This is a genomic window from Chelatococcus reniformis (genome assembly GCF_014640075.1).
Taxonomy (GTDB): Bacteria; Pseudomonadota; Alphaproteobacteria; order Rhizobiales; family Beijerinckiaceae; genus Camelimonas; species Camelimonas reniformis.
The window spans coordinates 54,803-112,473 of sequence record NZ_BMGG01000010.1; the positions used below are offsets into that span (position 1 = coordinate 54,803).

Annotated in this window: 51 protein-coding genes (2 of these 51 running past the window's edge); 24 read left to right on the forward strand and 27 right to left on the reverse strand. The window is 68.5% G+C overall.

The window, feature by feature from the left end:
* Positions 1–320, forward strand: the 3' end of a protein-coding gene (locus tag IEW34_RS24895) for a GlxA family transcriptional regulator (protein ID WP_188611940.1). The gene continues 703 nt to the left of window position 1, outside the view; only the last 320 of its 1,023 coding nucleotides appear in the window; its start codon lies off the left edge, out of view; the stop codon is at positions 318–320.
* Positions 321–351: 31 nt separating this feature from the next.
* On the opposite strand, the gene IEW34_RS24900 is transcribed toward IEW34_RS24895, so the two are convergent.
* The 8 genes from IEW34_RS24900 to IEW34_RS24935 all read right to left on the reverse strand — a co-directional run bounded on the left by IEW34_RS24900 (position 352) and on the right by IEW34_RS24935 (position 9,766).
* On the reverse strand, positions 352–1,587 hold the full coding sequence (locus IEW34_RS24900; RefSeq protein ID WP_188611941.1) for a phenylacetate--CoA ligase family protein: 1,236 nt from the start codon (positions 1,585–1,587) through the stop codon (positions 352–354).
* 13 nt (positions 1,588–1,600) lie between these two features.
* A complete protein-coding gene (locus IEW34_RS24905; protein ID WP_188611942.1) occupies positions 1,601–2,431 on the reverse strand; it encodes an ABC transporter ATP-binding protein in 831 nt (276 codons plus the stop codon).
* 179 nt (positions 2,432–2,610) lie between these two features.
* The gene (locus tag IEW34_RS24910; RefSeq protein WP_188611943.1) at positions 2,611–3,945 is read right to left on the reverse strand and encodes an ABC transporter substrate-binding protein; all 1,335 of its coding nucleotides are present in this window, start codon (positions 3,943–3,945) and stop codon (positions 2,611–2,613) included.
* Positions 3,946–4,032: 87 nt separating this feature from the next.
* Entirely contained in the window at positions 4,033–5,106 is a 1,074-nt protein-coding gene (locus IEW34_RS24915; RefSeq protein WP_188611944.1) for a branched-chain amino acid ABC transporter permease, read from the reverse strand.
* Between the two features lie 14 nt (positions 5,107–5,120).
* Positions 5,121–6,077 (reverse strand): branched-chain amino acid ABC transporter permease, encoded by a 957-nt coding sequence (locus IEW34_RS24920; protein WP_188611945.1) that lies wholly within the window; start codon positions 6,075–6,077, stop codon positions 5,121–5,123.
* A 10-nt stretch (positions 6,078–6,087) separates the two neighbouring features.
* Positions 6,088–6,954 carry an ABC transporter ATP-binding protein gene (locus IEW34_RS24925; RefSeq protein WP_244642198.1) on the reverse strand — a complete coding sequence of 289 codons (867 nt, stop codon included), beginning with the start codon at positions 6,952–6,954 and terminating at the stop codon, positions 6,088–6,090.
* A complete protein-coding gene (locus IEW34_RS24930; RefSeq protein WP_188611946.1) occupies positions 6,951–8,924 on the reverse strand; it encodes an AMP-dependent synthetase/ligase in 1,974 nt (657 codons plus the stop codon). Before IEW34_RS24930 ends, IEW34_RS24925 begins: the two co-directional genes overlap by 4 nt.
* A gap of 167 nt (positions 8,925–9,091) precedes the next feature.
* The gene (locus tag IEW34_RS24935; protein ID WP_188611947.1) at positions 9,092–9,766 is read right to left on the reverse strand and encodes a Crp/Fnr family transcriptional regulator; all 675 of its coding nucleotides are present in this window, start codon (positions 9,764–9,766) and stop codon (positions 9,092–9,094) included.
* 145 nt (positions 9,767–9,911) lie between these two features.
* On the opposite strand from IEW34_RS24935, the gene IEW34_RS24940 reads away from it, so the two are divergent.
* Entirely contained in the window at positions 9,912–10,652 is a 741-nt protein-coding gene (locus IEW34_RS24940; protein WP_188611948.1) for an SDR family oxidoreductase, read from the forward strand.
* Between the two features lie 109 nt (positions 10,653–10,761).
* Positions 10,762–11,421: a class II aldolase/adducin family protein gene (locus tag IEW34_RS24945; RefSeq protein WP_188611949.1), complete on the forward strand. Its 660-nt coding sequence runs from the start codon at positions 10,762–10,764 to the stop codon at positions 11,419–11,421.
* A 41-nt stretch (positions 11,422–11,462) separates the two neighbouring features.
* Here the strand turns inward: IEW34_RS24945 and IEW34_RS24950 are convergent, their stop codons facing one another.
* Complete coding sequence (locus tag IEW34_RS24950) at positions 11,463–12,509, reverse strand: HAD family hydrolase (RefSeq protein WP_188611950.1); 1,047 nt, start codon at positions 12,507–12,509, stop codon at positions 11,463–11,465.
* A 335-nt stretch (positions 12,510–12,844) separates the two neighbouring features.
* Between IEW34_RS24950 and IEW34_RS24955 the strand changes: the two genes are divergently transcribed.
* Together IEW34_RS24955 and IEW34_RS24960 are read left to right on the forward strand one after the other, a co-directional pair.
* On the forward strand, positions 12,845–13,993 hold the full coding sequence (locus IEW34_RS24955; RefSeq protein ID WP_188611951.1) for an MFS transporter: 1,149 nt from the start codon (positions 12,845–12,847) through the stop codon (positions 13,991–13,993).
* 85 nt (positions 13,994–14,078) lie between these two features.
* Positions 14,079–14,612 (forward strand): hypothetical protein, encoded by a 534-nt coding sequence (locus IEW34_RS24960; protein ID WP_210324578.1) that lies wholly within the window; start codon positions 14,079–14,081, stop codon positions 14,610–14,612.
* A 77-nt stretch (positions 14,613–14,689) separates the two neighbouring features.
* Here the strand turns inward: IEW34_RS24960 and IEW34_RS24965 are convergent, their stop codons facing one another.
* From IEW34_RS24965 to IEW34_RS24995, 7 genes are all read right to left on the reverse strand, one after another.
* Positions 14,690–15,889, reverse strand: a complete 1,200-nt coding sequence (locus IEW34_RS24965) for an amidase (RefSeq protein WP_188611953.1) — start codon at positions 15,887–15,889, stop codon at positions 14,690–14,692.
* A 116-nt stretch (positions 15,890–16,005) separates the two neighbouring features.
* Positions 16,006–17,628 carry an ABC transporter substrate-binding protein gene (locus IEW34_RS24970; RefSeq protein ID WP_188611954.1) on the reverse strand — a complete coding sequence of 541 codons (1,623 nt, stop codon included), beginning with the start codon at positions 17,626–17,628 and terminating at the stop codon, positions 16,006–16,008.
* A gap of 200 nt (positions 17,629–17,828) precedes the next feature.
* Positions 17,829–19,295, reverse strand: a complete 1,467-nt coding sequence (locus IEW34_RS24975) for an amidase (RefSeq protein WP_188611955.1) — start codon at positions 19,293–19,295, stop codon at positions 17,829–17,831.
* A gap of 15 nt (positions 19,296–19,310) precedes the next feature.
* Entirely contained in the window at positions 19,311–20,285 is a 975-nt protein-coding gene (locus IEW34_RS30755) for an ABC transporter ATP-binding protein (protein ID WP_244642199.1), read from the reverse strand.
* Positions 20,282–21,253, reverse strand: coding sequence for an ABC transporter ATP-binding protein (locus IEW34_RS30760; protein WP_188611957.1), 972 nt, complete (start codon positions 21,251–21,253; stop codon positions 20,282–20,284). The genes IEW34_RS30755 and IEW34_RS30760 overlap by 4 nt, the downstream gene beginning before the upstream one ends.
* Positions 21,250–22,098, reverse strand: a complete 849-nt coding sequence (locus tag IEW34_RS24990) for an ABC transporter permease (RefSeq protein ID WP_188611958.1) — start codon at positions 22,096–22,098, stop codon at positions 21,250–21,252. Before IEW34_RS24990 ends, IEW34_RS30760 begins: the two co-directional genes overlap by 4 nt.
* A gap of 3 nt (positions 22,099–22,101) precedes the next feature.
* A complete protein-coding gene (locus tag IEW34_RS24995; protein ID WP_188611959.1) occupies positions 22,102–23,121 on the reverse strand; it encodes an ABC transporter permease in 1,020 nt (339 codons plus the stop codon).
* A 215-nt stretch (positions 23,122–23,336) separates the two neighbouring features.
* Here IEW34_RS24995 and IEW34_RS25000 point away from each other — a divergent pair, with 215 nt between their 5' ends.
* Complete coding sequence (locus IEW34_RS25000; RefSeq protein WP_210324579.1) at positions 23,337–24,041, forward strand: response regulator; 705 nt, start codon at positions 23,337–23,339, stop codon at positions 24,039–24,041.
* Positions 24,042–24,099: 58 nt separating this feature from the next.
* Here the strand turns inward: IEW34_RS25000 and IEW34_RS25005 are convergent, their stop codons facing one another.
* The 7 genes from IEW34_RS25005 to IEW34_RS25030 all read right to left on the reverse strand — a co-directional run bounded on the left by IEW34_RS25005 (position 24,100) and on the right by IEW34_RS25030 (position 31,194).
* On the reverse strand, positions 24,100–26,613 hold the full coding sequence (locus tag IEW34_RS25005) for a hybrid sensor histidine kinase/response regulator (RefSeq protein ID WP_188611960.1): 2,514 nt from the start codon (positions 26,611–26,613) through the stop codon (positions 24,100–24,102).
* A gap of 7 nt (positions 26,614–26,620) precedes the next feature.
* A complete protein-coding gene (locus tag IEW34_RS25010) occupies positions 26,621–27,913 on the reverse strand; it encodes a cytosine permease (protein ID WP_188611961.1) in 1,293 nt (430 codons plus the stop codon).
* 122 nt (positions 27,914–28,035) lie between these two features.
* Positions 28,036–28,701, reverse strand: coding sequence for a nitrile hydratase subunit beta (nthB, locus tag IEW34_RS25015; protein ID WP_188611962.1), 666 nt, complete (start codon positions 28,699–28,701; stop codon positions 28,036–28,038).
* Positions 28,698–29,333, reverse strand: coding sequence for a nitrile hydratase subunit alpha (gene nthA, locus IEW34_RS25020; protein WP_188611963.1), 636 nt, complete (start codon positions 29,331–29,333; stop codon positions 28,698–28,700). Before nthA ends, nthB begins: the two co-directional genes overlap by 4 nt.
* A gap of 229 nt (positions 29,334–29,562) precedes the next feature.
* Positions 29,563–30,813, reverse strand: coding sequence for an RNA polymerase sigma factor (locus IEW34_RS25025; protein ID WP_188611964.1), 1,251 nt, complete (start codon positions 30,811–30,813; stop codon positions 29,563–29,565).
* 4 nt (positions 30,814–30,817) lie between these two features.
* Positions 30,818–30,949 carry a YciI family protein gene (locus tag IEW34_RS30765; RefSeq protein ID WP_244642231.1) on the reverse strand — a complete coding sequence of 44 codons (132 nt, stop codon included), beginning with the start codon at positions 30,947–30,949 and terminating at the stop codon, positions 30,818–30,820.
* Positions 30,892–31,194 (reverse strand): YciI family protein, encoded by a 303-nt coding sequence (locus tag IEW34_RS25030; protein WP_244642235.1) that lies wholly within the window; start codon positions 31,192–31,194, stop codon positions 30,892–30,894. The genes IEW34_RS30765 and IEW34_RS25030 overlap by 58 nt, the downstream gene beginning before the upstream one ends.
* A gap of 132 nt (positions 31,195–31,326) precedes the next feature.
* Between IEW34_RS25030 and IEW34_RS25035 the strand changes: the two genes are divergently transcribed.
* The 8 genes from IEW34_RS25035 (at position 31,327) to IEW34_RS25070 (ending at position 42,121) form a co-directional block, all read left to right on the forward strand.
* Positions 31,327–31,770: a DUF1810 domain-containing protein gene (locus IEW34_RS25035; RefSeq protein WP_188611965.1), complete on the forward strand. Its 444-nt coding sequence runs from the start codon at positions 31,327–31,329 to the stop codon at positions 31,768–31,770.
* A gap of 237 nt (positions 31,771–32,007) precedes the next feature.
* Positions 32,008–33,567, forward strand: coding sequence for an ABC transporter substrate-binding protein (locus IEW34_RS25040; RefSeq protein WP_188611966.1), 1,560 nt, complete (start codon positions 32,008–32,010; stop codon positions 33,565–33,567).
* A gap of 12 nt (positions 33,568–33,579) precedes the next feature.
* The gene (locus IEW34_RS25045; protein ID WP_210324580.1) at positions 33,580–35,193 is read left to right on the forward strand and encodes an AMP-binding protein; all 1,614 of its coding nucleotides are present in this window, start codon (positions 33,580–33,582) and stop codon (positions 35,191–35,193) included.
* A 31-nt stretch (positions 35,194–35,224) separates the two neighbouring features.
* Positions 35,225–36,760 (forward strand): acyl-CoA carboxylase subunit beta, encoded by a 1,536-nt coding sequence (locus tag IEW34_RS25050; RefSeq protein ID WP_188611967.1) that lies wholly within the window; start codon positions 35,225–35,227, stop codon positions 36,758–36,760.
* Positions 36,761–36,843: 83 nt separating this feature from the next.
* Complete coding sequence (locus IEW34_RS25055; RefSeq protein WP_188611968.1) at positions 36,844–37,473, forward strand: TetR/AcrR family transcriptional regulator; 630 nt, start codon at positions 36,844–36,846, stop codon at positions 37,471–37,473.
* 68 nt (positions 37,474–37,541) lie between these two features.
* Positions 37,542–39,101 carry an acyl-CoA carboxylase subunit beta gene (locus IEW34_RS25060; RefSeq protein ID WP_188611969.1) on the forward strand — a complete coding sequence of 520 codons (1,560 nt, stop codon included), beginning with the start codon at positions 37,542–37,544 and terminating at the stop codon, positions 39,099–39,101.
* 87 nt (positions 39,102–39,188) lie between these two features.
* Entirely contained in the window at positions 39,189–40,814 is a 1,626-nt protein-coding gene (locus IEW34_RS25065) for an AMP-binding protein (RefSeq protein ID WP_188611970.1), read from the forward strand.
* 68 nt (positions 40,815–40,882) lie between these two features.
* On the forward strand, positions 40,883–42,121 hold the full coding sequence (locus tag IEW34_RS25070; RefSeq protein WP_188611971.1) for an ABC transporter substrate-binding protein: 1,239 nt from the start codon (positions 40,883–40,885) through the stop codon (positions 42,119–42,121).
* A gap of 110 nt (positions 42,122–42,231) precedes the next feature.
* Here IEW34_RS25070 and IEW34_RS25075 read toward each other — a convergent pair whose 3' ends face one another.
* Positions 42,232–42,729, reverse strand: coding sequence for a winged helix-turn-helix transcriptional regulator (locus IEW34_RS25075; protein ID WP_188611972.1), 498 nt, complete (start codon positions 42,727–42,729; stop codon positions 42,232–42,234).
* Positions 42,730–43,184: 455 nt separating this feature from the next.
* Between IEW34_RS25075 and IEW34_RS25080 the strand changes: the two genes are divergently transcribed.
* Together IEW34_RS25080 and IEW34_RS25085 are read left to right on the forward strand one after the other, a co-directional pair.
* The gene (locus IEW34_RS25080; protein ID WP_188611973.1) at positions 43,185–44,732 is read left to right on the forward strand and encodes an acyl-CoA carboxylase subunit beta; all 1,548 of its coding nucleotides are present in this window, start codon (positions 43,185–43,187) and stop codon (positions 44,730–44,732) included.
* 182 nt (positions 44,733–44,914) lie between these two features.
* On the forward strand, positions 44,915–45,304 hold the full coding sequence (locus tag IEW34_RS25085) for a cupin domain-containing protein (protein ID WP_188612185.1): 390 nt from the start codon (positions 44,915–44,917) through the stop codon (positions 45,302–45,304).
* Between the two features lie 187 nt (positions 45,305–45,491).
* Here IEW34_RS25085 and paoC read toward each other — a convergent pair whose 3' ends face one another.
* The 3 genes from paoC to paoA are packed head-to-tail and all read right to left on the reverse strand — an operon-like array spanning position 45,492 to position 49,276.
* Entirely contained in the window at positions 45,492–47,690 is a 2,199-nt protein-coding gene (gene paoC / locus IEW34_RS25090) for an aldehyde oxidoreductase molybdenum-binding subunit PaoC (RefSeq protein ID WP_188611974.1), read from the reverse strand.
* Between the two features lie 3 nt (positions 47,691–47,693).
* The gene (locus IEW34_RS25095; protein WP_188611975.1) at positions 47,694–48,644 is read right to left on the reverse strand and encodes an FAD binding domain-containing protein; all 951 of its coding nucleotides are present in this window, start codon (positions 48,642–48,644) and stop codon (positions 47,694–47,696) included.
* Complete coding sequence (paoA, locus tag IEW34_RS25100) at positions 48,641–49,276, reverse strand: aldehyde dehydrogenase iron-sulfur subunit PaoA (RefSeq protein ID WP_188611976.1); 636 nt, start codon at positions 49,274–49,276, stop codon at positions 48,641–48,643. Before paoA ends, IEW34_RS25095 begins: the two co-directional genes overlap by 4 nt.
* 250 nt (positions 49,277–49,526) lie before the next feature.
* Here paoA and IEW34_RS25105 point away from each other — a divergent pair, with 250 nt between their 5' ends.
* The 8 genes from IEW34_RS25105 to IEW34_RS25140 form a co-directional block, all read left to right on the forward strand.
* A complete protein-coding gene (locus IEW34_RS25105) occupies positions 49,527–50,435 on the forward strand; it encodes a LysR family transcriptional regulator (protein ID WP_188611977.1) in 909 nt (302 codons plus the stop codon).
* Between the two features lie 351 nt (positions 50,436–50,786).
* Positions 50,787–52,340 carry a class I adenylate-forming enzyme family protein gene (locus IEW34_RS25110; protein ID WP_308424397.1) on the forward strand — a complete coding sequence of 518 codons (1,554 nt, stop codon included), beginning with the start codon at positions 50,787–50,789 and terminating at the stop codon, positions 52,338–52,340.
* Between the two features lie 54 nt (positions 52,341–52,394).
* Complete coding sequence (locus IEW34_RS25115; protein WP_188611978.1) at positions 52,395–53,138, forward strand: SDR family NAD(P)-dependent oxidoreductase; 744 nt, start codon at positions 52,395–52,397, stop codon at positions 53,136–53,138.
* A gap of 59 nt (positions 53,139–53,197) precedes the next feature.
* A complete protein-coding gene (locus IEW34_RS25120; protein WP_188611979.1) occupies positions 53,198–54,400 on the forward strand; it encodes an ABC transporter substrate-binding protein in 1,203 nt (400 codons plus the stop codon).
* Between the two features lie 42 nt (positions 54,401–54,442).
* Positions 54,443–55,633, forward strand: coding sequence for an acyl-CoA dehydrogenase family protein (locus tag IEW34_RS25125; RefSeq protein ID WP_373288325.1), 1,191 nt, complete (start codon positions 54,443–54,445; stop codon positions 55,631–55,633).
* 91 nt (positions 55,634–55,724) lie between these two features.
* Entirely contained in the window at positions 55,725–56,876 is a 1,152-nt protein-coding gene (locus IEW34_RS25130) for an acyl-CoA dehydrogenase family protein (protein WP_188611981.1), read from the forward strand.
* An 11-nt stretch (positions 56,877–56,887) separates the two neighbouring features.
* Positions 56,888–57,589 carry an SDR family NAD(P)-dependent oxidoreductase gene (locus IEW34_RS25135; RefSeq protein ID WP_188611982.1) on the forward strand — a complete coding sequence of 234 codons (702 nt, stop codon included), beginning with the start codon at positions 56,888–56,890 and terminating at the stop codon, positions 57,587–57,589.
* Between the two features lie 45 nt (positions 57,590–57,634).
* A protein-coding gene (locus IEW34_RS25140) for an NAD(P)H-dependent flavin oxidoreductase (protein WP_188611983.1) crosses the window boundary here: on the forward strand, positions 57,635–57,671 show its beginning. It continues 941 nt past the right edge of the window; only the first 37 of its 978 coding nucleotides appear in the window; it begins with the start codon at positions 57,635–57,637; its stop codon lies beyond the right edge, outside the window.

Here is a 57,671-nt window from a genome sequence, read left to right on the forward strand (position 1 = left end):
ATCCGCCGACGGTGGCCGAGCTCGCGGCAGAGTTCGGCATGTCCGAGCGGACGCTGGCCCGGCACGTCAAGGCGGCCACGGGGCATACGATCTCCGCCTTGTTGCAGAGCGTGCGCGTCAGCCGTGCCCGCTTGCTCCTGGAGAGCAGCAGGCTGTCGGTCGAGCAGGTTGCCGCCGCAGTCGGCTACGGCGACGCCACCGCCCTGCGGCGGCTAATGTGGAAGGTCACGCGGGCTACCCCGCGGCAGTTCCGCTCGCGCGCCGCGGCAACGGTTGGGGCCTCGGTCGCGACCGCCCGGGAGGCTCAGAGCGCCTCCTGATCGGCTGGAACCAGCGCGGTCAGGACACGACTCACGTGTAGGTTCGCTCGTCGGCGATGACCTTGCCGTCGTTGGGCAGCGAGCCGAGCGGCACCAGCTCCACCGTGCCCTTGAGCTTGGTGACCGATTGCAGGGTCTGCAGCACGGCCTTCACGAAGGTGTCGTCGTGGCTCATGGTCGTCTCGGCCTTCAGCTCCATCATGTCGAGCTCGTTGGCGCGGCGCACCACCAGCCGCAGCCGGCGCAGCTCCGGGTGGCGCTTGCCGATCTCGGCGATCTGATCCGGCCGCACGAACATGCCCTTGACCTTGGCGGTCTGGTCGGCGCGGCCGAGCCAGCCCTTGATGCGTTGGCCGGTGCGGCCGCAGGGGCTCAAGCCGGGCAGGATGGCGGAGAGGTCGCCGAGCGCAATGCGGATCACCGGATGATCGGGATCGAGCGTGGTCACCACCACCTCGCCGATCTCGCCTTCGTCCACCGGATCGCCGGTGCCGGGCCGCACGATCTCGACGATGATGTCCTCGTTGATCACCAGGCCGTCGCGGGCCGACGTCTCATAGGCGACCGTGCCCACGTCGGCGGTGCCATAGGACTGGTATCCCTCGATGCCGCGGGCCGTGAAGGCCTCCTGCAACGAGCGGGGAAAGGCGGCTCCGCCCACCGAGGCCTTGCGGATCGACGAGACGTCGCGATCTGACGCATCCGCCTGGTCGAGCAGGATCTTCAGAAAGTCGGGCGTGCCGGCATAGGCGGTGGGGCTGAACGCGCGGATCACCTCGAACTGCTGCTCGGTGTTGCCAGGCCCGGCGGGGATGACCGCGCAGCCGACGGCACGGGCCGCATGGTCCATCATGAAGCCGCCAGGGGTGAGGTGGTAGGCGAAGGTGTTGAGCACGATATCGGTCTTGCGGAAACCGGCGGCGAACAGCGCGCGGGCCGAGCGCCAGGGGTCGCGGCCGGTGCCTTCGCCCTCGAAGATCGGGCCGGGCGAGGTGAACAGGCGACCAAAATGCGAGAGTTCGCTCGGGCCGAAGCCACCGAAGGGCGGTGCGGCCGCGTGCAGCCCCGGTAGGTCCGACTTGCGCAGCACGGGCAGCGCCGCGAGCGCCTGGCGGGTGGTCACGGCCTTGGCGTCGACGGCTCCCAGGTGCTTGGCCCAGCCCGGGAAGGTGAGGGCCCGTGCAAGGGCCGCGGGCAGGCGGGCGAAGAGGTCGGCTTCGCGCGCCTGCGGATCGCGCGTTTCCCGTTCGTCGAAGAATTCGCTCACGTGCTCCTCCAGATCAGGTTAGCCAGCGCTTGCGGCGCTTATAGCTTTTCACCTCGCGGAAGGATTTGCGCTCGCCCTCGGTGACACCGAGGTAGAACTCCTTCACGTCCTCGTTGGTCCGCAGCATGGCGGCGTCGCCGTCCATCACCACGCGCCCGGTCTCGAGGATATAGCCGTAGGTCGCGTATTTCAGCGCCATGTTGGTATTCTGCTCGGCGAGCAGGAACGAGACGCCTTCCTTGGCATTGAGATCCCTGACGATCTCGAAGATCTCCTCGACGATCTGCGGCGCCAGCCCCATGGACGGCTCATCCAGCAGGATCATCTTGGGGCGCGACATCAGCGCCCGCCCGACGGCGCACATTTGCTGCTCGCCGCCCGACGTGTAGCCGGCCATGGATTTGCGCCGCTCGCGCAGGCGCGGGAAGTAGGCATACACCTTCTCCAGGTCGGCGCGGATGGCGGCGCGGCCGTCCCGGCGGGTGAAGGCGCCGGTCAGCAGGTTCTCCTCGATGGTCAGGTGGCCGAAGCAATGCCGGCCCTCCATCACCTGGATGCAGCCGCGCCGCACCAGGTCGTTGGGGCTCGAGCGGTCGACCCGCTCGCCCTCGAACAGGATCGAGCCCTTGGTCACCTCGCCGCGCTCGGCGTGCAGCAGGTTGGAGACGGCCTTGAGCGTCGTCGTCTTGCCGGCGCCGTTGGCGCCGAGCAGGGCGACGATGCCGCCCCGCGGCACGGCGAGCGAGACCCCCTTCAGGACAAGCACGACGTGGTCGTAGATGACCTCGATGTTGTTGACGGCGAGGACGGGGTCGGTGGCGGGTTCAGCCTGAGCGGTTTGCATGGTCGTCCAGTATCGACCCCTGCCGCGCCATGGTCGGGGTTGATGGCCGGGCTTGTCCCGGCCACCCATCCACTAGGTAAACGCAGCATTCGGCCAGCCCGGTCGGGCTGAAGTTACGTTGGTGATGGATGGTCGGGTCAAGCCCGACCATGACGTGGCTGGATGCTCCCAGCTTCCTCTCACGATGCCTTGTCGCAGACCTCGGTGCGCTTGGGCCAGCCGGTGTTCTTCTCGGCATAGTCCTTGGCGGCCGACTGCACGAGCGGCTCCACCTTGTCGGTCATGGGCTTCAGCGGGCCGGAGACCTTCACGTATTTCTCGCCGTTCCACTCCTGCATGAACGTCGCGCCGTGGCCGTTGTGGTCGCTGCAGGTGAGCTTCAGCGGGTCGGTGAAGCCCTCCATGCCGAGCTCCTTCAGCCGGGCCGGGGTCAGGTCGATGGTCTCCAGCCCGCGGCGCACGTCCTCGCCGGTGACGGCCTTCTTGCCGGTGAGCTTCTGGGCGTTGCGGATCGCCTCGGCGATCAGCATCGAGTTGTAGACGCCGCGGTTGTAGAGCACCTCGCCGACCTTGTCCTTGGCCACCTGACTCAGGCCCTTGTCGACGACGAGCTTCTGGATGTCCTTGATGACCGGGAAGTCGGTGCCGACACCGTGCCAGTTCAGCTCCTTGAAGCCTTTGGCGCCATCACCGGCGGACTTGGCGTCGTCCTCGCTCGGCCACCAGATCGAGATGAACTTGGCCATCGGGTAGTTGATGCGCACCGCCTCCTTGATGGCGGTCGGGTTGAGCGCCCCCCAGCCGTACATCACCATGTAGTCGGGCCGGTCGCGGCGCACGCCGAGCCATTGCGACGACTGGTTCTGCATGTCGGTGGCCGCCACCGGATAGAGCTTAAGCTCGAAGCCCAGGTCCTTGGCGAACTGCTCGAACATCGGGATCGGCTCCTTGCCGAAGCCCGCGTCCAAATAGATGTAGCCGAGCTTCTTGCCCTTGAGCTTGTCGAGCCCGCCCTCCTGCTCGCCGATGTAGCGGATGATCATCGACAGGCCGTCCCAATAGGTGTTGGGCGGATTGAACACCCAGGGGAAGGTGTCGCCCAGCGCCGAGGCCGACAGGCCGTAGGCCATCGACAGCACCGGAATCTTGTCGACCTTGGCCTTGGGAATCAGCGGCAGCGTGATCCCGGTCGACCACGGATTGATCATGACCGGGTTCTTGCCCTTCACCGCCTCGTAGCATTCGAGGCCCTTCTTGGTGTCGTAGCCGGTCTCGCACTCCTCGATAGCGATCTTGGCGCCGCCGATGCCGCCGTCGCGCTGGTTCAGCATCTCCAGGTAGTCGCGCATTCCGTTGGCGATGGGGATGCCGGAGCCGGAGAACGGCCCGGTGCGGTAGGTGAACAGCGGCACGAAGTTGCTGTCCTCCGCGGCGGCGGCCGGCAGCGCCACGGCGCCCGCGGCCAGGCAGCCGGCAACGGCTGCCGCGAGGTATCGGTATCCTGTGCGTCCCATGGTCTTCCTCCGTGCATGGGGCCTTGCCGCCCCTTCGTGCGTTCGATCGGCCCGGCCGGCCGACCCCGTGTCAGTGGTGGGCGCGCCCTAATACGGGAACGGCCACGTCCGCAGCTTCTGCTTGCCCGTCTGCCAGAGCCTGGCGAGCCCGTGCGGCTCGGCGATGAGGAAGCCGATGATCAGGGCCCCGACGATCATGAACGTCATATGTTCGACGGTGGCAGCGGCGATGCTGAGCCCGAACAGCGGCGGCACCGCCTTCAGCGCGATGGGCAGGACATAGATCAGCGCGGCGCCGAAGAACGAGCCGATGAGACTGCCCAGGCCACCGATGATGACCATGAACAGGATCAGGAACGACTGGTTGATGGAGAACACCTCCGGCTCGGCCGAGCCATACCAGAGGAACACCATCAGCGCGCCGGCGACGCCGCAGTAGAAGGACGACACGGCGAAGGCGAGCAGCTTGGTGGGCAGCAGCCGGATGCCGATCAGCTCGGCGGCGATGTCCATGTCGCGCACCGCCATCCAGCTGCGGCCGATGCGGCCGTGCACGAGGTTGGAGGCGATCCAGGTGAGCAGCGCCACGACCGCGAGCACGACCAGGTAACGCATCTCGGCCGACGCGTTGGGACCGGTCACGAACTCGCCGAAGAGGGTCCTCCCCGGCACCTCGATCGCACCCGAGATGTTGTTGTTGTAAAGCCAGGGAATGCGGGTGAAGCACCACTGCAAAAAGAACTGTGCGGCGAGCGTCGCGACGGCGAGATAGAAGCCCTTGATGCGCAGCGAGGGCAGCCCGAACAGCGCGCCGACGCCGGCCGAGAAGAAGCCGGAGACGAGGATCCAGACGACGATGTTCACGTCGGGAAAAAAGGTCGTCAGCTTGTAGCAGGCATAGGCGCCGACCCCCATGAAGCCGGCCGTTCCCAGCGACAGGAGGCCAGTGTAGCCGACGAGCAGGTTGAGGCCGATGGTGGCGAGCGCAAAGATCAGCAGCGGGATCATCACCGCGCTCAGCATGTACTCGCCGGCAACGAACGGCAGCGTCAGCGCCGCCGCAAGGATGACGGCGAGCCCGATCCGGTCCTGGCGGAGCGGGAACACGGCCATGTCGGCGGCGTAGGTCGTCTTGAACTGGCCCGTCTCGCGGTAGAGCATGACGTCAGAGATCCTCAGATCCGCTCGATGATCTTCTCGCCGAACAGCCCCTGGGGTCGCACCAGGAGAACGGCGAGAGCAATGAAATAGGCGAGCCAGCTCTCGATGCCGCCGCCGACCAGGGGTCCCCAGTAGAACTCGCCCAGCTTCTCGCCGACGCCGATGATGAGGCCGCCGATGATGGCGCCGGGCACCGACGTCAGGCCGCCGAGCACCAGAACCGGCAGCGCCTTGAGCGCGATGATCTCGAGCGCGAAGGACACCTCGGAGCGCGCGCCCCACATGATGCCGGCGGCGAGCGCCACCAGGCCTGCGGCAAACCAGACGATGACCCAGATCTGGTTGAGCGAGATGCCCACCGAGAGCGCCGCCTTGTGGCTGTCGGCGACCGCCCGGAGCGCCCGGCCGATGCGCGTGTTCTGGAAGAAGACGGCGAGGCCCGCCACCATCAGCGAGGCGATGATGGCGGCGGCGATGTCGATCTTCTGGAACGACACCATGCCCCCGAGCATGGGCACGTCGACGACGCCGCGCGGCAGGAACAGCTGATCGGTGATCATCGCCTTCGGATTGCCGCCGAAGATGAGCTCGCCGAAGCCGATGAGGAAATAGGTGAGGCCGAAGGTGGCGATGAACAGGATGATGTCGGGCTGGTTGACCAGGGGCCGCAGCACCACCCGCTCGACGCCGACGGCGAGCACGAACATGACGGCGACGGTGAGCGCCAGGGCCAGGAACGCCGGCACGCCCTTCTCGTGCAGGCCGACCAGGGTCAGCGCCGCGAACACCACCATGATGCCTTGCGCGAAGTTGAACACGCCCGACGCCTTGAAGATCAGCACGAAGCCGAGGGCGATCAGCGCGTAGAGCACGCCCGACACCAGCCCGTCCCACAGGGCCTGCACCAGGAGGTCCGGCGCGCCGGCCATCTGCACGAAGGGGTCGACGAAGATGGCGTAGAGGATGGTCATCGCGGGCCCCTCAGTGCGCCACGCCGAGGTAGGCGTCGATCACCTTCTGGTCGCGCTTCACCTCGTCCGGTGTGCCGTCGGCGATCTTGCGGCCGTACTCCAGCACGACGACGCGGTCGGACAGGTCCATGACCACGCCCATGTCGTGCTCGATCAGTGCCACCGTGGTGCCGAACTCGTTGTTCACGTCGAGGATGAAGCGGCACATGTCCTCCTTCTCCTCCAGGTTCATGCCCGCCATCGGCTCATCCAGCAGCAACAGCTCCGGCTCCATGGCGAGGGCCCGGCCGAGCTCGACGCGCTTCTGGAGGCCGTAGGGGAGCTTGCCGACGGGCACCTTGCGGACCGCCTCGATATCGAGGAAGTCGATGATTTCCTCGACGAACTTGCGGTGCTCCACCTCCTCGGCCATGGCCGGGCCGTGGCGCCAGAGCTGCCAGAAAAAACCGCGCCGCATTTTCAACGCCCGACCGGTCATGATGTTGTCGAGCGTGGTCATGCCCTTGAACAGCGCCACGTTCTGGAAGGTGCGGGCGATACCCTGGGCGGCCGCCACCGAGGGCCGCATCTTGCTGCGGGTCTCCCCCTTGAAGGTGATGCGGCCGTCCTGCGGGTGGTAGAAGCCGTTGATGACGTTGAGCATCGACGTCTTGCCGGCGCCGTTGGGGCCGATGATGGCACGCACCTCGCCCTTGCGGATGTCGAAGGACACGTCGCTGATCGCCTTGACCCCGCCGAAGCGCAGCGAGACGTTCTCGACCGCCAGCAGCACCTCGCCCGTCGATCGGCCGGGGGGCGCGGACGGGGCGCCGTCGGCCCGCTCCGCCCTGGGTTCCGCCTTGCGCATGGCGGTCTCGTTCGGACCCGGGCCGTTCATGCCGCGGCCTCCAGCACCGGCGCTGGCGTCGGCGTGGCGGCTGCGTCGCGGATGGCGACGCGGGCCGAGAGCATGCCCTTGCGTCCGTCCTCGAAGGTGACCTCGGTCGCGATGTCGGCAGCGGCGTCACCGGCGAACAGGGCGGCGATCAGCGGCTGGTAACGTTCGGCGACGACGTTGCGGCGCACCTTCTGGGTGCGCGTGAGCTCGCCGTCATCGGCGTCGAGCTCCTTGTGCAGGATGAGGAAACGCCGGATCTGCGCGGCCGCCATGGCCGGCTCCCGGGCGAGAGCGCGGTTGGTCTCGGCGATGTGCTCGCCGATCATGTCGTAGACGAGCGGGTGGCCGGCGAGCTCCTGGTAGGACCCGTAGACGATGTTGTTGCGCTCGGCCCAGTTGCCGACGGCGGTGAGGTCGATGTTGACGAAGCAGGCCACGAAGTCGCGGCCGTCCCCGAAGGTGACGGCCTCCTTGATGTTGGGGAAGAACTTAAGCTTGTTCTCGAGATACTTCGGCGCGAACAGGGCGCCGCCGGCGAGCCGGCCGACGTCCTTGGCCCGGTCGATGATCTTGAGCTGGCCGTCCGGCTCGAACACACCGGCGTCGCCTGTCCTGATGAAACCGTCGGGCGTCATCGCCTCGGCCGTCTTCTCCGCATCCTTGAAGTATTCGACGAACATGCCGGGCGACTTGAACTGCACCTCGCCGCTGTCGGCGATGCGGATCGCCACGTTCGGCGCCGGCGGCCCGACGGTGTCGGCGCGGACCCCGCCATCGGGCTGCGCCGTGACGTAGAGAAACGCCTCGGTCTGCCCGTAGAGCTGCTTCAGGTTGAGCCCGAGCGAGCGGTAGAACGAGAAGAGATCCGGCCCCACGGCCTCGCCGGCGGTATAGGCGGTGCGCACGCGCGACAGGCCGAGCATGTTCTTGAGCGGCGCGTAGACCAGCAGGGCGCCGGCGCCGTAGAGCAGGCGGGCGCCCGCCGGCACGGGCCGGCCGTCGAGGATGGCCTCGCCGTAGCGCTTCGCCACCCCGATGAAATAGTGGAACAGGCGCTGCTTGAGCGCGCCGGCGTCCTCCATGCGGATCATGACGCGGGTGAGCAGATTCTCGAAGACGCGCGGCGGCGCGAAATAGAAGGTGGGGCCGATCTCCCTGAGATCCTGCTCCACCGTGTCCGGGGATTCCGGACAGGCGAGGCAGAAGCCTGCGACCAGCGCCTGTGCGAAATTGAGGTAGTGGTCGCCCACCCAGGCGAGCGGGAGGTAGGCCAGCGCCTCGTCCTTTTCGCTCAACCGGTCGAAGACGACCGTGTCCGCGGCGGCGGCGATGCAGCGGCCGGCCGCCAGCACCACGCCCTTCGAGCGGCCGGTGGTGCCGGAGGTGTAGAGGATGATGGAGGCATCGCGGCCAGACCCGGAGGCGATCTCCCCGTCGAGCCAGGCCGTGGCGTCGGTCTCTTCGGCGAGCGCGCGCCGGCCGGCGGCGATGACGTCGTCGATGGCGTGAAGCCGGCCGCGGTCGTAGTCGCGCAGCCCGCGCGGCTCGTCGTAAACGACCTGTTCCAGCTGCGCCAGCCGTGCCTGCACCGCCAGGACCTTGTCGACCTGCTCCTGGTCCTGGGCCACAGCAAAGCGCACCTCGGCGTGGGCGAGTACGTGGGCGAGTTCGTCCGCCACCGCGTCGCTATAGACCGGCACCGGCACGGCGCCGAGCGATTGGGCGGCGAGGAAAGTCCAATAGAGTCGCGGCCGGTTGCTGCCGACAACGGCGATGCGGTCGCCGCGCTTGAGGCCGAGCCGCGCCAGCCCAACGGCGTAGGCGCGGGTGCTCTCGTGCACCTCGGCCCACGTCCACGTCTGCCAGATGCCGCGATCCTTGTGGCGGAACGCCGGCCTCTGGCCGCGGACAGCGGCGTGATGCTGCAAAAGCTTGGCAAAGGTGTCGCCGGGTGGCGGCTCGGCCGTCACGTGAACCTCCCGTTTCGCCCCGCGGGGCGTGTGCCGTCCGGATTTCGCTCCGGATCCTGATCGCCTCAGTTTGCAGAGGGAATGGGGCGGCGCAAGGCCGCCATTGACAGACAAGCCTATGACTTTATGACTATTCTCGGAGCTGTGTCTGCGCCGGGCCGGGCGGCTTATTCGCCGAGATGGGCCAGGCCCCTGAGATCGAGCACGGTGATGCCCTGCCGCTCGATCCGCAGCAGCCCGCGATCCTCCAGGTTCTGGAGCGCCTTGTTGGCGGCCTGGCGCGATAAGCCCGACAACAGGCCGAGCTCCTCCTGGCTGACCTCCAGATGGGCGCCGTCGTTGGGGTAGAGCACGGCGTTGAACAGCCATGAGATGCAGCGGGCGAGCCGCGCCGGCGCATCGAGCATGCGGTCGGAGGCGACGAGCGCGATGAACTGGCCGAGCCGCTCGTTGAGCTGGCGCACCAGGAACCGGTTGAAGGCGAAGCTGTTGTCGGCGAGCCAGCGGAAGCTGGTGCCGGCCATGAAGGCGACCCGGCTGTCGCGGACGGCGACGAGGTCGTATTGGCGCGCCTCGTTCTTCAGCACCGTGCCTTCGCCCAGCCAGCCGCCGGCCGGCACGCCGGCGAAGCTCACGGCCTTGCCGCTGCTCGAAATGGCGCTCACCTTGACCAGACCGCCGATGACGCCGATCCAGGCATCGAGCCGGTCGCCCCGGTGCAGGATGTAGCTGCCCTTGTTGAAGACGCGGACAGTGGTGCCGCGCGCCGCCCGCTCCAATTCGGTTGGTTCCAACTCCCGGGCCCAGGGGGCGATCGCCTTGAGATGGTCGGCGGAGATCAAGGCTTGCGGTTCCTTGGGCAGCGGGGCGGCGGACACTTATACGCGGATGGCGCGCCGCAATCCCGGCTTTGTCGGCTATCACGGCCGCGCGCGACCCCATAGGTTTGAGGCGACCCGGCCGGCCGGTTGGAACGAGGAGGTCCCCATGAACATCGAAGGCAGTGTCGCGCTGGTCACCGGCGCCAACCGGGGCCTCGGCAAGGCTTTTGCGGAGGCGCTCATCGGAGCCGGCGCGGCGAAGGTCTATGCCGGCGCCCGTGACCCGGCCGCCATAACCGACCCGCGCCTCACCCCCGTCAGCCTCGACGTGACGCAGTCCGTCTCGGTCGCGGCGGCGGCCGAGCGCTGCGGCGATGCAACCATCTTGATCAACAACGCCGGCATCTTGCTGGGACGCCCGATGCTGGCTGCCGGCTCCGAACAGGCCATGCGGCAGGAGATGGAGGTCAATGTTTACGGTGTGCTCGCCATGATGCGGGCTTTCGCGCCGATCCTGGCGCGCAACGGCGGCGGCGCCATCGCCAACATGCTTTCGGTCGTCAGCTGGTTCACCTCGCCGCTGAATGCCACCTACGGCGCCTCCAAGCGTGCGGCGCTCGCCGTCACCGATGCGGCCCGCATGGAGCTCAAGGCCCAGGGCACGCAGGTGATCGGCATCTATGCGGGGTTCGTCGACACCGATATGGCCGCCGGCATCGACCGTCCCAAGACATCGCCGCGCCAGGTCGCCGAGCGGACGCTCGAGGGGATCCGGGCCGGGGTGGACCATGTGCTCGCCGACGAGCGGGCCGAACAGGTCAGGCACGACACGCGCTTCAAGCCGGAGGCCTTTGCCGCCGGCCTGCAGGCGCTGTGGGACGGGCGGGCCGCCGGCGTCGGCCGGTAACCGACGCCCGCCTGCGCCGGACGGCATGGCGACGCGGCTCGCCGCGGGGCGGCGCCGGGCAATGTGCTATGGGCGCGGGGAGGATGGACGTAGCACGGGGAGGCGGGGCGTGAGCGGCACCATGGATGAACAGTCGGCCCGGGCCGAGCTCTGCGATGTCTACCGGCGCCTCGAGCAGGCCGGACTCAGCCCCGGCAACGCGGGTAACGTCAGCGTGCACTTGGGCGCCGACATGCTCATCAGTCCGACCGGCGCTGACGGCGCCACGGTGCGGCCCGAGGACATCGTGCGCACCAGCCTCGACGGCGAGGCGCTCTCGGCCGGCATCCCGTCGAGCGAGTGGGCGATTCACGCCGAGATCTACAAGGCGGGCCTCGGCCGTGCGGTCATCCACGCCCATCCCGATCACTGCGTGGCGCTGTCGTGTCTGCGCCAGCCGATCCCGGCGTTCCACTATGCCGTCGCCACCTTCGGCGGCAAGCAGGTGCCGTGCGCGCCTTACGCGGCCTTCGGCACGAGGGCGCTCGCCCGCGGTGTCGTCGACACGCTCAAGGGCTACAGCGCCTGCCTGATGGCCAACCACGGCATGGTCTGCTGCGCCGAGACGCTGCCACGCGCCCTCGCCAAGGCGGCGCAACTGGAGACGTTGGCGCGCCAGTATTGCATCGCCAGGCACAGCGGGCCGATCGTCATGCTGGACGAAACGGAGATGGAGACCGTCCTAGCCCGCTATCGCGACTACGGCACGCGGCGGCTGTCTGCCGATTGACGGCTGCGCCGTTTCCGGCGCCGTCGCCCTGCCCCGTCTCCCTATTCGAACGCGAACACGCGCTTCCAGTCGCGCTTCATGCTGATCACCGCCCAGCCCTTGCTCCTGGCTTCGTCGTCGAGCGCGGCGGTGAAGGCGCCGACCCGGGTATCCGGCAGGCCACGGGCCGGACCGTAGGCGTATTCTCGTGCCGGGTCGTCGTGCAGCACCAGCATGGAGAGGCGCGCGCCGTCGCCCGCCTGCGCATACTCCAGCATCTGCCGGTCGCCGGTCGAGTTGCCGAAGGCCGCCGTGGGCTGGCGGCCGATGAGCAGATGAATGCCCTCGGGCTTGCCGGCATTGTTGTCGTTCAGGAGCAGCTTGGGCTCCTTGGTCAGGAACGGCTTGCCGTCCTTGCCGTAGCCGTATCTGACACCGCCCGCGGTGCCCACCACCTGCTCGGGCGGGATTCCGTACACGTCTTGGGCGTAGGCGCGCACGAAATCCTGGCCGCCGCCCGTCACGATATAGGTCTTGTAGCCATTGTCGCGCAGGTGGCGCAGCACCTCGCGCATGGGCTGGTAGACCAGTTCGACATAGGGCCGATTCCAGCGCGGGTGCCTGGCGCTGGCGATCCAGGCCTTGGCTTCGGCCTCGAAGGTCTCCACCGGCATGCCGGTGAGGGTCGCCGCCAGGACCTTTTCCAGGTCGGGCATCGACAGTCGTGCCATGGCCTCCCGGTTGCCGGACAGCACGGTCTTGAACGGTTCGACATTCTTGAGCTGCGGCCTCTGCGCGACTACGGACGGCACGCGCTCGAAGCAGTAGACCACCTGCGTGTACATGGGGTGCTCGACCCACAGCGTGCCATCCTGGTCGAAGGTGGCGATGCGCGCCTCCGGTGGCACGAAGCGCGGGCTCGAGCGATCCGTGGTGATCCGAACGAACTCGATGATGGCGCGTTTTGGCGGACCGTCGTTCCAGGAGGGAAGTGGGTCGCCGGCCACTGCCTGAGCGAGGGCGGGCGCGAGCCGTGCCGAGAGGCCTGCAGCGGCGTTCCACGCCAGGCCGACAAGCAGGACACGGCGGCTGATATCGAGGCTCGGCATCCGTGTCTCTCCTTCGATCCGGGGGCCGGGGTGGACCGAGAAGCGCGGCGGCGGATACCGCCATTGGCGGTCCACGATGGTGGCCTCGTCGTTGCCTTGCGCCGACAGCCCAGTCGTTGGACGGCGCCCACCGGATCCCGGAGCCGCCGCAATCGCTGGATGACCGCTCCGCGGCATCGCACCGATGCTACGGGCGGGCGGGGCGGTGTCTATGCGGAAACGGCCAGCGCAGCCTGGCTTCACGCGCCGGCCAGTCCCGCGCGCCGGGCGCACGAGCCGAAGGGGGGCTGCCGAGAGGGGTTCCCATAGCCGCACCGATGGGCGATCAGGGCCGCATGCAGACCTTCTCCGCGACGACACCGGTTCGCCTCGGCCCGGCTCAACACCTCGCCACGCGCCTGGCCTTCTTCATCGCCGGCTTCGGCCTCGCCGCCTGGGCGCCCCTGGTGCCCTTCGTCAAGGCGCGGGCCGGGCTCGACGACGGCGCGCTGGGCCTGCTGCTGCTCAGCCTCGGTGTCGGCTCGATCGTCGCCATGCCGCTGGCCGGCGCGCTCGTCGCCCGTCTCGGGTGCCGCCTGGTCCTGATCGTCGCGACCGTCCTCCTCTGCCTGACGCTACCGCTGCTGGCGACGCTGTCGAGCGTGCCACTGCTGGCCGCCGCGCTGTTCGTGTTCGGGGCCGGCGTCGGCTCGATCGACTGCACCATCAACATCCAGGCGGTGATCGTCGAGCGCGCCGCCGGCCGGCCGATGATGTCGGGCTTCCACGGCCTGTTCAGCCTCGGCGGCATTCTCGGGGCGGCCGGCGTCAGCGGGCTGCTCGGCGTCGGCTTCACGCCGCTCATGGCGAGCGTCGTCGTCGTCGCCGGCATGGTGCTGGCGCTCCTCGCTGCCATGCCCGGGCTGCTGACCGGTGGAGAAAGCAGCGGGCCGCCCTTCGCCGTTCCGCACGGCGTCGTGCTGTTCATCGGGATTCTGTGCTTCATCATGTTCCTGGCCGAGGGCGCGGCGCTGGATTGGAGCGCGGTGTTCCTGAGCCAGGTACGCGGCGCCGAACCGGCGGTGGCGGGGCTGGCCTATGCGGCGTTCGCGGCGACGATGACCGCCGGCCGGCTCGCCGGCGACGCCATCGTGCAGCGCCTGGGGCCGATCCGCGTGGTGGTGTGGGGGGCGATTTGCGCCGCCGCGGGGCTCGCGCTCGCCACCCTCGTTCCTGCCTGGGAGGCGGCGCTTGCCGGCTACGCGCTGCTCGGCGCCGGCTGCTCCAACATCGTGCCGGTCTTCTTCACCGCCGCTGGACGCCAGAACGTCATGCCGGAGAGCGTGGCGATCCCCGCTATTACCACGCTCGGCTACGCTGGCATCCTGGTCGGGCCCGCGGCGATCGGCTTCGTCGCCCACGCCGCAAGCCTGTCGGTTGCCCTGCTGATCGTGGCGTTGTTGCTGCTCGGCGTGGCCGCCAGTGCCCGCTGGCTGCGAATTTAGCGAAACGCATGACCGAATCACTCGGCACAAGCGTAGCCCGTCGAGTGCGTTGGCGATTGAGATAGGTTGCGATGGCGCGCTATGATTGTATGCGCAGAGCAGCGACATTGCCGGGGGCAAAAGCTTGAAGTCATTCGTCATCGCGGCGCTCAGCTTGTGCCTCGCCTGCGTTAACCTGAACCAGGCCGCGGCCGAGAAGAAGGGCCGCAGGAGCGTCGAAAGCGCACCTAAAACGTTGAACGAGGCTGAAGTTCTGCGGAAATTGATAGCGAAGCATCTCGCTCGCCGGAAAAACCTTCCGGGAAATAATGGTATAGTTCGGGAGCACGGAATTATTACTTCCGCCGAAATACTTGGACCAGCGTTAAGTCAGCGAACTGGAAGATTGATTTATTGCGTTACCGTGCGTGAGAAAATAAGTCTATTTCAACTTGTCGCGTTTCGCTCGGTTGATGTGACGATTCCAGTAGGAATTGCTATAGATCGGGCCAAGAACGAGATTAGTATGGAGGGCCTCAGTTCTTATGCGACATGCGATCCCGGAGGCGTGCCGTTTCCCGAGTTGATCGAGGCGCGTCGGCACGTGAGGGGCCAACTTGGGCTTGAGGCTGGTCAGTAATGCTTGGGCATCAGAACGCGCCTTTCAAGCTCGCCTGCGTCTAATCATTGTAGGCGTACCCACGGCCGCCTGGGCCTTCAGTCGCTGCCGACACTACACGAGCGTGTGAGTGCCGCGACTTGCCGGGCGAGCGCGATGAGGCGCTCGTCCGAGCCCTTCGGCCCGATCAGCGAGAGGCCCACCGGAATGCCGGCGTGGTGGGCCAGCGGCAGGTTGATCTGCGGATGGCCCGTCAGGCCTGCGATGCAGGTCAGCTCGATGATGCGGCTGACCGAGTGCGTCAAGGCCGAAAACGGCTCGTCGCGCCGCGGCGGCAGGATCGGCGTCGTCGGCAGGCAGAGCACGGCGTCGTCGCCGAGGAGGTCGCCCAGGCGCGCTTTCGCCATCGCGCGGAACGCGTTGGGGCCGACGAGCTCGGCTTCGGCAAGGAGCGCGCCGAGCGCAAGGCTGGTCCCGACCTCGATGGAGAAGCGCGGCACGCAACGCTCCACCCAGGGCCTGAAGGTCTTGGTATACTCGCCGCGCTGCAGGAGCGACTGATTGCGCGACCAGTCGAGGATGTCGCGATCGGCGAGTGGCGCCTCGCGCACGGCGGAGAACAGCCCGCCGAGCGCCTCGGCCGCCGGGGCAAGCGCAGCCTGCACCTCCGGCTCGGCAATGGCGAAGCAGTCGCTGGCGACGATCATCCGGGTGAGCCCGCCGTCGGCGATCGGCGCGCCGAGCAGCACCTCGCCCACCTTGGCGAAGGTGTCTGCATCGGCCGCGAACCAGCCGCAGGTGTCGAAGGTCGGCGACTGGGTCTCCATGCCCTTCACAGAGATGCGGCCATGGGTGGGTCGCAGGCCGAAGAGGCCGCAAAAAGCCGCGGGCGTCCGGACCGAGCCGCCGGAATCGGTGCCGAGCGCGGTGTCGACGAGGCCACCGGCGACCGCCGACGCCGAGCCGCTGGAGGAGCCGCCGGGCACGCGGTCCGGCGCCTTCGGGTTGAGCGGCGTGCCATAGAACTGGTTGCGGCCGACGAGACCCAGCGAGATCTCATCGGTGATGGTCTTGCCGGCGAGGGTGGCGCCGGCATCGAGCAGGGCCTTCACCGCTGCCGCATGGCGCTTCGCCGGCGCATGGGTGCGCTCCCAGTCGGGATTGCCGCTGCCGGTCACGTAGCCGGCGACATCGAAGAGATCCTTGGCGGCGAAGGTCATGCCCGCGAGCGGGCCCGACCCTGATCCCTGCACCACGCAGTCCACGTGCGGCACGAAGGCGCCGAGAGCGTCACGCATGTCGGTTTCCTGTCCTGTCCTGTCCGCGCCGGCGGCCACGCCGCGGGGGCACTCAGATGTTGCAAGCGATGAGGCAGCCCCGCCGATGGCGGCGTCGGCGGGGCGGGCGCGGCCGATCAGCCCTTCTTGATGGTGCGGTAGTCGATGTGCTGGTGAAACCAGTAGACGTAGTTCTCGATGTTGGGCTGCATCGCCACGTCGCCGAACAGCTGAGCCAGCGGAATGCGCGGCACGTCAGCCATGACGATGGCGACCATCTCGCTCAGCGTCTTCTTGTATTCCGCATCGTTGCTGGCAAAGCGCGCCGTCTCGATCAGAGCATCGAGCTTGGGATTGACGTAGTTGCAGGTGTTGAACACCGAGTTGTTGCCGCCATGATACGTCCAGAAGAAGTGATACTCGGGGTAGTCGAGCCAAGGGTAGAACTCGGCGATCACGAAGGGCATCTTCTTGGATGCCATGTTGGCGAACCAGTTGGCGCCCGGCACCTTCTCGAGGGTGACCTTGATGCCGATCTTGCCGAGCGATTCCTGCACGAGCACGGCGATCGGCTCGCGCGTCGTGGCCTGGCTGAGGTCGAAGGAGAGCGTCGTCGCAAAGCCGTTGGCGAGGCCGGCCTCGGCCAGCAGCGCCCTGGCCTTGTCGAGATCGGTCTTGAACGGCGACGGGGTCGGCCACGTCGGCGGATAGGTCTGCGGCGCGGGATCGGCGCCGAACATCGGCAGGCCGCGCTGATAGAGGGCGCTGTCCATGATCTGCGCGTAGGGGATCGCATAGGCGATGGCCTGGCGGACCTTGGGGTTGTCGAAGGGCTTCATCTGCACGTTCATGTCGATGAAGAGCAGATCGCCCTGCACCGGCGTGCCGGTGACCTTCAGCTTTCCGGCGGCGGCGAGCTCGGCATAGTCCTTCGGCGGCAGGCCGACGGAGAGGTCCACGTCGCCCTTTTCCAGCAGCGCGCGGCGCGTGCCGGGCGAGGCGATCTGGCGGAACACGACCCGCTTCAGCTCCGGTAGTGGCCCGCTCTTCCAACCGTCGAAGCGTGTCAGGACGAGCTGGTCGCCCGGCTTCCAGCTCGCCACCGCGAAGCCACCGCCACCGGCGTCGTTGCGCTGCGTCCATTCGAGGCCCCACGGATCGGCGTCGGTGACGTGCTTGAGCACCAGCTTCTTGTTGACGATGCAGGGCACCGGCACGGCCACGTCCGGAAGCGCCAGCTTGTTGGCCTTCTCGAAGGTGATCTTGAAAGTGTACGGATCGACGGCGGTGAACTGGTCGGGGCTGACGAGCGAGCCGGCCGCCATCTGGACGGCCGGAAAGCCGCCCGCGGCGATGGCGCGTTCGAAGGACCATTTGACGTCCTCGGCCGTCACCGGGCTGCCGTCATGGAATTTGGCGTCCTGGCGCAGATGGAAGATCAGCGTCCTGCCGCCGTCCAGCACCTCCCAGCTTTCGGCGAGCTCGGGCTTGAAGACCGTTGCGTCATAGCCCGTCGCGCCGTTCGGCAGGGGCTTGGTGCCGTGTGTCACCAGCCGGTCGTAGACGTTCCAGGCCACCATGCGGCTCTGGTCGTTGGCCGCCGGCAGCATGGTGTCGAGCGAATTGGGGCCCATCTCGTTGAGGAGGATGAGCGTGTCTTTTGGCGTAGCCGCCTGCGCCACCTGCCATCCGCCGGTCACGGACAGCGCGGCGCCGCCGCCGATAAGGCCGAAGGCTTGCCTGCGATTGACCTCGAGCATGTGGTATTCTCCTCGGGAGCTTCGGTGGATCGATGATGCCGGCGGCGCCGGCGAAGACTTGGCGGGCGCGACGCGAGGCGCCGCGATCGGCCGGCGACCTAGAGCATTTCCGCGTTTCTTCGAATCGCCGAAATGCTCTATCTTTTTGATTTGTGGCGGTTTCTTCACGCGAACCGGCGTCCACTTCGCTCGAAAACGCTCTAAAGCCCCAGCTCGGCGACGAGCGGCGGCCAGGCGTCGGCCCACGGCTTGGCGGCCTCGAAGGCGGCCGAGGCGCGCAGCACCATGGGATCGTCAAGGTGACGGCCGACGACTTGCAGGCCGACCGGCAGGCCGTCCGTGGTGAACCCGGCGGGGATGGAGGCGGCGGGCTGCCCGGTCATGTTCATGATGGAGGTGAAGGCGAGCCAGGCGCCGGTGCTCACCATCCGTCCCTCGATCATCTCCGGCCCCTGCATGTGCACCGGGAACGGCGGGACGGCGAGCGTCGGCGTCAGCAGCAGATCGTAGCGCTGCATCAGACGCCACATCTTGTTGACCACGGCCTTGCGCACGGTCTTGGCGTCCGTGATCTGGGCCGCCGTCCAGTCGTGCTCGATCAACGCGACCAGGTGTGGCGAGACTTCGCTTTCGCGGCCCTTGATCATCTTACGCATCCCCGTGAGGTCGGACTCGGCCATCACCAGGGTCCAGAAGTGGGGACCGGGGTCCTCCCAGCCGGGATTGGCTTCTTCGACGATGCAGCCGAGGTCCCGCTCGAATACCTTGACGGCCTCGCCGACCACGCGGCGCACCTCCGGATCGACGGCGGCGTAGCCCCAGTCGGCCGAGTAGGCCACGCGCAGGCCCTTGAGGGAGGCGGGCTTCGCCGCCTCGTTCCACTCGAACTCGGGTCCGGGCAGCGAGTAGCGGTCGCGCATGTCGGGACCCGCGGCGATGACGCTCAGCATCAGGGCCGAGTCGGCGACGGTGCGGCTTATCGGGCCGATATGCTCGAGCGATTCCCAGCTCGACACGCCGGGAAAGCGCTCGTCGCGGCAGCCGGGATAGAGCGGCACGCGGCCCATCGAGGCCTTCATGCCGTAAAGGCCCGAGTGGGCCGCGGGGATGCGGATCGAGCCGCCGCCATCGGAGCCGATGGCGAAGGGCGTGACGCCGCAGGCGACCGAGGCGCCGGAGCCGGCGGAGGAGCCGCCCGGCGTCATCGCCAGATTCCAGGGATTGCGGGTAGTGAGGCCGAGCGGATTGTGCCCCACGCCGGAGTAGCCGAACTCCGGCACGTTGGTCTTGCCGAGGATCACGGCGCCAGCCGCCTTGAGGCGCTCGACGACGATGTCGTCCTCGTCGGGGATCCAGCCCTTGTAAAGGTTCGAGCCCATGGCGGTCTCGATGCCCTTGGTAGCGACGAGATCCTTGATGCCGATCGGCACGCCCGCGAGAGGCCCGGCCTCCTCGCCGGCCGCGATCTTGCGATCCACCTCGCCGGCCGCGGCACGCGCCACGTCCGGGGTGGGGACGCTGAAGGCGCAGATGTGGGGCTCCAGCGTTTCCATGCGGCGGAGCGATGCCTCCGCCACCTCGAGCGCGCTCAACTCCTTGCGCTTGACTTTCTGAGCAATCTCCCCGGCGGTGAGGCGGGCGATGGCGTTGTCGGCGGCTGACGGCATGGTCGGTCGTGTCCTCTAGGCGGGATGTCCGGCGAAATGGCAGGCGGCGAGATGCCCGGCTCCGACCGGCCGCAGCGGCGGCCGCGACTGGGCGCAGACCGGCTGCCCCCGGGGGCAGCGGCCGTAGAACTGGCAGACGCCCGGGTCGGGATCGATCGGGCTGCGCGGGCTGCCGTCGAGCCGCGGCGGGTGCTGTCCGCGACGGTGCGGATCGGGGATGGCGGCGAGCAGGGCGCGCGTATAGGGGTGGGCCGGACCCTCGAACAGCGCCTCGGTCGGCGCCGTTTCGATTACCTCGCCGAGATACATGACGACGACGCGCTCGCAGAGCAGGCGGACGACGTCGAGGTCGTGCGAGACGAAGACGTAGCTCATGCCGAGCCGGGCGCGCAGGTCCGCCAGCAGCTTCAGCACCACCGCCTGCACGGAGACGTCGAGAGCCGAGGTGGGCTCGTCCAGGATCAGCAGCTCCGGCTCGACGGCGACGGCCCGCGCGATGCCGACGCGGGCCTTCTGGCCGCCCGAAAGCTGGTGCGGGTAACGGCCGATGAGATTGTCCGGCAGGCCGACCATGGCGAGCGCGGCCCGCACGCGCCGGTCGAGATCGTTCTTGTCCGCCGCCCCCCTCAGCCGTCTGATCGGGTCGGCGATGGCGTCGCCGACCGTGAAGTGCGGGTTGAGGCTTTCGGTCGGGTCCTGGAAGACCATCTGGATGCGGGCCCGGAGCGGGCTCGTGATGAACCGTGCGAGCGGGATCGCTGCGATGTCCTCGCCCTTGAAGCGGAGGCTTCCCGCGGTCGGCTCGACGAGGCGCGCCAGGACCCGCGCCAAGGTGGACTTGCCGCACCCGGATTCGCCGACCAGACCGACGCTCTCGCCCGTGCCGATGGCTAGGTCGACCCCGTCCAGCGCATGCAGCATGCCACGCTTGCGGCCGCTCCCGACCTTGTAGAAGCGCTTCAGCCCCGTGGCTTCGAGCAGCGTCGTCACAGCGGGCTCCAGCAGCGCACGAGATGGTCTTCGCCGACGGCCGTCATCGGCGTCGGCTCGGTGTCGCATCGCGCCACGCGCCGGTCGCAGCGGTCGCAGAAGCGGCAGTAAGGCAGGTCGTCGCGCAAGAGGTTCGGCAGGTTGCCGGGGATGCTCGCCAGCTCGTCGATGCTGGCGGCCGACGACGGGGTCGCGGCGACAAGCTTGGCGCTGTAGGGATGGGCGGGGCGGCCGAGCAGCGCCGCCATCGGCGCCGTCTCGACGACGTGGCCGGCATGCATGACGGCCACCCGGTCGCAGTATTCGCCGGCGAGGCCCAGATCGTGCGTGATCAGGATCGCGGCCATGCGCGAGTTGTCGACGAGGTCGCGGATCAGATCGAGGATCACCGCCTGCGTGGTGACGTCGAGGCCGGTCGTCGGCTCGTCGGCGATCAGCAGCATCGGCTCGCAGGCGAGCGCCATGGCGATCATGACGCGCTGGCACATGCCGCCCGAGAGCTCGAAAGGGTAGGCGTCGTAGCGGCGCTCCGGGTCGGGAATGCGGACCTTGCGCAACGCCGCAATGGCTTTCTCCTTGGCTTGCCGGCGGGGCACCGGGCCGTGGCGGACGAGCACGTCCGCGATCTGCCGACCGACCGAACGGATCGGGTTCAAGGCCGTGCGCGGGCTCTGGAAGATCATCGAGATCTCGCGGCCCCGCATGCTCCGCACCGCCGCCCGGTCGCGCTCGATGAGATCGGCGCCGCCGAAGTGCATCGTGCCGCCGCGGATCTCGGCGTTGCCGTCGAGCAGGTCCATGACCGCATAGGCGCTCACCGACTTGCCCGAGCCGCTCTCGCCGACGATGCCGAGGATCTCGCCGCGCTGGACGCTGAAGGAGATGTCGTCCAGGGCCTTGACGCGTCCGGCCCGGGTGCGGAAGTCGAGGGTCAGGCCGTCCACATCCAGCAGCGGCGGCGCGCTCATGTGCGCCTCCGCGGATCGATCATGTCGCGCAGGCCGTCGCCGAGCAGGTTGAAGCAGAAGACGGCGAGCACCAGGGCGGCGCCCGGGAAGACGAAGGTCCACCACTCCCCGGAGAAGATGAAGCTCGCCCCCTCCGACACCATGATGCCCCACTCGGCCTCCGGCGGGCGCACGCCGAGGCCGATGAACGACAGGCCAGCGGCGTTCAGGATCGCCCAGCCCATGTTGAGTGAGGCCTGCACCATCATCGGCGGCATGATGTTGGGGATGAGGTGGCGGGCCAGGATGAGCGCCGCGCCGTTGCCGCCCATGCGCGCGGCCTCGACGTAGGCGAGCTCGCGGCGGATGTTCACCTCGGCTCGGGCGAAGCGGCCGTAGAAGGGCAGATTGATGATCGCGGTCGCGATGACGATGTTGGCGACCGAGTTGCCGAGCGCGGCGACGATGCCCATGGCGAGCACGAAGAGCGGGAATGCCATGATAGTGTCGAAGAGCCGGCCGACCACATTGTCGATCCAGCCGCCGCGGTAGCCCGCCACCGCGCCGAGCCCGGTGCCGATCACCAGCGAGAGGGCCACGGCGCAGACGGCCATCCCGAGGTCGAGGCGGGCGGCCACGACGACGCGGCTGAGGATGTCGCGTCCCAGCCGATCGGTGCCGAACCAATGAGTGCTGGACGGGGGCACAAGACGGAAGTCGGAGTTTGTCGCCAGCGGGTCGTAGGGCACCAGTGCGGGGCCGACAACCGCGCAGGCGACGAGCAGCAGGAAGATAGCGAGCGCGACGGCGGTGAGCGGATTCTCGCCGAAGGCATAGCGCACGTCGCGCAGGGTCGCCGCAGCCATGATCTAACCCCCGAACCGCACGCGTGGATCAATCAGGCCGGCGACCAGATCGACCACGAGATTGAGCAGCACGTAGGCGACCGCCATCAGCAGCACGAAGCCCTGCACGCTGGCGTAGTCGGAGGCGATGACGGCGCTGACGGCATAGGAGCCGACGCCCGGCCAGCCGAACACCTGCTCGATCAGCACGTTCGAGCCGAGCAGGAAGGAGAAGACCATCCCCAAGGTGTTGACCACGGCGAGCAGCGCGTTGCGGAAGGCGTAGGTGAATAGCACCGTACCCGCCGCCAGGCCGTTGGCTCGCGCCGTGCGTACGAAATCGGAGCCGAGCGCGGCCAGCATGGCGGCCCGCGTCATCCGCGCGATCGGCGCCAGGGCGAACAGCCCGAGGGAAACGGTGGGCAGGATGAGCTGGGCGAGCGCGCCGCGGAAGGCGGCGAAGTCGCCGGCGATGAGCGTGTCGATCAGCAGAAAGCCGGTCACTTCGCTGGGAAACGTATAGTAGATCTCATCGAGCCGGCCGACCGGCTGCGGCGCCCAGCCCAGTACGTAGTAGAAGACGTAGACGAAGAGCAGCGCGACGAAGAATGTCGGGAAGGCCGCGCCCATCGTCACCAGCGCCCGGCACAGGTGGTCGACGATGGAGTCCGGTCGCGCCGCCGCGAGCACGCCGAGCGGCACCGCGACGATGATCGCGAAGATGAGGGCACAGAACGTCAGTTCCATGGAGGCGGGCAGGCGCTGGACGAGGTCGGCGACCACCGACTGGCCCGTCGTCAGCGAGTGGCCGAGGCTGCCATGGGACAGATCGCTCAGGTAGCGCCAGAACTGTTCGGGCCAGCTCTTGTCGAGGCCGAGGCTTTCGCGCACCTGCTGGACCGACGCTGCGTTGGCGGCGGGGCCGGCGAAATAGGCGGCGGGATCACCGGGCAGGGCACGCGACAGCAGGAAGGTGACGATGACGACGCCGATCAGGCTGGGAAGCGCGCCGGCGATGCGCTGGAGGACCGCACGATAAGCCATCGGCGATCATCGACCCCAACGGGCAGGCGCCGAACCGACGCAGGCCGCAGACAAGACAACTTGCATCGCGTGAGCCCCGGCTTCCCCCTCGGTGCCATGGGCCGAGGGCTGCATTGCTTACCCGTGAGCTTGCCGCCCGCTTGTGAACGAGTCCGCGCCGGCCCTTGAACCGGCGGGATAATTTTGTAGAATTTTGTGAACAGGAGGCGGGCAGGGTGCAGCAACGCTGGACAGATTGCCGGCTCGGCATCGTCGACGACGATGCTTCGATCCGGGAAACGTTGGCAGGTTTCCTGGAGGCGGAAGGCTATCACGTGCGCGGCGCCGCGGATGCCGTGGGGCTCGAGCGCATGATGCGCACGGAGCCGCTCGACCTCGTGCTCCTCGACATCCGCCTGCCTGGCACCGACGGGCTGACCCTGACCCGGTCGCTCCGCGAGAAGTCCGAGCTCGGCATCATCCTGATCACCGGGCGCAACGACAAGGTCGACCGCATCCTCGGCCTCGAATACGGCGCCGACGACTATATCGCCAAGCCGATCGACGAGCGCGAATTGCTGCCACGGGTACGCAATCTCCTGCGCCGCGTCAGCCATAGCCGCCTCGCCAGTCCGACGCAGACGCTGCATTTCGATCGCTATACGATGGACATGGGCCGCCGCGCGGTAACGGACGACGGCGGCCAGCCGGTGAGCCTCACCACCGCGGAGTTCGACCTGCTCAGCGTCTTCGTCCGAAATTCCGGCCAGGTGATGTCGCGCGAGCGCCTGATCGCCGCCGCCAGCCATCGCCGCTGGGATCCGTTCGACCGCACCATCGACACCCTGGTGCGCCGGCTGCGCCGCAAGCTGGAGGCCAATCCCGAGCGTCCCAGCCTGATCACCACGGTGCACGGCGCCGGCTATCTGTTCTCGGCTTGAGCCTCGTGGTGTCGGCCGTCGCGGTGGCAGGGCGCCTCTTGATCGGTCGATGGTCGGGTCAAGCCCGACCATGACGGGTGGGAGAAGCAGCCCCTTTCTCGGCGTCACGGTCGGGCTTGACCGGGCCATCCATCCGCTCGAAGGCACCGGTTTCCAAGAGCTTGAGCCTGTCCGCTGGGTCGGACGGGGCCAACTGGTCGAGATGGGCGTGAGCGCAGCGCAGCGCCTCCCGGTGCGCTTCGACGACCAGCACAGCGGCATCCGATATGGCGGCGAGGCCCCCCGAGCCGGCGACAGTCTCCAATTCCTGCGCCGCCGCCGCGAGGGCATCGAAGCCAGCATTGGCCGCCGCTCCGGCCAGGCGATGCGCATCATCTGCGATGTCGGAGGGGTCGAGGCGCGAGCAGTTCTCGGCGATGGCCGCGACCGCGTGGTCCGCGACATCGACGAAGGACGTCATGATGCGGCGGGCGCGGGCATCGCCGAGCTTCTCGCGCAGGTGGGCGAAGCGCCGAGGCTCGGGCATGGGGAGGCGGCGGCTCGGCCGGCGACGCAGCGCCGCTTGCAACTTGCCGGCCTCGACCGGCTTCTCGATGATGCCGTCGATGCCGCAGAGCAGGTAGAGGGGCCGGTCGGTGGGGGACGGCGAAGCGGTGAGGCCAAGGATCGGACCTTCGTGCCGCCGCGGCCCGTGATTGGACCGGATCATGCGGGTCGCAGCCAACCCGTCCACGCCGGGCATGCGGATGTCCATCAGCACGAGGTCGAAGCTCTCGCGCTCCAACGCCGCGATCGCCTCCGCTGCCGAGGCAGCGGTGCGCACCTGGCAGCTTTCGGCGCGGAGGAGCTCGGCGACCACGTCGCGGTTGAGCGCCACGTCGTCGACGACGAGCACCCGCGACGCGACGGCCACCGTCTCGTCCTCCTCGACGTCGGCCGTCAGGCCGAAGGGGAGCTGGACGCGGAAGGTCGAGCCACGGCCGATCTCGCTGTCGACCGAGATGGTGCCACCCATCGCTTCGGCGAGCCCCTTGCTGATGGCCAGTCCGAGGCCGGTCCCTCCATAGCGGCGGCCGCGCCCCGTCTCCGCCTGGGAAAACGGCTGGAAGAGCCGGGAAACGACGTCGGGTGCGATGCCGATGCCGCCGTCGATCACCTCGATGGCGAGCACGATCTGCTCCTCATCACGCCCGACGGCGTCGATGCGGACCTCGATGGTCCCTTTGTCAGCGAATTTGAGGCCGTTGCCGACCAGATTGACGACGATCTGCTGGAGTCGTGCCGGGTCGCCGAAGACGAGCGGCGGCAGCGGCGTCAGCAGCGACACGCGCGCGACCAGCCCCGTCTCGGGCGCCGCCGCACTCGCCAGGGTCACCGCCGCCGTGATCGTCTCACGGGGATCGAACGGTTGGCGCTCCAGGCGCAGATGGCCGATCTCGATGAGCGCCAGATCGACGATGTCGTTGATGATCACACTGAGCGTCCGGCTGGCCTGCACCATGCGCCGCACGATGTGCATGGCCGGATCCGGCAGGGGCTGCTTGGCCAGAAGCTGCGCCAGGCCGAGCACGCCGTTGACCGGTGTGCGCAGCTCGTGGCTGATCATCGCCAGCGATTCCGACTTCATCTGTCCGAGGGTTTCGGCCGCGGTCTTGGCGCGCCTGAGCACCATTTCCGCCTCGTGACGAACCGTGATGTCGACGGCGCTGGCGATGATCATGCGGCGGGCGCGCACGCGCAGCGACTGGCGCGAGACGAGCATGTGGCGAACGGAGCCGGACGGATCGGCGAGTGCGAACGCGCGCGTCTCGGCCTGCGCATCGGCCCCCTTGGCTCCCACGAGCCATTGGAAGAGCTCTGCGTGGCGGCGGAGTTCCGTCTGGAGGCCGGCGGGCGATCCGGCCGTGTCTCCCGCGAACAGCTCGCGCGCCGGCGCGTTGGCGAGTTGCGGCCGGCCGTCCGTGTCGATCAGGAGAAGCGGCACCGGTGACGCCTCGAGCAGGCGGCGGACTGAATAGTCGCTCAGCCGGCTCTCGCGCACGAGGAGCAGCAGCGAGCCCAGGAAGACGACGCAGCCGAGATCGATGGTGAGCCTGCTCAAGAGGCCGACAGCGAGCGCCGTGAGCGGTGCGGAGGTCATCACGGCGACGGAGTTGTCGCGCATGCCGGCGAAGAGTTTGCCATTGCGGATGACGAACTTGCCGTTTGTACCCTCGGGCCGCGCGAGGTCCACGCCGAGCAGCGCGAGCGTGGGCTCGCGCTGCTCGGCGGAGGTCGGCCGAACGGCAACCGTCGCTTGGCCGCTCAGGGGCGCCAGGCCCGACGACGTCTCGCTCCGTGCCCGCCCGGGATCGTCGAGCACAGTCTTCACCTCGGCAATGCGCGGGTCCGCCGCGACGGTGGCGAACTGAAGGGCCAGCCGCGCCTCGTGGATGGACAGGTTGCTCAGGATATCCTTGCGCGCCTGCAGCAGCAGGAAGGCGAGCGACGAGACGAGGATGATGGCGACCAGGCCCGTCCGCGCCTCGCCGGGCGTGCGCGAGAAAAGCCGCCTGGTGCGTGTGCCCGCCATCCGACCGTCAGTCGATCGCTTCCGCGCCGAGCGAGCCGCGCCCGAGGCCGGCTCCGAGCGAGTGCGGCGCAAGCGTCGCGAGCATGAGGTAGAGCAGGCCCGCGACAGGGGCACCGACGAGGGGCGTCATGTCACCCATGAAGTCGGCACGGATGACGAGAGCGATGGCGACCGCCGCCGCGAGCGCGACCAGCGCCGCGGCGTTGCAGCGGACGTCGCGCGCCCGGGAAAAGCCGATATGGCCGCGCACGACGTAATAGTCGGCGACGATGATGCCGCCGATCGGCGGCACGACCGCGCTCAGCAGGATCCCCCAGTCGAAGACGTCATCTACGACGCCGCCGAGCGCCAGGACAAGGCCGAGAGCGGCGGCTCCTCCGGAGACGAGCGCCCACGACACGCGGGGAAACGCGCTCTTCAGCGTCACGCTGGCGTTGGCAAGGCAGGCATCGCATGTGGTCCAGTGCGACAGCACGATCAGGCCCAGCAGCAACAGCGACAGCGGATCGCCGCGCGTGAAGAGATCGTCGAGCCGCACATGGGCGGCGCCGATCAGCACGCCGAGGATCAGGAAGAGCAGGTTGGAGACGATGAAGCCGATCGCCATGGCATGGATCGCTTCGTTGCCCGTGCGGCAGTAGCGCACGATGTCGCCCGTCATCGTGCCGCTGACGACGAACATGCCGAACACGACGCCGACGCCGGTGCCGAACGAGAGCGTGCCGCTCAGCGGGCCGTCGAAGACTGTGCCGAGACTCGGACCGATATCGCGAACGGCGACGGCCACGGCGAAGAGGATCATGGCCGGGAAGGCGATCGCCGTGACATTGAAGCCGCGGCTGAGGCCCGAGACCACGGGAGCGGCGAACAGCAGTCCGAACAGCAGCAGCCAGCCCGTCGGCGCCGAGGCAAGGCCGGTGGCATCCGCCAACACAGCGGTCGTCAGCATGACGTGGAAGCCGAACCAGCCGGCCACCAGGGCCGCGAGCAGCACGCCCGGCAGGATCGCGCCTACGCGTCCGAAGACGGCCGTCAGCATCAGCTGCGAATTGAGGCCCCAGCGGCCGGCCGCGAATCCGATTGCCGCCGAGTAGATGAAGAGCAGCCAACTGCCCAGGATGGACGCCAGGAGGGCATCGAGTGTCCCGAGCTCTGCCTGCAGGCGGGCACCGACCAAAATGGAGGCAAAGGCCGAGGTGAACCCGGACCAGGCGAAAGCCGGACGCACCAAGCCGCGCCGCGCGGCGAGCGGCACGGGCCAGATGATGTCCTGTCCGTCAGCGATCGTCCGCTCCGCCATTCCGTCCCGGGTCGATCCGCAGGAGCGCGCCGCTGCCCCCCGTACCATCGTCGCGATTGTGCAAGCAATTGCTATGCCAGCACCGGAGTCCCGATTGGTACAGTCGTCGGGGGCGGGGACGCTTAGGGCGTCGCCGGCTCCAGGTAGCTTTCCCACGCGTCGATGGAGACGGCGAGCGACGGATCGGCCTCGGGGCCCCACAGCTCCCGGGCCGAGAAGCGCACGCAGTAGAGCCACTGCGGATTTTCACCCTGACCATGGGCATGGGTATCGGGCAGCACGTAGCCGCCGTGGACGATCTCGACGGTGCCGAGCTTGCCCCGGGCATAGCGCGGCAACCGCGTGTGGCCCCTAGGGTTCATCTCACGCGCCCGCAGGCGGTCGCCGACGGCGAAGCGCGCCGGCGTCGCGACAGGCCGGTCGTAGGACGAGCCCTTGGCCATGGCGGCCAACGCGGCTTCTGCGGAGAGCACGCGCGGGATCGGGCGGGGCGCTTCGAGTGCTCGGCCCTGTGCCAGTTCCTCCGCCGTGACCAGCCCGTGAGCGAGGAGCAGCCGCTCGAGCCCTTTGGTCCAGATTTCGTAGTAGCTGGAGGCGAGATAGTCGGCCGGGTGCAGGCTCTCGCGCATGTGCCGCGAGGCATCAATGTTCCAGACGCCGCCGCCGCCGACCGCGACGGTGAGCGCCAGGGCCCGTCGCTCCCACGGGGCATGAAAGCGCACCGCCTCGTCCTCGGGCATCACCGGGCCGAAGCCCATCATGCCGCCCATGTCCTGCGCACCGTTCATGGCGTCGCTCCCTCCGGCGCGCGGGCAAGGCCGGTGCCGATCATCGAGTCGCGTGTCACCAGGTCGGCCAGGGCCTCTTCCGTCCAGCCATCGGTGTCGGCTGGCCGCCGGGGAATGACGAGGTAGCGGATCTCGGCCGTCGAATCCCAGACGCGGATGGTGGTTTCGGCCGGCAGCGCGACGCCGAAATCGGCCAGCACGGCGCGGGGCTCGATCACGGCACGGGAGCGGTAGGGGGCCGACTTGTACCAGACCGGGGGCAGGCCGAGCACCGGCCAGGGATAGCAGGAGCACAAGGTGCACACGACCATGTTGTGCACGTCGGGGGTGTTGGCCACCGCCACCAGGTGCTCGCCCTGGCGGCCGGTGTAGCCGAGCGCATGGACGGCGGCGGTGCCGTCGGCGAGCAGCCAGTCCCGGTAGGCCGGATCGTTCCAGGCTCTGGCGACGACGCGGGCGCCGTTGCGCGGGCCCACCCGGTGCTCGTAGAGCTCGACGATGGCGTCGAGCGCCGCCGGATCGACATAGCCCTTCTCGACGAGCAGCGATTCCAGCGCCTTCACGCGCAAGGCGATCGGCGCGGGCTCGCCGCCCTCGTGACGGTGGTCATGGTCGTGACCGGCATCGCTCATGGCAATCTCCGCTGGGTCCGGCGCTCGACGGCGAAGATGATCGCTCAAAGCCGCGCTGTCGAGCGGCGGCTTCCCGCGTCGGCGCGCAGCGTCCGGGGACGTTGCGGCAGCTGGAGCCTTCCGCCAGTTGCTCCGCCGCGCTCGGGACAACCTCCCCACGAGGGGAGGCCGTTCAACGGCTTTACGGCGTCATGACCATCCCATTGCGTGTCGATAATCTCGGCGAGCGCTACGGGTATCCGCCCGGGCCGTCGCGGCGGCGGGTCAGCCAGAGGCGCTCGGCGGGGCCGGGGCCCAGGGCGAGCGCGGCCGTGTAGGCGGCGCGGGCCTCGCCCAGGCGGCCGAGGCGCCGCAGCAGATCCGCACGCACGGCGTGGTAGGGCAGGAACCGGTCGAGGCCCTGCGCCGGCAGCGCCTCGATCTCGGCGAGCGCTGCCGCCGGGCCGTCGACCTCGGCCAGGGCGACGGCGCGGTTCAGTCGCACGATGGGGTCGTCGCGACAGGTGAGCAGCAGGTCGTAGAGCGTCAGCACCGCCGTCCAGGGCGGTGGTTCGTCCAGGCGCTGGCGGCGGCACCAGAGCCGATGAATGGCGGCCTGGATGGCGCGGGGCGACGGCGGCCTCGGGCTGATGGCGTGGGCCAGATAGGCGTCGGCCTCGGCGATCAGCGCGCGGTCCCACAGGCGCGGATCCTGCTCCGCCAACGGCACCATCAGGCCGTCGTCGTCGAGGCGGGCCGGCCGGCGTGCCTCGGCGTAGCGGACGGTCGCCGCCAGCGCCGCGGCCTCCGGCTCGTCCGGCAGCATGGCAGCGAGCAGGCGGGTCAGCCGCAGCATCTCGGGCCCATAGCCCGCATGCGGGCCAGCGCCGGCCGCGTCTTCATGGGCCTTGGCATAGGCCACCTCCAACGTCGACAGCACCGCCTGCAGGCGCTCCGGCCAGGCGGTCGGCGCGGGAATCTCGAAGGGCACGCCCGCTTCGGCGATCTTGCGCTTGGCCCGCACGAGCCGCTGCGCCAGGGTCGGCTCCGGCAGCAGGAAAGCGCGCGCGATCTCGGCCGTGCCAAGCCCGCAGACCAGCCGCAGGGTCAGCGCGGCGCGGGCCTCGATCGCGACGGCCGGATGGCAGCAGACGAAGATCAGCCTGAGCCGCTCGTCCGGGATCAACTGGGCGTCGTCGCTCATGACGTCCTCCGCGGTGGGTGCGGGCTCAGGCGGCTCCGGCGCCAGGCGCTCGCGCGTGCGCCGGCGGCGCAGTGCATCGAGCGCCCGGCGTTCGGCGGCGCGATAGAGCCAGGCGGCAGGATCACGCGGCGCGCCCTCCCGTGGCCAAGCCTCCAGCGCGCGCACGCAGACTTCGGCGAACGCCTCCTCGGCGAGATCGAGGTCGCGGAAGCGGGCGGCGAGCGCGCCGATGACGCGTCCGCCCGCCTGGCGCACCACGTCCGCCAGCGCCTGCGGCTCCGCGGCCTCGCCGCTCATCGCCTCAGGCCGACGCGGATGGGCTCGCCTCGCCCGGCGGCGTCAGCAGTGGCCGGATCTCCACGGCGCCATCACGCGTCAGCGGCACACGCCTGGCCAGGGCGATGGCGGCGTCGAGATCGGCCGCCTCGACGATGTAGAAGCCGCCGAGCTGCTCGCGCGCCTCGGCGAACGGCCCGTCGTGGATGGCTGGCGCCCATCGGTGGTGCGCACCGTGGTGGTGAAGGCGCTGCCCTTCAGGCCGGCGCCGGTGATGCGCGCGGCGCCGAGCTCCTTGACGTAATCCCAGTGGCGGGCCGCCACCGCCTTCAGTGCCGGGCCATCTTTCTCGGGGCCGCCGTAGACCGCCTCGTCCTCGTACAGCATCAGCATATATTGCATGGGAGAGCCCTTCTCGTGTCCGCGGGCCGCGAAACTGCGGCGCCGGTACTCCCAAGGCGCACGGGCCGGGTGGATTTCGACAGCGGCCGGATATTTTTTCGCCGTCCGCTCCATGCCCGAGCGGAGGATGGCATGGCCGACATCGATCCCTTCGACCTCGAGCGCTTCGTCGCGGCACAGGCGCCGGTGATCGAGACGGCGCTGGCCGAGCTGACGGCCGGCCGCAAGCGCAGCCACTGGATGTGGTTCATCTTCCCACAGCTCGAGGGCCTCGGCTATTCCGCCATGGCGCAGCGCTATGCCATCGGCTCGCTTGCGGAGGCGCGCGCCTATCTCGCCCATCCGCTGCTCGGCCCGCGGCTCGTCCGCTGCACTGAGGCCGTTCTGGCGATCGAAGGTGGCCGGCTCCCTGCGATCTTCGGCTCACCCGACGACATGAAGTTCCGCTCGTCCATGACGTTGTTCGCCCACGCGGCCGCCGCGGGCCAGACCTGCTTTGCGCAGGCGCTCGACCGCTTCGGCGGCGGCGCCGGCGACCCCAAGACGTTGAAGCGCCTCGAGGCTGCCGTCCGCTGAGGCCGAACCGCCATCCCTCCGGCTGCACGGGTCCCTTTGACAGGCAGAACGCCGATGTTACATTCACGTCCGTCAACTTACGCCGGCGTAAGATAGTCGGCGAGGACATAAGCCCGCATCCACCAGCGGGCGGGGGATGGCAATGCCAGCCCGAGCGAGTCCGATGCCGGTTGCGGCAGCATCGTCACCGCTCGGCGACACAAGACGGCCGGCTGTTCCGGCCCCAGGGAGGGTACTATGACCGATCCGCATTCTCGCGGCTCCACCATCGACCGCCGTCGCCTGATCGGCGCCTGCCTCGCCGGGGCCGGCCTTGTCGTCTTCGATCTGCCGGGCCGTGGCCGCGCCCAGGCCCAGCAGGGCAGTGCGCTCCGGGTGTCTGCCAACGTCAATCCGTCCACGCTCGACCCGGTGACCGGCCGCAGCGGCGGCGACCATCAGTTCCTCTATCCACTCTACGACACGCTGGTGCAGTGGGATCCCAAGACGCTGGCGGCGCGCCCCGGGCTCGCCCAGTCCTGGACCTACAAGGACGACACCACGCTGGTCCTGGAACTGCGCCCCGGTGTCACCTTCCACGACGGCACGCCGCTCGACGCCGAAGCGGTCAAGTTCAACCTCGACCGCGCGCTCGGCGACGCCAAGTCCAACATCAAGGTCGACCTGTCATCGGTGGATTCGGTCGAGGTGAGCGGGCCGACCACGGTCACCATCAAGCTCAAGGCCCAGGACCGCTCGCTGCCCCTCATCCTGTCCGACCGGGCGGGCATGATGGCGTCTCCCACCGCCGTCAAGGCGGGCGGCGGCAGCATCGACCGGGCACCGGTGGGCGCCGGCCCCTGGAAGTTCGTGAAGTGGGACGACGCCGCCATCGTCGTCTACGAGCGCAACCCGGCTTATTGGGACAAGGGCATTCCCAAGGTCGACCGGCTCGAGATGAAGGTGATTCCCGAGGTGGCGACCGGCGTGCGCTCCGTAATGGCCGGGGAGAACGACGTCGTCGTTGCCGTGCCGCCGATGCAGAAGGTGATCCTCGACCGCTCCGACAAGGTCGCGGTCTATGCGACGCCGTCGCTCTATCTGCACATGATCTACGTCGACTTCTCCAAGCCGCCGTTCAACGACGTGCGCGTGCGCAAGGCGCTCAACCTCGCCATCGACCGCTCCATCTTCAACAAGCTCGCTCTGGCGGGGCTCGGCCAGCCGGCGACGACGCTCTTCCCCACGGAGTTCTGGGCCTACGACCCCTCCCTCACCGATATCCTCGCCTACGACCCGGAACGGGCGAAGGCGCTGCTGAAGGAGGCCGGCACCCCTGAAGTCACCTTCACCGGCATCACCTATTCCGATCAGGCCGCGGTGAAACGGCAGGAAATCCTGATCGAGATGTGGCGCAAGGTCGGCATCAAGGCGCAGATGCGGACAGCCTCCGTGCCCGAGGCCTCCTCGGCGTTCTTCTTCCAGCGGCAGATCGACACCTTCGTTGCCGCCATCACCTCGCGGCCGGACCCGTCGATGGGGCTCTATACGCTGTTCGGCAAGTCCTCGCCCTACAACGGGGGCCGCCAGGAGATCCCGGGCATGGAAGCGGCACTGGCCGAATCGCGCATGGGCGCCACCCAGGAGCAGCGCAAGGTCGGGCTGTCCAAGGTGCAGCGGATCGCGCTCGATCAGGCGCTGTTCGTGCCGCTGGTGTTCGACGTCAGCATTACCGCCGTCAGCAAGAAGTTCGACGGCTTTCAGCCGAACCTGTTCGGACGGCCGCGGTTCGAGACCGTCGGCGTGGCGGCGAGCTGAGGGGAGGCGTTCATGCTCGACAAGCGTATGCCGCCGCGGAATGACGTGGTCATCCGCGACCTCATCGACCGGCGCGCACGGGAGATCCCCGACAACGTCTTCGCGGTGTTATCCGACGGCTCGGAATGGACCTTCGGAGAATTGCGCAGGCGGGTTCGCAATTGCGCGGAGGCGTTGCAGCGGCTCGGGGCCGGGCAGGGTGACTTCGTGCTGGTCTGGCTGCCCAACGGGCCGACCTGCCTCGAGGTGATGTTTGCCCTCAACTACCTCGGTGCCATCTACGTGCCGATCAACACCGGCTATCGCGGCGGCCTGCTGGCGCACGTCATCGACAATGCCGGCGCCAAGCTGATGATCGCGGACGCACAGTTGGTCGAGCGGCTGGCCGATGTGAGCCACGCCGATCTGCGCACGGTGGTGGTGGTCGGCGGCGGCGCCCGCGAGGTCCCGGGCCTCACCCTCCTGGATCAGGGCGTTCTGGTCGGCGATGGCGAGGCGCTGGCGCCGCCGCAGCGCCAGATCGAGCCCTGGGACACGCTATCGATCATTTACACGTCGGGGACCACCGGCCCGTCGAAGGGCGTGCTCATCTCGGCGCTGCAGATGTACGCGACGTTCATTCCCCGCGGCGTGCTCGAGCCCGAAGACCGCACGCTGGTGACGCTGCCCATGTTCCACGTGGGCGGTGCCGGGCCGATCTGGTCCACCCTGATGCGCGGCGGCTCCTTCGCGCTCACCGAGGCATTCCGCACCAGCGAGTTCTGGTCGACGATCCGCCGCTTCGGCATTACCCACACCATTCTGCTCGGGGCAATGACGCCCTTCCTGCTCAAGGAACCGGCGTCTGCCGAGGATCGCACGCACCCGCTCACCAAGGTGTCGATGATCCCGCTCACCGACCAGCACCGGGAGTTCACGGCGCGTTTCGGTATCGAGGTCTACACCGGCTTCAACATGACCGAGACATCCTCGCCGCTGCACTGCGGGCCTGATCCTGCGTCGCCGGGCACCTGCGGCCAGCCCCGCGACGGCATCGAGGCGCGCGTCGTCGACGAGAACGATTGCGAAGTGGGCCCGGGCGTGGTCGGCGAACTGATCCTGCGGGCCGACATGCCCTTTGCCCTGAACCACGGCTACCACAAGAATCCGGAAGCCACGGCCAAGGCCTGGCGCAACGGCTGGTTCCACACCGGCGATGCCTTCCGGCGCGACGAGGAGGGCAGCTTCTACTTCGTCGACCGCATGAAGGACGCCATCCGCCGGCGCGGCGAGAATATCTCGTCCTTCGAGGTGGAGAAGGAGATCGTCGCCTACGAGGACGTCCGCGACGCTGCCGTGGTGGCGGTGCCGAGCGAGTTCGGCGAAGACGAGGTGATGGCGATCCTCAGCCCGGCGCCGGGGCGCAACATCGATCTGCCGGCGCTCGTGGAGTTCCTCAGGCCGCGGCTCGCCCACTTCATGGTGCCGCGCTATTTCCGCGTCATCGACGACCTGCCGCGCACGCCCACCGAGAAGGTGCAGAAGCACCTGCTGCGCAGCGAGGGCATTACCCCCGATACCTGGGACCGCGAAAAGGCCGGCATCGTGCTCAAGCGCGAGCGCCTGACCCAGGGTACCGCTGCATGACCAATTTCCCCTCCCGGCCGACGAGAAGGCAATGATCAACAAGACGACGTCCGACCTGGCGGCTGAGCTCGATGCGCGGCGCCGCAAGGTGCACGCCATGGGCGGCGAGGCCAAGCTCGCTGCCCGGCGCGAGCGCGGCATCCTGAACGCACGCGAGCGCATCGACGCGCTGGTCGATCCGGGCAGCTTCACCGAGCTCGGCGAGTTCGCCCATTCGGCCCGCGACGAGGACAAGGACCGCACGCCGGCCGAGGGCATCGTCACCGGCTTCGGCCGGGTCGAGGGCCGCGAGGTGGCGGTTGCGTCCTTCGACCTGACGACGCTCGGCGCTTCGTCGTCGGTCACCAACATCCGCAAGCTCGCTTTCCTCAAGACGAGCGCCTCGCGCGCCGGCATTCCCTGCGCCTTCCTGATCGAGTCGGCCGGCGCGCGCATGCCCGACATCCAGGGCGCCGTCGGCATGGGCCGCATCGGCCTGCTGCCGGCCAACAACCGCGACCGGGACGTGCCCTGGGTCTGCGCGGTGCTCGGGCCGTGCTACGGCATGGGCACCTGGTACGCGGTGCAGTCCGACTTCTCCGTCATGCGGCGGGACGCCACCTTCTCGGTGTCCAGTCCCAAGGTCGTTTCGGTGGCCCTGAGCCAGGAATTGACCCCGGAAGAGCTCGGCGGCTCCGACGTGCACGCCGAGGTGACCGGCCAGATCGATCTGGTGACCGACACGGACGCGGAGGCGATCGCGGCGCTGCGCCGCTTCCTCGCCTACCTGCCGTCGAACTGCGCCGAGGCGCCGCCGCGGGCGGAGGGCCCGGTGCAAGCCCATGCGGCCGAAGAGGTCGACGCGCTCATTCCGGCCGCCCGGCACAAGATCTACGACGGCCGCAAGCTGGTCGAGCTGCTGGCCGATGCAGGCTCGGTGATGCCGTACCGGCAGCGCTACGGGCGCACGCTGGAGACGTCGCTGGCCCGGCTCAACGGCCGCCCGGTCGGCATCATCGCCAGCAATCCGATGCGCAAGGGCGGCGCCATCGATGGGCCGTCCTGCAACAAGATGACCGAGTTCATCGTGCTCTGCGACAGCTTCAACATCCCGCTGGTGCTGCTCGCCGATACGCCCGGCTTCCTTATCGGGCTCAAGCCCGAGCTGGACGGCGTCGCCGGCATGATCATGAACAACCTGCGGGCGCTGGCGCTGGCGAGCGTGCCCAAGCTCGCCGTCGTGGTGCGCAAGAGCTATGGCCAGGCCTACCTCAACCTCGGTGGCGGCGTCGCCGACGCCCTCGCCGTCATGACCACGGGCGAGGTCGGCTTCGTCGATCCGGCGGTCGCCGTCAGCGTCGTGCACAACCGCAGGCCCGAACCGGGTGACAACTCCTACGCCGAGCTCATGGACGACATGGTCGTCAGCAACTCGCCCTTCGAGCTCGCCGGCATCTTCGCCGCCCACGCGGTGATCCGTCCCGGCGAGACGCGGGAGTGGCTGATCCGCATGCTCGACGTCTACCAGCGCCGCATGCAGGGGGGCGTCAGCCAGCATCGCTTGGCCACGTGGCCGACGAGCCTCTAGGATCGAGGATGGGATGGCCGGGCTTGACCCGGCCATCCCATCCAGTCGGAAAAGTCGGCCCTCGCGGGGACGATCGAAAGGTGATGGCGGACGTGACGCAGGCCAGGCCCCGGTGGAACGGTGAGTTCGAATCATCGTCGGAGCAGCAGGCGCTGAAGCGCCGGCTCATCCTGCGCGAGGCGGGCGCGGCCTTCAACGAGCGCGGCTTCCGCAACGTTTCGCTCGACGAGGTCGCGGTCAAGCTCGGGATCTCCAAGACGGTCTGCTACTATTACTTCCGCGACAAGAACCATCTGCTGCTGAGCTGCGTCGAGATCGGCTTCGAGCTGGCCGAGCACGCCCTGGACGTGGCCGAGGCGCTGGACGGCCGGGGGCTCGACAGGGTCGTCGCGTTCACGCGCACCTATGTCGAGGGCATCACCTCGGACTTCGGCAGCTGCGCCGTGCTGACCGACATGAATTCGCTGCACGCCGACGACCTCAAGGCCGTGCGCACCCGCCAACGGCAGTTCGGCCGGCGCCTCATCAAGCTGGTGGAGGCAGGCCAGGCGGATGGCAGCATCGATGTGGCGAACGCCCGGGCGGCAGTGAGCTGGATCGTCAGCGCGCCGCTCATGATCCCCCGCCTGACCGAGCTGTGGCAGAGCCAGGGCACGGCCTGGCTCGCCGACCATTACGCCGAGTTCACGCGCCGGTCGCTGGCGCGGCGGTGAGGGTGGCCCCCCGCGAAGCCGACGCCCATCCGGTGACGCGACAACACGACGACAAGGAGACGTCCCACGTGACGACGCAGGTCGAATCCCGAGCCCTCCTGACCGATGTGGAGGAGGCGAAGGCGTCGCTGACCGACGCCCGCCGCGGCGCGGCGCTGGAGCGTCAGCGCAAGCGCGCCGACATGACCGCGCGCGAGCGCATCGCCTATCTCTGCGACAAAGGCTCGTTCCAGGAGATCGGCGGCCTCGCCCATCCCAAGGAGGGCGCGGCGAAGCGGGCCCCGGCCGACGGCGTGGTCGTCGGCACCGGGCGGGTCGACGGCCGCTGGTGCGCCGTCGTCTCGCAGGATTTCAGCGTGTTCGGCGGCTCCATCGGCGAGATCGGCAGCGACAAGACCAGCCGTATCGCCCATATCGCACGCGAGCAGGGCATGCCGCTGGTCATGCTGCTCGACGGCGGCGGTCACCGCATCCAGGGCGGCCAGAACTCCCGGCACTTCGCCAAGGCCGGCCCGTTCTTCCACGAGCTGGCGCGCATGTCGGGCTGGGTGCCGATGGTCGCGGCCATGCTCGGCGCCGGCTTCGCCGGGCCGACCAACTACGCCGGCATGGCCGACTTCGTCGTGATGGTGCGCGGCCGCTCCACCATGGGCCTGGCCGGGCCGGCACTGGTGAAGGCCGGTACGGGCGAGGAGATCGGCCTGGAGGAGCTCGGCGGCGCCGAGGCCCAGGTCGACCGCCACGGCCTCGCCGACCTCGGCGTCGAGAGCGAGGCGGCGGCGATCGATGCGGTGAAGCGCTATCTCTCCTATCTGCCGTCCAATGCCCGCCAGCCGCTGCCGCTCGGGCCGCCCGACGATCCACTCGATCGGCGGGCGGAAGCGCTGCTCGACCTCGTCCCGGCCAACACGCGGCGCGTCTACGACATCCGCAAGGTGATCGACCACGTCGTCGACGCCGGCAGCTCCTTCGAGATCAAGCCGACCTTCGCTCGCAACATCGTCACGTCACTCGCCCGGCTCGGCGGGCGCCCGGTGGGTGTCATCGCCAACCAGCCGATGCGGCTCGGCGGCATGCTCACCTCGGACGCCTGCGACAAGGCCGCCCACTTCATCGCGGTGTGCGACGCCTTCGGCCTGCCGCTGGTCTACCTGATCGACGTGCCCGGCTTCTCGATCGGCTCCGGCGCCGAGCGCACGGTGCTGGGCCGGCACAGCGCCAAGATGGTGTTCGAGCTGGGCCAGGCCACGGTGCCGCGGATCTCCGTCGTGCTGCGCAAGGGCTACGGCCTCGGCTACTTCGCCATGTGCGGCGGCCGCAGCTTCGGCGCCGACGCGAGCTTCGCCTGGCCGACGGCCGAGATCTGCGCCATGTCGATCGAAGGCTCCGTCGACGTGGCCTACCGCCAGGACTACGAGAAGGCGGCCGATCCCGCCGCTCGCCGGCAGGAGCTGATCGACAAGATCCGGGCCGACATCGGCGTCCTGGAGGCGGCCGGCGGCTTCGGCATCGACGACGTGATCGATCCCCGCGATACCCGCTTCCAGCTGATCTCGGTGCTCAGCCGGGCGCCGGCCCGGCGCGACAACCGCCAGCCGCCGAAGTTCAGGAGCATTGTCCCGATCTGACGGCCCCCGGCTCGGCGGCGCTGCGACGGCGGCGAGCCGCCACCTGGCGCCGGCAGCCGTCCCGACACAAGAAGGCAGGAGGAAGTGATGGAGAACGGCTGGACCGATCCGCGCGTGCCCGCAGCGGACGTCTGCGTCCTGCGCGACGTGCTCGAGCGCTACGTCCGAACGCAGCCGGACAAGGTCTTCCTTCGGTTCGCCGACGGCGGCGAGTGGACCTACCGGCAGATGCGCGAGGAAGCCGTGCGGGCGGCGCACGGCCTGCGCGCCCTCGGCGTCAAGCAGGGCGAGCACGTGCTGTCATGGCTGCCCAATGGCCGGGACGCCTTTCGCGTCTGGTTCGGCCTCAACTATCTCGGCGCCGTTTATGTGCCCGTCAACCTGGCCTATCGCGGCAGCATCCTGGCCCATGTGGTGGAGAACTCCGACGCGCGGCTGATCGTAGCCCACGCCGAGCTCTGCGGCCGGCTCGGCGCCATCGACCGCGCCAAGCTGGAGGAGGTGGTGGTGATCGGCGGCGAGGCCGGGGCTGACACGGGGTTGGCCGTGCATCCGGCCGGCGCATTGCTCGCCGCGGAGGCCGGCGAGCCGCCGGCCCTCGAGCGCCCGATCATGCCGTGGGACACACAATCGATCATCTACACCTCCGGCACCACCGGGCCGTCGAAGGGTGTGTTGTCGAGCTATCTGCACCTCTATTCCATGGGGGCGGAGCCATGGCCCTATTTCGGGCCCGACGACCGAGGCATGTGCAACCTGCCGCTGTTCCATGCCGGTGGCACCGGCGCCGTCTATCGTTCGCTGGTGCGCGGCGCCTCGGTCGCCGTCTTCGACGCCTTCTCGACCCAGGATTTCTGGCGGCTCGTGCGCGAGCACGGGGTGACGACCACGGTGCTGCTCGGCGTCATGGCGACCTTCCTGGTCAAGCAGCCGCCGTCGGAGGAGGATCGCGGCCACGGGCTCAAGTCTGTCACCATGGTGCCGCTGTGCGAGGACGCGGAGCTGTTCTCGCAGCGCTTCGGCGTCGAGGTCTACACCACCTTCAACATGACCGAGACGTCGTGCCCGATCGTCTCGGAGCGCAACCCGGCCGCGCTCTCCAGCTGCGGCAAGCCGCGTGCCGGCGTCGCCGTGCGCATCGTCGACGCCAATGACTGCGAGGTCCCGGTCGGTGAGGTGGGTGAGCTCGTCGTGCGCACCGACCGGCCATGGGCGATGAACCACGGTTACTACAAGAACCCGGAAGCCACCGCGAAAAGCTGGCGCAACGGCTGGTTCCACACGGGCGATGCGTTCCGCATGGACGCCGCCGGCGACTTCTTCTTCGTCGACCGGATGAAGGACGCCATCCGCCGGCGCGGCGAGAACATTTCATCCTTCGAGGTCGAAACCGAGATCTGCGCACACCCCGCCGTGAAGGAGGCGGCCGTCGTCGCCGTGCCGAGCGAATTCGCGGAGGACGAGGTGCTGGCGGCGGTGTCGCTGACGGACGGAGCCCAGCTCGATCCGGCCGAGCTGATCGCCTTTCTGTTGCCGCGCATGGCCCATTTCATGGTGCCGCGCTATGTGCGCGTGCTGCCGGACCTGCCGAAGACGCCGACCCAGAAGGTGCAGAAGCACATCGTGCGCAGCGACGGGATCACCGCCGACACCTGGGACCGTGAGGCGGCTGGCATCCGCATCAAGCGCGAGAAGATCGGGATCTCCGCCTGACGCGTGGCGGTTTCCCGCGGGCTACATCAAGCTGCCACCAGAACAGCGGAACGACGGAGGGACAAGATATGACCAAGGACATCGGCGCTCCGCTCGTGCGGCCGGACGGTGACATTTCCCGGCGCGGGCTGCTCAAGGCAGCCGCCGCACTCGGCGGCGGGCTCGCCCTGCCTGGGCTCGGCTGGGCTCAGGGGGCGGGCGAGCCGTTCAAGATCGGCTGGGTGAGGCCGACGACCGGGCGCCTTGCCTCGTCCTTCGCGCCGCTCTACGCGGGCGGCGTGATCGCCATCGACGAGATCAACGCCGCGGGCGGCATCATGGGGCGGCCGATCGTCCGCGATGAGCAGGATGACGAGGCATCACCCGCCAAGGAGCCCGGCATCATCCTCAAATACCAGGGGGCGGGCATCCACTTCGTGTGCGGTCCGACCGGCTCCTCGCAGGCGCTGGCGTCGCTCTCGGCCACCACGGCGCGCAAGATGATTCAGACCACCTATGGTCTTGCCGCCGATATGGGCAACGGGCGCAAGTATCCCTACCACTACCAGCTGATCTTCAACTCCGACCAACAGGCGGTCGCCTGCGTGAGCTATCTGACGGACGTGCTGAAGCTCAAGAAGATCGGCATCCTGCAAGAGAGCACTGCCTATGGGGAGCAGATCACGCCCGTGTCGAAGGCGGAGCTGAAGAAGCGGGGTCTCGATCCCGTCGACGTGCAGGTGTTCCCGATCACCGCTCCGGATCTTTCGGGCTACGTCCAGGCCCTGCGCAAGGCCGGCGCCGAGGGCATCCTGATGTGGATGTCGACTGTCCCCAATGCGGCCATGATCTTCAATGCCATGAACGCGATGAAGTGGTTCCCGCCGATCACGGGTCACACGTCCCTCTTCCTGGAATCACTGCTCGACCTGGTGCCGCGCGAAGCACTCACGAACGTCTACGGCACCTGGTACAAGTCCCTGACCTGGACGGCCACGGAGAGTCCGGCCCCGCGCCAGGTCGAGTATGCCAAGAAGATCCTCGCCGCTCCCGATGCCAAGGGCAGCGAGATCAATGCGGCCGGCAGCCCGTACTACGATTTCCTTCATCTGCTGAAGATGGCCATCGAGCAGGAGAAGAGCTTCGACGTGGAGCGCGTCAAGGCCGTGCTCGACAGTACCAAGGGCTACAAAGGCATGCTCGGCACCCTGAGCTTCACGCCGGAGCAGCACTGCGGCATCGATGTTGCCGACTTGGTGATGGCGACGGTCACCTCGGCGCGCGAGCCGAAGGCCATGGGCATCTTCCGGGAGCGCGCTCCGGGCTGAGCATGGTACCAGCGTCATGGCCGGGTCGCGCCCGGCCATGCCGGCGAGGGGGCAGGGCGTCTGCCGGCGTAGCCTCGCCCCGACCGGGATGCCCTCGGGGGACCGCGACGTCAGCCGGCCTGGCGCAGCTGAGACTGCGGCAGCACCTGCCGCTCGGCGGTCGAACCGGGCCCCGGGCGCACATGGACGTCCTTGGCGGAGAGCGGCTCGTTGCACTCCGAGCACACCATGACCGGGTCGAACAGCTTGCCGCACAGCTTGTGCTCGTGCAGCAGAGGGCGGCCGCGCTCGTCCGCCATGTGAATGTCGCCCCAATGGACGATGGCCATGATCACGGGGTAGAGTTCGAGGCCGCGCTGGGTCAGGATGTATTCATAGCGCTTGGGGCTGTCCTGGTAGGGGACGCGGCGCAGCACGCCGTAGCGCACGAACTTCTTCAGCCGGTCCGACAGCAGATGACGCGTGATCCCGAGCCTGGCCTGGAAGTCGTCGAAGCGCCGCACGCGCAGGAAGCAGTCGCGCAGAATCAGCAGGCTCCAGCGGTCGCCGATCACCGCGACGGTGCGCGCCACCGAGCACTGCTCCTCTTCGAGCGTGGTCCACTTCATCGTCCTCTCCATCTGGCCTAGAGCGCTTCTCCCTGATCGGGTGGAATCACCCGATCAGGGAGAAGCGCTCCAGATTAAAAGACTTGGAGCATTTCTAACCGATCAGATGATTCCATCTGATCGGGAAATGCTCTAGCGAGCCACGGATGGCGCCGAGATGGGCGTCGTGCCTGTGGGCCTCAAGACCCCGGATATATAGGTTCCATTTTTGCCCATAAAGGTCAATATCTCTGCCGTTTCTAGCACGAGATCGTACAAAATGCCGTCTCACGCGCCGTTACGGGCACGGCCGGTCGGCCGGCTTGACCGTTCTCTAAGGGAACGATAGCACCTCCGAGGTGACCGCGACCGGCTGGGCCGGCAGTTCCGCGCTGCCGTCCGCTGCTTGGCTTGGGCGCATCCGCCTCTATCGTGGCTGCCGGCGGGGCCAGGCCCGCGAACCATGGGAGGCGTGCGTGAGCGAAGGGGACAAGGCCGCCGAGATCGAGCAACGGCGTGCGCGCGCCGGGCTGCAGGGCGGCGCGGAGGCGATCGCCAAGCAGCACGGGCGCGGCCGGCTGACCATTCGCGAGCGCATCGATCGCGTCCTCGATGCGTCCTCGTTCCGCGAGGTCGGGCCGATCGCCGGCAAATCGGAGGTCGCGGCCGACGGCAGCACCAGCTTCACCCCCGGCAATTTCGTTGTCGGCTTCGGCCGCATCGGCGGGCGCAACTGCGTCGTCGCCGGCGAGGACTTCACCCAGGCGGCCGGCTCGCCCAATGCCGCCGGCCTGCGCAAGAGCGTCTATACGGAGGAACTTGCGATCCAGTATCGCGTGCCGCTGGTCCGCTTCCACGAGGGGTCGGGCGGCAGCGTCGGGGGCAGCGACAAGGCGGGGCCGTCGCTGCCGGAGGCGCTGCACGGGCGGCATCGCTTCTTGTCGGTCGCCCAGGCGCTGGCGACCGTGCCGGTCGTCAGCGCCGCCGTCGGCACCGTGGCCGGTCTGCCCGCGGGCCGGCTAGTGTCGTCGCACTACACGGTCATGACGCGCACCTCGCAGGTGATCATCGGCGGGCCGGCCCTGGTGGAGCGCGCGCTCGGCATGAAGGTCAGCAAGGAGGACCTCGGCGGACCGACGATCCACGAGAAGAGCGGTGTCGTCGACGACGTGGTGGAGGACGAGGCGGCGGCCTTCGATGCGGTTCGCACCTTCCTGTCCTATCTGCCGCAGAACGTCTGGGAGCTGCCGCCGCGGAGGGCCACCGACGATCCGCCGGGCCGCATGGATGCGGCGCTCGACGGGATCGTGCCGGCCAATCGGCGCCGGGTCTACGACATTCGGGCGGTCGTCCGGTCGGTGCTGGATCAGGGCTCGTTCTTCGAAATGGGACGGCGCTTCGGGCCGGGACAGGTCGTCGGCCTGGCCCGGCTCGCCGGTTACCCCGTCGGCATCTTCGCCAACGACGTCAGGCATTTCGGCGGCGCCATCACCGCCGACGGCGCGCAGAAGCTGCGCCGCTTCGTCGAGTTCTGCCAGACCTTCCACCTTCCCGTCATCTCCTTCGTCGACGAGCCGGGCTTCATGATCGGCCCCGAGGCGGAGCGCGCCGCCACCATGCGCTACGGCGCCATGGCGCTCGCCACCGTCGCGCTGGCGACGGTGCCGTGGGCTACGGTCAGGGTGCGCAAGAGCATGGGCCTGGCGAGCTATGCCCACGTCGCACCCGGCGCCTTCGTGCTGGCCTGGCCGACGGTCGAGATGGGCGCGTTGCCGCTCGAGGGCGGCGTCGCCGTCGCCTTCAAGCACGAGATCGCCCAGGCGGAGGATCCGGCCGCCAAGCGCGCCGAGCTCGAGGCCGAGCTCGCCGCCCGGCAAAGCCCGTTCCGCCAGGCCGACGGCTTCGCCGTGCACGACCTGATCCACCCGCGCGAGACGCGGCCGCGGCTCGCCGACTGGATCGAACTGGTGCAGCCGCTGCTCACCGCCCAACTCGGCCCCTCGTCATTCTCGTACCGGCCTTGAGGAGCGCGGTTGGCGGAGGACGAAGCGATTCCGATCGCTGAAATGGTGACTTATATTTTGTGAAACCAGGTATAGTAAGCAGGCCGACGTTGATCGCAAAGCAGTCGAGAGCTTCGATCCTTGCCGACACCATGCACACGTCGTTCCGACCCAAGGGGCGGCGGATCGTTTGGGAGGGCACAATGAAGTGTCTGCGCATCTACGCCACGCCGGATGGCGAGTCCCGTTTCGACGAAATCGACATTCCGACAAGCGAGCGGCCGATCTTTCCTGATGCGGCGCCGTTCGAACTATCGGCCTCATATCCCGCCGCACGTATCCGTTTCACGCGCATTCCCGCGGGCATGCGCGTCCTCGGCTATCATACGGTGCCGGAGCCGACGCTCACGGTGAGGCTCGAAGGCTCGGTGGAGTATGAGACGAGCGATGGCGAGGTGCGGCAAGTCTCCGCGGGGAGCTTTGTGCTGTTGGAGGATGTGCAGGGGAAGGGCCACATCTCACGCCACTCTCCGGAAGCCCAGACAGTCCTTTGGATCGCGCTGCCGAACGGGCTCGACCTGTCGGACGGCTAGCGTACTTCCGCGCTTCTTCGATCGCCGAAATGCTCTATCTGTATGATTTGTCGCACTTTCTTCACGCGAACCGGCGCCCACTTCGCTCGAAAACGCTCTAAAGCGCTCCGCGGGTCGAACACCAGGCGGAGATAGCTGGAGCCCCTCCAGACCACGCGATTCGAGAGCGGCGGTGGTGGTCGGCTGCTCACGACATCAGCGGCAGCAGCTTGTCGAGGGTGACGGGATAGTCCCGCACGCGCACGCCGGTGGCGTTGTAGATGGCGTTGGCGACCGCCGCCCCCACCCCGCACAGGCCCAGTTCGCCGACGCCTTTCGCCTTCATGGGCGACGACATGGGGTCGGCCTCGTCGAGGAACGCGACCTCCTGGTGCGGGATGTCGGCGTGGACGGGCACCTCATAGCCGGCGAGGTCATGGTTGACGAAGAAGCCGCGGCGCTTGTCGACGACGAGCTCTTCCATCAGCGCCGCGCCGACACCCATCGTCATGGCGCCGATCACCTGGCTGCGCGCGGACTTCGGATTGAGAATGCGGCCGGCGGCGCACACGGCGAGCATCCGGCGCACGCGGATCTCGGCGGTCGCCGCATCCACACCCACCTCGACGAAATGCGCTCCGAACGTGGACTGCTGATAGCGCTTGGCGAGGTCGCCGTATTCGATCTTGTCCTCGGCAACGAGGTCGCCGTCGGCGGCCGCCTCTGCGAGCGGCACGGTCCGGTCGCCGGAGCGAACCTGCCCGTCGGCGAAAGTCACCTCGGCGGCGTTCAGGCGGAGCCTTTCGACCACCGTGTCGCGCAGCCTGACGCAGGCCGCGTAAACGCCGGCCGTCGAGCTGTTGCCACCCCATTGGCCGCCTGATCCCGCCGAGACCGGAAAGGCCGAGTCGCCGAGGCGCACCACCACCTTGTCGATCGGCAATCCCATCATCTCCGCGGCGGTCTGGGCGATAATCGTGTAGCTGCCGGTGCCGATGTCCGTCATGTCGGTCTCGACCGTCACCAGGCCGCGCCGGTCGAGACGCACGCGCGCCCCTGACGCCATCACCAGGTTGTTGCGGAAGGCGGCGGCGACGCCGAGCCCCACGAGCCAGCGGCCGTCGCGGGCGGCCCCGGGACGGGGGCTGCGCTTGTCCCAGCCGAAACGGGCGGCGCCGAGGCGGAAACACTCGACCAATTGGCGCTGCGAAAAGGGCCGGTCCGGGCTCTCGGGGTCGACCTGGGTGTCGTTGAGATCGCGGAAAGCGATCGGGTCGAGCCCGAGCTTTTCCGCCATCTCGTCCATGGCGATTTCCAGGGCCATCATCCCCGGCGCCTCGCCCGGCGCGCGCATGGCGTTGCCTTCCGGCAGGTGGAGGGTTGCGAGCCGCATGGCCGTCATCCGGTTGGCGCCGGCGTAGATGAGGCGCGTCTGGCCGACCGTCGTCTCGGGCTGGCCGTCCGGCTGGTCGCCGGACCAGCTCTCGTGACCGATTGCGGTGATCTTGCCGTCGCGGCTTGCGCCGATGCGGATGCGCTGAATCGTGGCGGGCCTGTGCGTTGTGTTGTTGAACATCAGCGGCCGTGTGAGCGCCACCTTGACCGGGCGCTTGGCGGCGCGCGCGCCGAGCGCTGCCAGGATGGCGTCGGCGCGCACGAAGAGCTTGCCGCCGAAGCCGCCGCCGACGAAGGGCGAGATCAGCCTTACGTTCTCCGCTGCGACGCCGAGAGTCTTGGCCACATCGCCCACGCCCCAGGCGATCATCTGGTTGGAGGTCCAGAGCGTCAGCTTGTCGCCGTCCCACGCCGCTGTCGATGCGTGCGGCTCCATCATCGCATGGCCTTGATCTGGGGTCGTGTAGGTCGCATCGAGCTGCACCGGCGCGGCCGCGAACGCGCCGGCGAAGTCGCCGACCGACGTTGCGGGCGGGCCCCAATAGCCGCTGCCGGCCATGCCGGCGCCGTCGCGGGCGGCGGCGAGATCGAACCGCCCTTGGCCGCGCACGTAGTCGATCCGCACCTTCTCGGCGCCGTCGCGAGCCTGCTCGAACGTCTCGGCGACGACCAGCGCCACGGCTTGGTGATAGTGGTCGATGTCGGGCCCGGCGAGCAGCTTGACGGTGTTCATGTCGCCCTTGGCGAGCTGGCCGGCGTTCTCGGCGGTGATGACCGCGAGAACGCCGGGCGCCGCCTTCGCGGCGGCCAGATCCATCGAGGCGATGCGGCCCTTGGCGATTGCCGCGCCGATGACGAAGCCATAAGCCGGATTGCCGACGGCATCATGCCGCTCATAGGCGTAGGGCGCTGTGCCGGTGACCTTATAGCGTCCGTCGATGCGGTCGATGGGATGCCCGACGACCTTGAGCTGGTCGATCGGGTTCGTCGTGGCTGGCGTGTCGAACTTCATGGCTCAGCCCCTCGCCTCGGTCATGGCGGCACCGAGCGTGCGCTCGACCAGCAGCAGCTTGAAGGCATTGTCGGAGGTCGGCGCAGCCCCGGCCAACAACTGCGAGGTCACGGCCTTGGCGCCGCGCGGCATATCGGCTTCCGCCGCCTCGACCCGCCATGGCTTGGGCGCCACGCCGCCCAGCGCGACGCGCCCCGTGCCGTCCTTGTGCACGATGGCGGCCACCGAGATCAGCGCGAAGGCGTAGGACGCCCGGTCGCGGACCTTATGGTAGATCTGCGTGCCTCCTGCCGGCTTTGGCAACGTGACGCCTGTGATCAGTTCGCCCGGCGCGAGCACGCTCTCCAGATGTGGCGTGTCTCCCGGCAGCCGGTGAAAGTCGGCCATCGCGATGGTGCGGCTCTCGCCGGCCGGCCCGACGGTCGTGACGACGGCGTCGAGGGCCCGCATGGCGACGGCCATGTCGCTCGGGTTCGTCGCAATGCAGGCGCCGCTGCCGCCGATCACCGCCAGCGGCCGGCTGAACCCCTCGAGCGCCGCGCACCCGCTGCCGGGGTTGCGCTTGTTGCAGGGCATGTTGGTGTCATAGAAATAGGGGCAGCGCGTGCGCTGCAGCAGGTTTCCCGCGGTCGTCGCCCGGTTGCGCAATTGGCCCGAGGCGCCGGCCAGCAAGGCGCGCGACAGCAACGGATAGTCGCGTCGCACCCGCGCATCGGCGGCGAGGTCGGTGTTGCGGACCAGAGCGCCCACCTGCAGCCCGCCTTCCGGCGTCGGCTCGATCTTGTCGAGCGCCAACCCGTTGATGTCGATGAGGTGCAGCGGGGTCTCGATCTGCAGCTTCATCAGGTCGAGCAGGTTGGTGCCACCGGCGATGAACTTGGCGCCGGGTGTACCTGCTGCGGCCACCGCCGCGGCGGCGGGCGTCCAGGCCCGCTCGTAGGTGAACGGCCTCATGCTGGCCTCCCGGCGACTTCGGCCATGGCGTCGGCGATGTTGGAATAGGCCCCGCAGCGGCAGATGTTGCCGCTCATGCGCTCGCGCATCTCGATGCTGGTGGCCTGCGGCTGGACCGTGAGGTCGGTGGTGACGTGGCTTGGTATGCCGGCCTTGATCTCGGCCAGTACGGCGACGGCCGAGCAGATCTGACCGGGCGTGCAATAGCCGCATTGGTAGCCGTCATGCTTGATGAACGCGGCCTGCATCGGGTGCAGGTTCTCGGGCGTGCCGAGCCCCTCGATCGTGGTGATCTCGCTGCCCTGGTGCATGATGGCGAGCGTCAGGCAGGAGTTGATGCGTCGGCCGTCGACGATCACCGTGCAGGCGCCGCACTGGCCGTGGTCGCAGCCTTTCTTGGTGCCGCTCAGGTGCAGATGCTCGCGCAATGCGTCGAGCAGCGTCGTGCGGGTGTCGAGATCAAGCTCGTGCGGCGCGCCGTTCACGCTCAGCGAGACCTTGGCTGTCACTTCGGCCTCCTTGGGGGCAGGTGCTGACCACGCCGTCTCGGGCATCGCCATCAGGGCGGCGGATGCGGTGGTCCCGAGCAGCATCTGTCGCCGATTGAAATCCAGATCGATGGGGTCGCCCATATCGCGTCCAACCTCTACCGGCCTTGCGGGTGCTCACCTCGCGGGATTGCCCCGTCGGCCTTCGTAGAATGAATCTAGGTTTGGGGGCGGACAAGACGAGGCCAGTCTCATTTCACGCGGCGTTGACTGTCGCTCATCGTTGGCGGCATGCTGGCCGGAGCCGGCGGCTCACGGCCGCGGCTTGGGGCCGGCCGGGCCGGCCACGCTGTTGCCGCGCAGCGCGCTCATCTCGTCGCTGGAGCAGGCAGGCATGCAGATCAGCCGCTCGGACCTGGCAGACTTCGCCTATTTCCTGGCGATCGCGCGGCACCGGAGCTTCCGGAGGGCCGGTCTCGAGCTCGGGGTCAGCGCCTCGGCGCTCAGCCACGCGCTGAAGGGCCTGGAGGCGCGCCTGGCGGTCCGCCTGTTCAACCGGACGAACCGGAGCGTGACGCTCACCGCCGCAGGCGAGGAACTGCTTGCAGCGATCTCCGAGCCCTTCGATCTCATTGGTCAGTCCGTGCAGGCGCTCGACCGCTTCCGCACCGCCCCCGTGGGGCGTGTCCGCCTCAATGCCCTCGACGACGCGGCGACGCTGCTGCTCGGTCCCGTCCTGCCGGTTTTCGCGGAGCGGTATCCGGAGATCGAGATCGAGCTGTCCGTCAACAACCGGCTGATCGACGTGATCGAGCAGGGGTACGACGCGGGCATTCGCTTCGAGGGGACCGTCCCGGCGGACATGATCGCTCAGCGACTGACCCCGGACTTCCGATGGATCGTCGTCGGGTCCCCAGCCTACCTCGAGCGCTGGGGCACGCCGGAACACCCGAGCGATCTCCTGCGCCATCGATGCCTGAACATACGCCTCGGCAATGGGCGCATCTACCGGTGGGAGTTCGAGAAGAGCGGGGAGGCGGTCGCCGTCACCGTTCCCGGGGCGATCACCATCGACCAGAGCGCGGTGGCGCGGAGCCTGGCGATCAGCGGCACCGGTCTGATGTACGCGCCGGAGCAGTCAGTCGCGCCTCAGCTGCACAGCGGCACGCTCAGGATCGTGCTCGCGGATTGGGCTCCGGGCGGTGCGGCGTTCTGCATCTACTATTCCAGCCGCAGGCACCTGCCCACAGGTCTGCGGCTGCTGATCGAGCTCATCAGGGAACTGCGTCCGCTAGGGGGATGACGGGTCTGGTGCCCGCGCCGGCGCGGCGCCGGGCCCGATCAGCGCGGCACCGCAACTTTACGGCTCCGGGCCGTCAGTCGGCCAATTAGTTCTGTTTCAAAACTTAACGGCGACTGGCCTGTGGAGCGGGCAGGCCCCAAGGCGTCGCCGCCCCGGTGCGCACGATTCCCGGATACCCTGCATTCGCTCCGAGCGTTGGCGTCCGTAACCGCCCCTTTGCCGTTTCGGCATCATCCGCGGGTGCGGCCGGATGCGTCTCGACTTGACGAGTTCCAAAAAAGCACTTTAGATGCGCGTCACCAGACGCCGGGCAGCGGCGGACGCCGCTCGGCGCCACAACGGGAGGGAACGGTGAACGAAGTGCTTGCACGCCAGGCCGAGCCCGCTCCACTCGCGGGACTGCCGAACCGGATTAGCGACGTGGTGACCCGCATGGCCGAGGAAAGGCCCACGGGGCTCGCCCTCACGGAGCCCGGCCGTGCCTGGACCTTTGGGGATCTGGCCCGCATCGTCGGCGATACGGCGCAGGCGCTGGGTCGCCTCGGCGTGCGGCCGGGCGACCGCATCCTGATCGTCAGCGAGAATTCGCTCGCCCTTGCGGCGCTGCTCTTCGCTGCGTCGAAGCTCGACGCCTGGGCGGTGGTGGCAAGCCCCCGGCTCTCCGGCCGCGAGGTGGATCAGATCGGGACCCATTCCGGCGCCCGTCGCGCCTTCTATGTGATCGGCATCGGCCAGCAGGCGGCCGAGCACGCCCGCCGCAACGGCGCCGTCGTCGAGGCGCTGCCGGGTCTCGGCCAAGTGGCGGTCGGCCCGCTCGACGCCGAGGCGGTGCCCGAGCCCGTGCATGCGGCGGCGGAGGAGCAGGTGGCGGTGCTGCTCTACACCTCGGGCACGACCGGCAATCCCAAAGGCGTGATGCTCACCCACCGCAACCTGCTGTTCAGCGCTTTCGTCTCCGGGTCGCTGCGGTCGATCGGTCCGGCGGACTGCATCTATGGCGTCCTGCCCATGTCGCACATCGTCGGCCTCACGATCATCCTGGTGTCGTCGATCATGTTCGGGGCGCTCGTCCGCGTCGTGCCCCAATACGATCCGGCCGATCTCGCGGCCGCGATCGCCGAGGACACCACCATCATCTACGGCGTGCCGGCCACCTACCAGCGGCTCCTGGAATACAAGGCGGTCAAAGGCCTGCCGAAGCTGGCGGCCGGCAAGCTGCGCTGCATGTTCGTGGCCGGAGCGCCCCTCGATCTCACCTTGAAGGCGCGTGTCGAGGAGGAGCTCGGCCAGCCGCTGCTCAACGGCTACGGCATCACCGAATGCTCGCCGGGAGTGTCCTCGGTGCAGTCCGCCTACCGCGAGGACGATACCGTCGGCACCATCATTCCGGGCGTCGAGACGCGGGTCGTCGACCGCTCGGGCCGCACGGTGGCGTCGGGGGAGGTGGGCGAGCTACATGTGCGCGGACCCAATGTCATGCGCGGCTACTATCGGGCGCCGGAGGCGACGGCCGCGGCCATCGATGCGGACGGCTGGTTCAAGACCGGCGACCTCGCCCGCTTCGCCGGCGAGGACATGTATATCGTCGGGCGCTCGAAGGAGCTGATCATCCGCTCCGGCTTCAACGTCTATCCGCCGGAGGTGGAGGCGGTGCTGAGCTCCCACCCCGACGTCGTCCAGTCCGCCGTCATCGGCCGGGCGGTCGAAGGCAACGAGGAGGTGGTCGGCTACGTCCAGCTTCTGCCCGGCTCCAAACTCTCGTCCGCGGATCTCTTGGCGTTCGTCCGGCCGCTGCTGACGCCCTACAAGCGCCCGGCCGAGATCGTGATCCTCGACGTGCTGCCGGCCAGCTCGACCGGCAAGATTCTCAAGCACAAACTCGCCGAGGCCGCCAGGACGACCTGATGGCCGGCCGCGTTTCAACAGCGCGCCCTTCGCGCGATTGGAAGGAATACCGACGTGACGACACGTAACGCCACAGTAGCTGTGATCGGAGCCGGCGACTTCATCGGCTCGGCGATCGCCAAGCGCTTCGCCGCCGAGGGCTTCACCGTCTTCGTCGGCCGGCGCGGCGGCGAGAAGCTCGCGCCGCTCGTGAGCGAGATCGAGGCCGCCGGCGGCAAGGCTTTCGGCCGCTCCCTCGACGCCCGCAACGAGGAGGAGGTCGCAGCCTTCCTCAAGGCCGCGGACGACCACGCGCCGCTCGAGCTATGCGTCTTCAACATCGGCGCCAACGTCAACTTCCCGCTGCTGGAGACGACCGAGCGCGTGTTCCGCAAAGTCTGGGAGATGGCCTGCTATTCCGGCTTCCTGGCGACGCGCGAGGCGGCCCGGCTGATGGTGCCGCGCGGCCGCGGCGCCATCTTCCTCACCGGCGCGACGGCGAGCCTGCGTGGCGGGGTCGGCTTCGCTGCCTTCGCCAGTGCCAAGTTCGGCCTGCGCGCCGTCTCCCAGGCGGCGGCCCGCGAACTCGGCCCGAAGAACATCCATGTCGCCCACCTCATCATCGATTCCGGCGTCGATACCGCCTGGGTGCGCGAGCGCATTCGCGAGCACGAGGGCGAGGAGGCCCTCGCCAATCTCGATCCCGACCGGCTGATGCGGCCGGAGGCCGTCGCCGAGACCTACTGGGCCCTCTACCAGCAGCCGCGCGACGCGTGGACCTCGGAGATGGAAATCCGGCCCTTCGGCGAGAAGTGGTAGCCGGGCGCTCGCCAATACGGCGCCGTACTGAATGATAAAACAAAATCAGGTGGGGAATGATGAATAGATTGCCGATTGTACTAGGGGTTATGCTTGGCCTCGCCGTTGCCGTAGCTCACGCGGCGGACAATGCCATCGGCGTGACCGCCAGCGAGATCAAGATCGGTACGACGATGCCGTTCAGTGGCCCGGCGTCGGCGCTGGGCAACACCGGCAAAGGCCTGATCGCCTACGTCGACCTGATCAACGAACGCGGCGGCGTGGGCGGCCGCAAGATCAACCTGATCGCGCTCGACGACGGCTACATGCCGCCCAGGGCCGTCGAGCAGACGCGCAAGCTGATCGAGCAGGATGAGGTGGCGTTCATCTTCAGCCCGCTCGGCACGCCGTCGAACTCGGCGACGATCAAGTATATCAATGGCAAGAAGGTGCCGGACGCCTTCATCATGACCGGCGCCGCCAAGTTCGCAAGAGCCGCCGAGTATCCGTACACGACGACGGCCCTGCCGAGCTACGAGACGGAAGCGCGAATCTACGCCAGGTTCATCGAGAAGGCCAGGCCGGGCGCCAAGATCGGCATCCTCTACCAGAACGATGATCTGGGAAAAGACTTCGTTTCCGGCGTCAAAGCCGTGCTGAGGGATGCGTTCGCGCAGCGCGTGGTGGCGCTGCCCTACGAGGTGGCCGATGCGACGGTCGACTCCCAGATCCTAAACCTGAAGAATGCGGGCGTGGATGCTCTGCTGCTCGCCACGACGCCGAAGTTCGCCGCACAGGCCATCAAGAAGACGGCCGAGATCGGCTGGCAGCCACTGCGGATCGTCAACGTCGTGTCGAGCTCGGTCTCCGCCACCCTGAAGCCGGCGGGGCTCGACAATGCCAAGGGCGTGCTGAGCGCCGTCTTCTACAAGGACCCGGCGGATCCGGCCTGGAAGGATAGCCGCGAGGCCGATGACTATCTGGCCTTCGTCGGGAAGTACCTGCCCGGTGCCGACGCCCACGATATCAACTACATCACGGGTTACAACCAGGGCATGATCCTGGAGCACCTGCTGAAGCAGTGCGGGGAAGATCTATCCCGCGACAATATCAACAGGCAGGCGCACGCCATCCGCGACCTGCAGCTGCCGATGATCCTGCCGGGCATCAGGGTAAACACCAGCCCGGAGAACAACCAGGCGTGGACGCAACTCCAGCTCCAGCGCTGGACCGGCGAGCGATGGGAGCTGATTGGCTCGGTGCTCCAGGCCGATAGCGACTGACCGCCCGACGATCGCGCGCCGCAGAACCCGGGAGACATGACCGTGTCCGTCACCTTCGCCCCGCACGATGAGGCCTTCCGCCAGGACGTGCGCAGCTTCATTGCCGAGAATTATCCGGCCGAGTTGCGTGTCGCCAACCCGGAGACGGATCTCACCAAGGAGCAGAGCCTGCTCTGGCACCGCATCCTCTTCCGCGCGGGCCGGCTCGCGCCGCATTGGCCGAAGGAGTACGGCGGCCCCGGTTGGACCACGGTGCAGCAATACATCTGGGACCAGGAAACGGCGCTCGCCGGCACGCTGCCGCCGCTGGCCTTCAGCGTCACCATGGTCGGCCCGGTGATCTATACCTTCGGCAACGCCGTGCAGAAGGCCCGCTTCCTGCCCCGCATCCTCTCCGGCGACGATTGGTGGTGCCAGGGCTATTCGGAGCGGGAGGCCGGCTCCGATCTCGCCAGCCTGAAATGCAAGGCGGTGCGCGACGGCGATCACTACATCGTCAACGGTCACAAGATCTGGACGACGCTGGCCCAGCATGCCGACTGGATCTTCTGCCTGGTGCGCACCGACGTTTCGGCCAAGCCGCAGCGGGGCATCTCGTTCCTGCTCATCGACATGACCACGCCGGGCATCACGGTCAGGCCGATCATCACCATCGACGGCAGCCATGAGATCAACGAGATCTTCTTCGAGGACGTCCGCGTCCCGGCCGAGAACCTGATCGGCGAGGAGAACAAGGGCTGGGACTACGCCAAGTTCCTGCTCGGCAACGAGCGTACCAGCATGGCGGGCACGGGCCACGCCCGCCGGGCGCTGGCCGAGCTGAAGTCGGTCGCCGCCCAGGAGCGGGCGGGCGGTGCGCCGCTCCTGGCCGATGCGGATTTCGCCCGCCAGGTGGCGCGGACCGAGATCGATCTGGCGGCGCTGGAGTTCACCGAGCTCAGGATGATTTCGGCGCTCTCTGCCGGCCGCGATCCGGGCGCCGGCGCCTCGCTGCTGAAGATCCGCGGCACCGAGGTCCGTCAGCGCATCGCCGAGCTCACCCACCGCGCCATCGGCTCCTACGGCATGGTGCTGCGGCACGAACTGGCCCTCGGCCACAACGAGCCGGCGCCCGGGCCCGACTACGGCCACACGGCGACCGAGCGCTACCTGAACACGCGCAAGCTCTCGATCTACGGCGGCTCCAACGAGATCCAGCGCAACATCATCGCCAAGGCCGTACTCGGGCTGTAGCTCCGCCGTCATGGCCGACCATGACGTCCAAAAGGCATCGCGACGACACGACAAGACATCATCCCGGGCCAGCCGGTGGCGGAGTAAAGCCATGCACTTCGAGTTCTCCGACGAGCAGGACATGCTGCGCGACAGCATCCGCAAGCTGCTCGGCGACCGATACGGGCTCGCCGCCCGCCAAGCGATCGTCGATGGCGAGAGCGGCTTCAGCCGCGAGCTCTGGCGCCAGTTCGCCGAGCTGGGGCTGCTCGGCATCGAACTGCCCGAGGCGGTGGGCGGCCTCGGGGGTAGTGCCCTCGGCACGATGGTGGTGCTGGAAGAGTTCGGGCGCCGCCTGGTGGTCGAGCCCTATCTGGAAACCGTGACCGTTGCGGCCGGCCTGCTCCGGCAGGGCGGGCTCGATCGCTGGCAGGACGAACTGGCCGAGATCGCTTCGGGCGAGCGGATCTGGACGCTGGCGTGGTCGGAGCCGCAGGGCCGCTTCGACCTCGGCCATGTGGCGACCGTGGCCCGGCGCGACGGCGAGGGCTACCTCGTCAGCGGCCGCAAGGTCGTCGTCGCCGCTGCGCCGTGGGCCGATCGGCTGATCGTCTCGGCCCGCACCGCGGGCGCCGGCGCCGAGCCAGACGGCGTCAGCCTGTTCGTGGTTGACAGCGCTGCGCCGGGCCTGCGCCTCGACAGCTATCGCACGCTGGACGGGCGGCGGGCAGCCGACGTGACCGTGGATCAGGTGCGTCTGGGCCCCGAGGCCTTGCTGGGCGAGGAGGGGCGCGGCCTGCCGCTGCTCGCGCGCGCCGCCGACCGCGCCGTCGCCGGCCTCTGCGCCGAGGCCGTCGGCTGCATGGCCGAGCTCAACCGCACCACGCTCGACTACGCCAGGGCGCGGCGCCAGTTCGGCACGCCGATCGCGAGCTTCCAGGTGCTTCAGCACCGCATGGTCGACATGTTCATCGCCCATGAGGAGGCGGCGGCCACCACCTTTTTCCTGCACCGCGCTCTCGATGAGCCGGGCGGGGAGGCGGCACAGCTGGCCCCGGCCGCCAAGGTGCAGGTGGGCGAAGCCGGGCGCCTCGTCGGCCAGCAGGCGGTGCAGATCCATGGCGGCATGGGCATGTCGGAGGAGCTGGAGGTCGGCCGCTACTTCAAGCGGCTGACGGCCATCGACATCCAGTTCGGCGACGCCGACCATCACCTGGCGCGCTACACCGGCGCCATGCAGGCCGCCGCCTTGGCCGCGGCATAGGGAGCCAGGCGATGACGCGTCCCGTTGCCCTGATCACAGGGGTGGGCCCCGGTACCGGGCGGGCGCTGGCGCGACGCTTTGCCGAGGGCGGCTACGAGGTCGCCATGCTGGCGCGCACGGCCGAGCGCCTGCATGAGATCGAACAGGCTCACGCCAACTGCCACGCCTTCGTTACCGATGTGACCGATGCCGCGGCGCTGGAGCGCGGCCTCACGGCGGTCGAAAGTCGGCTCGGGCCGCCTTCCGTCGTCGTGCACAATGCCGTGGGGGGCGCCTTCGGCTCCTTCCTCGACATCGATCCGGCCGTCCTGGCGCGCAACTTCGACGTCAATGTCATGGCGCTGCTGCATCTCGCCCGCCGCGTCGCGCCCGGCATGGTGGCGGCCGGCAAAGGCGCCATCATCGCTACCGGCAACACCTCGGCGCTGCGCGGCCGCGCCAATTTCGCCGGCTTCGCGCCCACCAAGGCCGCTCAGCGCATTCTGGCCGAGGCCATGGCGCGGGAGCTCGGGCCCAAAGGCGTGCACGTGGCCTATGTGATCGTCGACGCCGTCATCGACCTGCCCTGGACGCGCGCCCGCTACCGAGAGGCGGCCGACGACTTCTTCATCAAGCCGGAGCACATCGCCGACGAGATCTGGCACCTGGCGCAGCGGCCGCGCTCGGCCTGGTCGTTCAACGTCGAGCTCCGCCCCTTCCGCGAAACGTGGTGAGGCAGGGCCTCATCCCCGTCGCATCCCGATAAGCAGGCACATCCCATGAAGACGCGCATTACCGAGCTCCTCGGCATCCGCC

Bases quoted from the DNA above. Each gene is read 5' to 3' on its own strand.
- IEW34_RS24905 (WP_188611942.1), bottom strand. From the start codon at position 2,431: ATGCAAACCGCTCAGGCTGAACCCGCCACCGACCCCGTCCTCGCCGTC.
- IEW34_RS24910 (WP_188611943.1), bottom strand. From the start codon at position 3,945: ATGGGACGCACAGGATACCGATACCTCGCGGCAGCCGTTGCCGGCTGC.
- IEW34_RS24915 (WP_188611944.1), bottom strand. From the start codon at position 5,106: ATGCTCTACCGCGAGACGGGCCAGTTCAAGACGACCTACGCCGCCGAC.
- IEW34_RS24920 (WP_188611945.1), bottom strand. From the start codon at position 6,077: ATGACCATCCTCTACGCCATCTTCGTCGACCCCTTCGTGCAGATGGCC.
- IEW34_RS24925 (WP_244642198.1), bottom strand. From the start codon at position 6,954: ATGAACGGCCCGGGTCCGAACGAGACCGCCATGCGCAAGGCGGAACCC.
- IEW34_RS24940 (WP_188611948.1), top strand. From the start codon at position 9,912: ATGAACATCGAAGGCAGTGTCGCGCTGGTCACCGGCGCCAACCGGGGC.
- IEW34_RS24950 (WP_188611950.1), bottom strand. From the start codon at position 12,509: ATGCCGAGCCTCGATATCAGCCGCCGTGTCCTGCTTGTCGGCCTGGCG.
- IEW34_RS24955 (WP_188611951.1), top strand. From the start codon at position 12,845: ATGCAGACCTTCTCCGCGACGACACCGGTTCGCCTCGGCCCGGCTCAA.
- IEW34_RS24965 (WP_188611953.1), bottom strand. From the start codon at position 15,889: ATGCGTGACGCTCTCGGCGCCTTCGTGCCGCACGTGGACTGCGTGGTG.
- IEW34_RS24970 (WP_188611954.1), bottom strand. From the start codon at position 17,628: ATGCTCGAGGTCAATCGCAGGCAAGCCTTCGGCCTTATCGGCGGCGGC.
- IEW34_RS24975 (WP_188611955.1), bottom strand. From the start codon at position 19,295: ATGCCGTCAGCCGCCGACAACGCCATCGCCCGCCTCACCGCCGGGGAG.
- IEW34_RS30760 (WP_188611957.1), bottom strand. From the start codon at position 21,253: ATGAGCGCGCCGCCGCTGCTGGATGTGGACGGCCTGACCCTCGACTTC.
- IEW34_RS24990 (WP_188611958.1), bottom strand. From the start codon at position 22,098: ATGGCTGCGGCGACCCTGCGCGACGTGCGCTATGCCTTCGGCGAGAAT.
- IEW34_RS24995 (WP_188611959.1), bottom strand. From the start codon at position 23,121: ATGGCTTATCGTGCGGTCCTCCAGCGCATCGCCGGCGCGCTTCCCAGC.
- IEW34_RS25005 (WP_188611960.1), bottom strand. From the start codon at position 26,613: ATGGCGGGCACACGCACCAGGCGGCTTTTCTCGCGCACGCCCGGCGAG.
- IEW34_RS25010 (WP_188611961.1), bottom strand. From the start codon at position 27,913: ATGGCGGAGCGGACGATCGCTGACGGACAGGACATCATCTGGCCCGTG.
- nthB (WP_188611962.1), bottom strand. From the start codon at position 28,701: ATGAACGGTGCGCAGGACATGGGCGGCATGATGGGCTTCGGCCCGGTG.
- nthA (WP_188611963.1), bottom strand. From the start codon at position 29,333: ATGAGCGATGCCGGTCACGACCATGACCACCGTCACGAGGGCGGCGAG.
- IEW34_RS25025 (WP_188611964.1), bottom strand. From the start codon at position 30,813: ATGAGCGGCGAGGCCGCGGAGCCGCAGGCGCTGGCGGACGTGGTGCGC.
- IEW34_RS25030 (WP_244642235.1), bottom strand. From the start codon at position 31,194: ATGCAATATATGCTGATGCTGTACGAGGACGAGGCGGTCTACGGCGGC.
- IEW34_RS25035 (WP_188611965.1), top strand. From the start codon at position 31,327: ATGGCCGACATCGATCCCTTCGACCTCGAGCGCTTCGTCGCGGCACAG.
- IEW34_RS25040 (WP_188611966.1), top strand. From the start codon at position 32,008: ATGACCGATCCGCATTCTCGCGGCTCCACCATCGACCGCCGTCGCCTG.
- IEW34_RS25045 (WP_210324580.1), top strand. From the start codon at position 33,580: ATGCTCGACAAGCGTATGCCGCCGCGGAATGACGTGGTCATCCGCGAC.
- IEW34_RS25050 (WP_188611967.1), top strand. From the start codon at position 35,225: ATGATCAACAAGACGACGTCCGACCTGGCGGCTGAGCTCGATGCGCGG.
- IEW34_RS25055 (WP_188611968.1), top strand. From the start codon at position 36,844: ATGGCGGACGTGACGCAGGCCAGGCCCCGGTGGAACGGTGAGTTCGAA.
- IEW34_RS25065 (WP_188611970.1), top strand. From the start codon at position 39,189: ATGGAGAACGGCTGGACCGATCCGCGCGTGCCCGCAGCGGACGTCTGC.
- IEW34_RS25070 (WP_188611971.1), top strand. From the start codon at position 40,883: ATGACCAAGGACATCGGCGCTCCGCTCGTGCGGCCGGACGGTGACATT.
- IEW34_RS25075 (WP_188611972.1), bottom strand. From the start codon at position 42,729: ATGAAGTGGACCACGCTCGAAGAGGAGCAGTGCTCGGTGGCGCGCACC.
- IEW34_RS25085 (WP_188612185.1), top strand. From the start codon at position 44,915: ATGAAGTGTCTGCGCATCTACGCCACGCCGGATGGCGAGTCCCGTTTC.
- paoC (WP_188611974.1), bottom strand. From the start codon at position 47,690: ATGAAGTTCGACACGCCAGCCACGACGAACCCGATCGACCAGCTCAAG.
- IEW34_RS25095 (WP_188611975.1), bottom strand. From the start codon at position 48,644: ATGAGGCCGTTCACCTACGAGCGGGCCTGGACGCCCGCCGCCGCGGCG.
- paoA (WP_188611976.1), bottom strand. From the start codon at position 49,276: ATGGGCGACCCCATCGATCTGGATTTCAATCGGCGACAGATGCTGCTC.
- IEW34_RS25105 (WP_188611977.1), top strand. From the start codon at position 49,527: ATGCAGATCAGCCGCTCGGACCTGGCAGACTTCGCCTATTTCCTGGCG.
- IEW34_RS25120 (WP_188611979.1), top strand. From the start codon at position 53,198: ATGAATAGATTGCCGATTGTACTAGGGGTTATGCTTGGCCTCGCCGTT.
- IEW34_RS25130 (WP_188611981.1), top strand. From the start codon at position 55,725: ATGCACTTCGAGTTCTCCGACGAGCAGGACATGCTGCGCGACAGCATC.
- IEW34_RS25135 (WP_188611982.1), top strand. From the start codon at position 56,888: ATGACGCGTCCCGTTGCCCTGATCACAGGGGTGGGCCCCGGTACCGGG.